General features: G+C 66.4%; 47 protein-coding genes, 1 tRNA gene and 2 pseudogenes (1 of these 50 cut by a window edge). 23 read left to right on the top strand and 27 right to left on the bottom strand.

Features of this window, described 5'->3' with window-relative positions; translation table 11 throughout:
* Positions 1-121: 121 nt before the first annotated feature.
* From QT386_RS21410 to QT386_RS21430, 5 genes and pseudogenes are all read right to left on the bottom strand, one after another.
* Positions 122-1,246: pseudogene (locus QT386_RS21410) on the bottom strand (transposase); the annotation flags it as partial.
* A gap of 276 nt (positions 1,247-1,522) precedes the next feature.
* On the bottom strand, positions 1,523-2,308 hold the full coding sequence (gene rsmA, locus QT386_RS21415; RefSeq protein WP_289275791.1) for a 16S rRNA (adenine(1518)-N(6)/adenine(1519)-N(6))-dimethyltransferase RsmA: 786 nt from the start codon (positions 2,306-2,308) through the stop codon (positions 1,523-1,525).
* On the bottom strand, positions 2,305-3,294 hold the full coding sequence (gene pdxA, locus QT386_RS21420; protein ID WP_289275792.1) for a 4-hydroxythreonine-4-phosphate dehydrogenase PdxA: 990 nt from the start codon (positions 3,292-3,294) through the stop codon (positions 2,305-2,307). Before pdxA ends, rsmA begins: the two co-directional genes overlap by 4 nt.
* A gap of 20 nt (positions 3,295-3,314) precedes the next feature.
* Positions 3,315-4,622, bottom strand: a complete 1,308-nt coding sequence (locus tag QT386_RS21425; RefSeq protein ID WP_289275793.1) for a peptidylprolyl isomerase — start codon at positions 4,620-4,622, stop codon at positions 3,315-3,317.
* 148 nt (positions 4,623-4,770) lie between these two features.
* Positions 4,771-6,966 carry an LPS-assembly protein LptD gene (locus QT386_RS21430; protein ID WP_289275794.1) on the bottom strand — a complete coding sequence of 732 codons (2,196 nt, stop codon included), beginning with the start codon at positions 6,964-6,966 and terminating at the stop codon, positions 4,771-4,773.
* Between the two features lie 161 nt (positions 6,967-7,127).
* Between QT386_RS21430 and QT386_RS21435 the strand changes: the two genes are divergently transcribed.
* From QT386_RS21435 to QT386_RS21455, 5 genes are all read left to right on the top strand, one after another.
* Positions 7,128-8,066 carry an aminoglycoside phosphotransferase family protein gene (locus QT386_RS21435; protein WP_367401476.1) on the top strand — a complete coding sequence of 313 codons (939 nt, stop codon included), beginning with the start codon at positions 7,128-7,130 and terminating at the stop codon, positions 8,064-8,066.
* The gene (gene murU / locus QT386_RS21440; protein WP_289275796.1) at positions 8,063-8,743 is read left to right on the top strand and encodes an N-acetylmuramate alpha-1-phosphate uridylyltransferase MurU; all 681 of its coding nucleotides are present in this window, start codon (positions 8,063-8,065) and stop codon (positions 8,741-8,743) included. Before QT386_RS21435 ends, murU begins: the two co-directional genes overlap by 4 nt.
* Positions 8,740-9,126, top strand: coding sequence for an OsmC family protein (locus QT386_RS21445; RefSeq protein WP_289275797.1), 387 nt, complete (start codon positions 8,740-8,742; stop codon positions 9,124-9,126). Before murU ends, QT386_RS21445 begins: the two co-directional genes overlap by 4 nt.
* A 20-nt stretch (positions 9,127-9,146) precedes the next feature.
* Positions 9,147-10,490 (top strand): metalloprotease PmbA, encoded by a 1,344-nt coding sequence (gene pmbA / locus QT386_RS21450; protein ID WP_289275798.1) that lies wholly within the window; start codon positions 9,147-9,149, stop codon positions 10,488-10,490.
* A gap of 94 nt (positions 10,491-10,584) precedes the next feature.
* Positions 10,585-11,403 carry a PhzF family phenazine biosynthesis protein gene (locus tag QT386_RS21455; protein ID WP_289275799.1) on the top strand — a complete coding sequence of 273 codons (819 nt, stop codon included), beginning with the start codon at positions 10,585-10,587 and terminating at the stop codon, positions 11,401-11,403.
* 398 nt (positions 11,404-11,801) lie between these two features.
* Here QT386_RS21455 and purH read toward each other — a convergent pair whose 3' ends face one another.
* The 5 genes and pseudogenes from purH to xseA all read right to left on the bottom strand — a co-directional run bounded on the left by purH (position 11,802) and on the right by xseA (position 16,503).
* Positions 11,802-13,364, bottom strand: a complete 1,563-nt coding sequence (purH, locus tag QT386_RS21460; protein ID WP_289275800.1) for a bifunctional phosphoribosylaminoimidazolecarboxamide formyltransferase/IMP cyclohydrolase — start codon at positions 13,362-13,364, stop codon at positions 11,802-11,804.
* A 67-nt stretch (positions 13,365-13,431) separates the two neighbouring features.
* Complete coding sequence (locus QT386_RS21465) at positions 13,432-13,695, bottom strand: helix-turn-helix domain-containing protein (protein WP_289275801.1); 264 nt, start codon at positions 13,693-13,695, stop codon at positions 13,432-13,434.
* A 112-nt stretch (positions 13,696-13,807) separates the two neighbouring features.
* Positions 13,808-14,257: a protein tyrosine phosphatase family protein gene (locus tag QT386_RS23565; RefSeq protein WP_367401477.1), complete on the bottom strand. Its 450-nt coding sequence runs from the start codon at positions 14,255-14,257 to the stop codon at positions 13,808-13,810.
* 18 nt (positions 14,258-14,275) lie between these two features.
* Positions 14,276-15,133 (bottom strand): annotated as a pseudogene (gene prmA / locus QT386_RS23570) (50S ribosomal protein L11 methyltransferase); the annotation flags it as partial.
* 2 nt (positions 15,134-15,135) lie between these two features.
* Positions 15,136-16,503, bottom strand: coding sequence for an exodeoxyribonuclease VII large subunit (gene xseA, locus QT386_RS21475; protein ID WP_289275803.1), 1,368 nt, complete (start codon positions 16,501-16,503; stop codon positions 15,136-15,138).
* Positions 16,504-16,572: 69 nt separating this feature from the next.
* Here xseA and guaB point away from each other — a divergent pair, with 69 nt between their 5' ends.
* A complete protein-coding gene (gene guaB / locus QT386_RS21480; protein ID WP_289275804.1) occupies positions 16,573-18,036 on the top strand; it encodes an IMP dehydrogenase in 1,464 nt (487 codons plus the stop codon).
* Positions 18,037-18,080: 44 nt separating this feature from the next.
* Positions 18,081-19,652 carry a glutamine-hydrolyzing GMP synthase gene (gene guaA, locus QT386_RS21485; protein ID WP_367401478.1) on the top strand — a complete coding sequence of 524 codons (1,572 nt, stop codon included), beginning with the start codon at positions 18,081-18,083 and terminating at the stop codon, positions 19,650-19,652.
* A 49-nt stretch (positions 19,653-19,701) separates the two neighbouring features.
* Here the strand turns inward: guaA and QT386_RS21490 are convergent, their stop codons facing one another.
* Together QT386_RS21490 and QT386_RS21495 are read right to left on the bottom strand one after the other, a co-directional pair.
* A complete protein-coding gene (locus QT386_RS21490) occupies positions 19,702-20,628 on the bottom strand; it encodes an alpha/beta fold hydrolase (protein WP_289275806.1) in 927 nt (308 codons plus the stop codon).
* A 26-nt stretch (positions 20,629-20,654) separates the two neighbouring features.
* On the bottom strand, positions 20,655-21,083 hold the full coding sequence (locus tag QT386_RS21495; protein WP_289275807.1) for an organic hydroperoxide resistance protein: 429 nt from the start codon (positions 21,081-21,083) through the stop codon (positions 20,655-20,657).
* Positions 21,084-21,195: 112 nt separating this feature from the next.
* On the opposite strand from QT386_RS21495, the gene QT386_RS21500 reads away from it, so the two are divergent.
* Complete coding sequence (locus QT386_RS21500) at positions 21,196-22,023, top strand: AraC family transcriptional regulator (RefSeq protein WP_289275808.1); 828 nt, start codon at positions 21,196-21,198, stop codon at positions 22,021-22,023.
* A gap of 1 nt (position 22,024) precedes the next feature.
* Here the strand turns inward: QT386_RS21500 and QT386_RS21505 are convergent, their stop codons facing one another.
* Together QT386_RS21505 and QT386_RS21510 are read right to left on the bottom strand one after the other, a co-directional pair.
* Positions 22,025-22,594, bottom strand: a complete 570-nt coding sequence (locus QT386_RS21505; protein WP_289275809.1) for a DUF2239 family protein — start codon at positions 22,592-22,594, stop codon at positions 22,025-22,027.
* 26 nt (positions 22,595-22,620) lie between these two features.
* Entirely contained in the window at positions 22,621-23,616 is a 996-nt protein-coding gene (locus QT386_RS21510) for a LysR family transcriptional regulator (RefSeq protein WP_289275810.1), read from the bottom strand.
* Between the two features lie 91 nt (positions 23,617-23,707).
* Here QT386_RS21510 and QT386_RS21515 point away from each other — a divergent pair, with 91 nt between their 5' ends.
* The 3 genes from QT386_RS21515 (at position 23,708) to tadA (ending at position 26,517) form a co-directional block, all read left to right on the top strand.
* Positions 23,708-24,892: an MFS transporter gene (locus QT386_RS21515; protein WP_289275811.1), complete on the top strand. Its 1,185-nt coding sequence runs from the start codon at positions 23,708-23,710 to the stop codon at positions 24,890-24,892.
* Between the two features lie 34 nt (positions 24,893-24,926).
* Positions 24,927-25,958 (top strand): aldo/keto reductase, encoded by a 1,032-nt coding sequence (locus QT386_RS21520; RefSeq protein WP_289275812.1) that lies wholly within the window; start codon positions 24,927-24,929, stop codon positions 25,956-25,958.
* A gap of 79 nt (positions 25,959-26,037) precedes the next feature.
* Entirely contained in the window at positions 26,038-26,517 is a 480-nt protein-coding gene (gene tadA / locus QT386_RS21525; protein WP_289275813.1) for a tRNA adenosine(34) deaminase TadA, read from the top strand.
* Positions 26,518-26,529: 12 nt separating this feature from the next.
* Here the strand turns inward: tadA and QT386_RS21530 are convergent, their stop codons facing one another.
* The 3 genes from QT386_RS21530 to QT386_RS21540 all read right to left on the bottom strand — a co-directional run bounded on the left by QT386_RS21530 (position 26,530) and on the right by QT386_RS21540 (position 28,080).
* A complete protein-coding gene (locus QT386_RS21530; protein WP_289275814.1) occupies positions 26,530-27,189 on the bottom strand; it encodes an ankyrin repeat domain-containing protein in 660 nt (219 codons plus the stop codon).
* Between the two features lie 129 nt (positions 27,190-27,318).
* A tRNA-Val gene (locus QT386_RS21535) sits at positions 27,319-27,393 on the bottom strand.
* Between the two features lie 54 nt (positions 27,394-27,447).
* Entirely contained in the window at positions 27,448-28,080 is a 633-nt protein-coding gene (locus QT386_RS21540) for a TetR/AcrR family transcriptional regulator (RefSeq protein ID WP_289275815.1), read from the bottom strand.
* A 281-nt stretch (positions 28,081-28,361) separates the two neighbouring features.
* Between QT386_RS21540 and QT386_RS21545 the strand changes: the two genes are divergently transcribed.
* From QT386_RS21545 to QT386_RS21560, 4 genes are all read left to right on the top strand, one after another.
* Complete coding sequence (locus QT386_RS21545) at positions 28,362-28,727, top strand: helix-turn-helix transcriptional regulator (protein ID WP_289275838.1); 366 nt, start codon at positions 28,362-28,364, stop codon at positions 28,725-28,727.
* Positions 28,728-28,758: 31 nt separating this feature from the next.
* Entirely contained in the window at positions 28,759-31,107 is a 2,349-nt protein-coding gene (locus QT386_RS21550; RefSeq protein ID WP_289275816.1) for a hypothetical protein, read from the top strand.
* A 266-nt stretch (positions 31,108-31,373) separates the two neighbouring features.
* Positions 31,374-33,923 carry a DUF1302 domain-containing protein gene (locus QT386_RS21555; RefSeq protein ID WP_289275817.1) on the top strand — a complete coding sequence of 850 codons (2,550 nt, stop codon included), beginning with the start codon at positions 31,374-31,376 and terminating at the stop codon, positions 33,921-33,923.
* A 31-nt stretch (positions 33,924-33,954) separates the two neighbouring features.
* Positions 33,955-35,307, top strand: a complete 1,353-nt coding sequence (locus tag QT386_RS21560; RefSeq protein WP_289275818.1) for a DUF1329 domain-containing protein — start codon at positions 33,955-33,957, stop codon at positions 35,305-35,307.
* A 1,460-nt stretch (positions 35,308-36,767) separates the two neighbouring features.
* On the opposite strand, the gene QT386_RS21565 is transcribed toward QT386_RS21560, so the two are convergent.
* Positions 36,768-41,273, bottom strand: coding sequence for an RHS repeat-associated core domain-containing protein (locus QT386_RS21565; protein ID WP_289275819.1), 4,506 nt, complete (start codon positions 41,271-41,273; stop codon positions 36,768-36,770).
* A gap of 205 nt (positions 41,274-41,478) precedes the next feature.
* On the opposite strand from QT386_RS21565, the gene argJ reads away from it, so the two are divergent.
* Both argJ and QT386_RS21575 read left to right on the top strand, forming a co-directional pair.
* The gene (gene argJ, locus QT386_RS21570; RefSeq protein WP_289275820.1) at positions 41,479-42,699 is read left to right on the top strand and encodes a bifunctional glutamate N-acetyltransferase/amino-acid acetyltransferase ArgJ; all 1,221 of its coding nucleotides are present in this window, start codon (positions 41,479-41,481) and stop codon (positions 42,697-42,699) included.
* Positions 42,696-43,643 carry a Nudix family hydrolase gene (locus QT386_RS21575; protein WP_289275821.1) on the top strand — a complete coding sequence of 316 codons (948 nt, stop codon included), beginning with the start codon at positions 42,696-42,698 and terminating at the stop codon, positions 43,641-43,643. The genes argJ and QT386_RS21575 overlap by 4 nt, the downstream gene beginning before the upstream one ends.
* 173 nt (positions 43,644-43,816) lie before the next feature.
* Here the strand turns inward: QT386_RS21575 and QT386_RS21580 are convergent, their stop codons facing one another.
* From QT386_RS21580 to QT386_RS21610, 7 genes are all read right to left on the bottom strand, one after another.
* Entirely contained in the window at positions 43,817-44,026 is a 210-nt protein-coding gene (locus QT386_RS21580; RefSeq protein ID WP_289275822.1) for a DNA gyrase inhibitor YacG, read from the bottom strand.
* A complete protein-coding gene (gene zapD, locus QT386_RS21585; protein ID WP_289275823.1) occupies positions 44,023-44,799 on the bottom strand; it encodes a cell division protein ZapD in 777 nt (258 codons plus the stop codon). The genes QT386_RS21580 and zapD overlap by 4 nt, the downstream gene beginning before the upstream one ends.
* 36 nt (positions 44,800-44,835) lie before the next feature.
* Positions 44,836-45,483, bottom strand: coding sequence for a dephospho-CoA kinase (gene coaE / locus QT386_RS21590; protein ID WP_289275824.1), 648 nt, complete (start codon positions 45,481-45,483; stop codon positions 44,836-44,838).
* Positions 45,483-46,343 carry an A24 family peptidase gene (locus tag QT386_RS21595; protein WP_289275825.1) on the bottom strand — a complete coding sequence of 287 codons (861 nt, stop codon included), beginning with the start codon at positions 46,341-46,343 and terminating at the stop codon, positions 45,483-45,485. Before QT386_RS21595 ends, coaE begins: the two co-directional genes overlap by 1 nt.
* A 21-nt stretch (positions 46,344-46,364) precedes the next feature.
* Entirely contained in the window at positions 46,365-47,624 is a 1,260-nt protein-coding gene (locus tag QT386_RS21600) for a type II secretion system F family protein (RefSeq protein ID WP_289275826.1), read from the bottom strand.
* Between the two features lie 17 nt (positions 47,625-47,641).
* Positions 47,642-49,375, bottom strand: a complete 1,734-nt coding sequence (gene pilB / locus QT386_RS21605) for a type IV-A pilus assembly ATPase PilB (protein WP_289275827.1) — start codon at positions 49,373-49,375, stop codon at positions 47,642-47,644.
* 161 nt (positions 49,376-49,536) lie between these two features.
* Positions 49,537-49,944: a pilin gene (locus QT386_RS21610; RefSeq protein WP_289275828.1), complete on the bottom strand. Its 408-nt coding sequence runs from the start codon at positions 49,942-49,944 to the stop codon at positions 49,537-49,539.
* A gap of 259 nt (positions 49,945-50,203) precedes the next feature.
* On the opposite strand from QT386_RS21610, the gene tfpZ reads away from it, so the two are divergent.
* From tfpZ to lptE, 3 genes are all read left to right on the top strand, one after another.
* Entirely contained in the window at positions 50,204-51,010 is an 807-nt protein-coding gene (gene tfpZ, locus QT386_RS21615; protein ID WP_289275829.1) for a TfpX/TfpZ family type IV pilin accessory protein, read from the top strand.
* A gap of 117 nt (positions 51,011-51,127) precedes the next feature.
* Positions 51,128-53,725 carry a leucine--tRNA ligase gene (gene leuS / locus QT386_RS21620; RefSeq protein WP_289275830.1) on the top strand — a complete coding sequence of 866 codons (2,598 nt, stop codon included), beginning with the start codon at positions 51,128-51,130 and terminating at the stop codon, positions 53,723-53,725.
* Positions 53,726-53,733: 8 nt separating this feature from the next.
* Positions 53,734-54,285 carry an LPS assembly lipoprotein LptE gene (gene lptE, locus QT386_RS21625; RefSeq protein WP_289275831.1) on the top strand — a complete coding sequence of 184 codons (552 nt, stop codon included), beginning with the start codon at positions 53,734-53,736 and terminating at the stop codon, positions 54,283-54,285.
* Here the strand turns inward: lptE and QT386_RS21630 are convergent.
* Positions 54,206-55,450: a (Fe-S)-binding protein gene (locus QT386_RS21630; RefSeq protein ID WP_289275832.1), complete on the bottom strand. Its 1,245-nt coding sequence runs from the start codon at positions 55,448-55,450 to the stop codon at positions 54,206-54,208. The two genes, lptE and QT386_RS21630, sit on opposite strands and share 80 nt — an antisense overlap.
* A gap of 55 nt (positions 55,451-55,505) precedes the next feature.
* Between QT386_RS21630 and QT386_RS21635 the strand changes: the two genes are divergently transcribed.
* From QT386_RS21635 to def, 3 genes are read left to right on the top strand one after another with little or no spacing between them, the layout of a single operon-like run.
* Positions 55,506-56,222 carry a YdiY family protein gene (locus QT386_RS21635; protein WP_289275833.1) on the top strand — a complete coding sequence of 239 codons (717 nt, stop codon included), beginning with the start codon at positions 55,506-55,508 and terminating at the stop codon, positions 56,220-56,222.
* A gap of 44 nt (positions 56,223-56,266) precedes the next feature.
* The gene (locus QT386_RS21640; RefSeq protein ID WP_289275834.1) at positions 56,267-56,602 is read left to right on the top strand and encodes a ferredoxin; all 336 of its coding nucleotides are present in this window, start codon (positions 56,267-56,269) and stop codon (positions 56,600-56,602) included.
* The gene (gene def / locus QT386_RS21645) at positions 56,599-57,129 is read left to right on the top strand and encodes a peptide deformylase (protein ID WP_289275835.1); all 531 of its coding nucleotides are present in this window, start codon (positions 56,599-56,601) and stop codon (positions 57,127-57,129) included. Before QT386_RS21640 ends, def begins: the two co-directional genes overlap by 4 nt.
* Before the next feature lie 81 nt (positions 57,130-57,210).
* Here def and mltF read toward each other — a convergent pair whose 3' ends face one another.
* Positions 57,211-57,526 carry the 3' portion of a membrane-bound lytic murein transglycosylase MltF gene (gene mltF / locus QT386_RS21650; protein ID WP_289275836.1) on the bottom strand. The gene runs 1,157 nt beyond the window's last position, so 316 of the gene's 1,473 nt are visible here — the last part of the coding sequence; the start codon falls outside the window, past its right edge; its stop codon occupies positions 57,211-57,213.

Below are 57,526 nucleotides of genomic sequence, written 5' to 3' on the forward strand. Positions count from 1 at the left end.
GACCCAAGAAAGCACTCGGCGGGCTGGCGCCCGCCGTCTACGCCAAGCAGCTTGCTGCAAAGGCTATTACCATCAACCCAGGGCTCTAAACCAAACCGCTACTCAAGGCGGGGTAACGTCGGCTGCGTGCGATCTTTCGTGCTGCGGTGTTCGGACAGCAGCGCTGCTTCATCGGACAATCCGCGCAGTGCTTCTGGCTCGCGCGATAGATGACGGTATCTTCCTTGGTGACGTGCGTTCGGGCCTTGGTAAAAGACCGACGCTCGCTGAGAAGAGGGTGGCCTTCAGGGCAGCTGTATTCGTTGGCCTCTTCGTTCCAGACAAAGTCGCTGCGCGAGAAGCTGTCGTCCTTGCGTTCTGACTTGTCCCACACCGGAATGTGCGGCTCGATGCCCTTGTCTTCCACCATCCAGGCAAGCATCGGTGCGGTGCCGTAGGCCGTATCTCCGATGAGGCGCTCGGGTGTGATTTTGAAGCGCTCCTCGACACGATCGACCATCGTCCTGGTCGAGTCGACTTCCGCAGTGCGATGCGCGGGTGTCGCCTCGACGTCCATGATCACGCCGTTCTCGACGTCGATCAGGTAGTTGGTCGAATAGGCGAAGAAAGCCGGGCCGCCGAGCGCTCCGGTCCAGCGAGACTGCGGATCGCTCAGCGAGATGCGCTTCGGCATTGTCTCTGCGAGGGCCTCGTCGTCGAGCGCTTCGAGGTATTCGCGCACGGCACGTGTGCTGACACCCGCCCAATCAACAGCTTCGCCTGCGGCGATACTGTTCTGCTTGTTGGCATCGGCCGCGATGATGCTGGCGTCGACGGCGAATCCAGAGCCTTTGACCAAGCCTGCCGACATGCACTGGCGGACGATGTCGTCGAAGAGCAATCGGAACGCGCCGCTGGCTCGGAATCGGCCATGCCGGTTCTTCGAGAAGGTCGAATGATTCGGCACCGCGTCTTCGAGGCCCAGCCGGCAGAACCACCGGTACGCGAGGTTTAGGTGGACCTCGTCGCAGAGCCGGCGCTCGGAGCGGATGCCGTAGCTGTATCCAATGATCAGCATGCGGATCATCAGCTCAGGATCGACCGAAGGCCTGCCGGTCTGGCTGTAGTGGCTTTCCAGAGAACGACGCAGTGAACTCAGGTCGAGGTGGCGCTCGATGCTGCGAAGCAGATGATCCTGCGGGACGTGGGCTTCAAGATTGAAGGAGTAGAACAACCGGTCCTGACCACTATTCTGCCGCCCCATCATCTCGCGTCCCCCAAAGCCGCCGACGCAGTTAAGACATCAGCACCGCTACGGCGTTCGAGAGATGGAGGGGTTTTTCAACAGAATTGGCACATAGCAGACATGCGGGGAAATTCGTGTACTCGCAGCTAGCCGTAGATTGGCTCGGTGCGCTTAGGCCAGCCCCATCTTGGCAGGGGCGCTCGGATCTGAAGGCGTTTCCTGTAATTCGCTCCTAGGCGAAACAAGCTCTCAGGAACCCACAGCACCTGATTGGCGTAGCCACCGGCATCCTCGCTGCTAGCTAGACGCCACTAGCAAGTTCGCCAGGTTCGCAAACTGCTCCGCACCCAAACGCTCGGCACGAATGCCCGGATCGACCCCTATCTCCGCGATCTGCGCGGCCGTGAGGATGCCCTTGAGGCCATTGGACAGCGTCTTGCGACGCTGCGAGAAGGCGGAGGTGACGACGCGGTCGAAGGCGGCCCAGTCGCGGATTTCGAACGCCGGTGGGCGCGGCACTAGGCGCACGATGGCGGAGTCCACCTTCGGGGCGGGGCGGAAGGCGCCGGGGCCCACGTTGAACAGGTGGGACACCTCGGCGCGCGCGGCCAGCGAGACACTGAGACGGCCGTAGGCGTCTTCGCCGGGCAGGGCAGCCATGCGGTCCACCACTTCCTTCTGCAGCATGAAGTGCATGTCGGCGATGGCGCCGGCGAACTTCAGCAGATGGAACAGGATCGGGGTGGAGATGTTGTAGGGCAGGTTGCCGACCAGGCGCAGGCGGCGGCCGTCGGCGAAGCGGGCGTAGTCCACCTTCAGCGCGTCGGCCTGCAGGATGTGCAGGTTCGGCGAGTTCCCGCAGGCCTCGACCAGGTGCGGGATCACGTCGCGGTCGATCTCCACCACCTGCAGCTCCCCGGCCAGGCGCAGCAGCGGGGCGGTCAGCGCGCCCAGGCCCGGCCCGATCTCCACCAGGCGGTCGCCGGGCTGCGGGTTGATCGAGCGCAGGATGCGCTCGATCACGTAGGGATCGTGCAGGAAGTTCTGCCCGAAACGCTTCTTGGCGGCGTGATCGAGGCTCATGGTGCGTGGCTCCGCTCCACCAGCTGCAGGGCGGCGTGGATCGCCGACACCAGGCTGCCGTGGTCGGCGCGGCCGCTGCCGGCCAGCTCCAGGGCGGTGCCATGGTCCACCGAGGTGCGGATGATCGGCAGGCCCAGCGTGATGTTCACGGCCTCGCCGAAGCCGGCGAACTTGAGCACCGGCAGGCCCTGGTCGTGGTACATCGCCAGCACGGCGTCGGCGCCGTCGAGGTGGCGCGGAGTGAACAGGGTGTCGGCCGGCAGTGGTCCTTCCACGCGCCAGTTCTGCGCGCGCAGCTCGTCCAGCACCGGGCGGATCACATCGATTTCCTCGCGACCCAGGTGACCGCTTTCGCCGGCATGCGGATTGAGGCCGCAAACCAGGATGCGCGGGCGGCGCAGGCCGAAGCGGCTTTCCAGGTCATCGTGCAGTACCTGCAGGACGGCGCGCAGGCGCTCGGGCGTGATGGCGTCGGGCACCTCGCGCAGCGGCAGGTGGGTGGTGGCCAGAGCCACGCGCAGCTTGTCGGCTGCCAGCATCATCACCGGCAGCGCCGTGCCGGTCATGTCCGCCAGGAACTCGGTGTGGCCGGTGAAGGGGATACCCGCCGCGTTGATGATGCTCTTCTGCACCGGCCCCGTGACCAGGGCGTCGGCATGGCGCTGCTGGCAGGCGCGGGTGGCCTGGCGCAAGGTCTCGAGCACGTACTCGGCGTTGCGCTCGTCGAGCTGGCCGGGTAGGGCCGGCGCGGCCAGGGACACCGGCAGCACGCGCAGGCGGCCGGTCTCGTGCTCGCGCGGATCCTCGCCGAAGTCGACCTCGCGCACTTCCAGGGGCAGGCCCAGGCGTTCGGCGCGTTCGCGCAGCAGCTCCGGGTCGGCCACCGCCACCAATTCCGCCGGCCAGGCCCGCTGGGCGGCGGCCACGACCAGGTCAGGGCCGATGCCGGCGGGCTCTCCCGGCGTCAGCAGCAGGCGCGGCAGCATCGGGGGGATGCCGTTCGCTATCAGGACTTCTGCGCCGCGGCGGCGGCATCGTCCGGCAAGCGGTACTCGATGTAGGCCTCTTCACGCAGGCGGCGCAGCCACAGCTCGTATTCCTCGGCCGCCTTGCGGTTGCCGATGGCCTGGCGGGCGCGGGCACGCTTGGATTCCTCGGTGGTGTCGCGCGTGCGGCGCTCGGTCACGCTGGCCACGTGCCAGCCGAACTGGGTGCGGAACGGCGAGCTGACCTCGCCCGGCTTGAGCTGGTCCAGGCGCATCTGGAATTCCGGCACGAACACGCCGGGCGGCTGGAAGCCGAGATCGCCGCCGCTGTTCTTGGAGCCCGGATCGTCGGAGAACTCCTTGGCTAGCTTTTCGAAGTCTTCCCCGGCCTGGATACGGTCGTAGAGGTCGCGCGCCAGCTGGCGGGCCTGGTCGTCGGTGCGCAGCGTGTTCTGCTGGATCAGGATGTGGCGGGCGCGGGTCTCGCTGACGCTCTTGCGCTCTTCACCGCCGCGCACGCTGACCAGCTTGATGATGTGGAAGCCGCCGGTGGTCTCGAGCAGGTCGCTGACCTCGCCCGGCTTGAGTTTGGCGGCGGTGGTGGCGAACAGGGTCGGCAGGTCGCTGCCCTTGCGCCAGTCCAGGTCGCCGCCCTGCAGGGCCTGCTGGCCGTCGGAGGAGCCGATGGCGATCTGGCCGAAGTCGTCGCCGGCCTTGATGCGCTTGAGCAGGCCTTCGGCCTTGTTGTGGGCGGCGGTACGCACTTCGCTGCTGGCGCCCTCGGGGATCGCCACCAGGATGTGCGACAGGCGGTATTCGACGTTCTCGTTGCCGCCGAACTGCTGCAGCAGCAGGTCCACGTCCTGGTCGGTGACGGAGATGCGGCTCTCCACTTCCTTGCTGCGCAGGCGCTGCACCAGCACCTCGTCGCGGACCTGCTCGCGCACGGCGAGGTAGTCCAGGCCGTCCTTGCGCAGCTCGGTGGCGAACTCGGACAGGCTCAGGCCGTTCTTCTGGGCGATGCCGGTCAGCACCTCGTTGAGCTCGCGGTCGTCGATGCGGATGCCGGCCTGGGCGGCGCGCTGCGTCTGGATGCGTGTCAGGATCAGGCGCTCCATGACCTGGCCGCGCAGGGCCTCGTCGGAGGGCGGCTTGATGTTGCGCTCGCGGATCTGGCGCTGGGCATCCTCGATCGAGCGGTCGATCTCGGACTGCAGGATCACGCCGTCATTGACGGCGACGACGATCCGGTCCAGCACCTCGGCCGCCTGCGCGGACAGCATCGACAGGGACAGCAGCAGACCGGCGGACCAGTGACGGATGTTCATGGGATTCGGTGGGGAGACGTTGGGATGCCGTGAGGGCGGGATTATCGCCGATGCGGAGGGAAATGCTCGCTGCTCGGACTGCGACAGGGGCCATCAAGTTTCATGCCGATATAAAATATCGGCATTTTTCATATTTTTATATAAATAATCACTCGTAGAAGTCACTGTCCGACTGCAGCAGCCCGGTGCCGCCGGAGCCGATCTGGCCCAGGCCCTTGAGCGCGAGCTGCACGTAGATGCCGCTGCTGTACTCGCCGGCGGTGGTGGCGACGTAGCGGCGGTAGGAGGTGCGCAGGGCCCAGCAGCAGGTCTCGTACTGCAGGCCGGCTTGGCTATCCAGGGTTTGTTGATCCTCCAGCGAGTAGCGCCAGCGTCCGGCGACACTCCAGCGTTGCCACAGCGGCGTGGAGAGGATGACGTCGGTCTGTTCCAGCTGGTTCTCGCGATAGCGGTAGCCCAGGTCCAGGCGGCGGCGGTCGCTGCGGTAGCTGAAGCCGAAGCTGGTGCGATTGAACTCGTTCTCGCTGGGCGACCACTGGGCCGCCATCACGGTGCGCAGCGTTTCGGTGATGCGATAGTCCAGGCTGGCGATGAAGTCGGTGGCCCCGCTGTCCGGCGCGGTGCCGCCCGGCAGGGTCACGCGCGGCGCCTCGAAGCGGAACAGCTGGCCGACGCTGGCGCTGAAGCGCGTGACGCCGCTGTCCGGGTCGAGTTGGCGCAGGGTGGTGGCGATGGCGACGTGATTGGCGTCGGAGAGGCGGTCGCGGCCCAGGAAGCGGTTGTGCGAGAACAGCTGGGTGAACTCGAAGTCCGGCTCGCCGCCGTCGAACACCGGCTGGTCGTCCTGGTTCTCGTAGGGGGTGTAGAGGTAGAACACCCGCGGTTCCAGCAACTGCAGCTGGTTGCCCGAGGTGAAGCGCTCGAAGCGCAGACCGTACTCGGCGCTGAAGGTCGGCAGGCTGCGGCTGGGGTCGGTGGTCTGCCCCGGGACGAAGGCCGTGTCGGTGAGCTTGTAGGTGGTGTAGTCGTACTCCAGCTGCCCCCGGGCGAACCAGGCCGCACCCTCGCGCTCGGTGCGCAGGTAGGGGTGCAGGGCGACGCGCTGGCCCTGCACGGACTGGTCGCGGGCGAAGTTGACGTACTCGCCGACGAAGCCGGCGCGGGTGTCGAGCAGGCTCTTGCGCGTCTCGGCGTCCACCAGGATCTGCGGCAGGCGGCGATAGGGGTCGTCCACCGCCACCAGCGACGACGCCAGCGGCTGGAAATCCTGCACCAGGGCCTGCACGCGGTAGGCGGCGGGGGCCTGGTAGGTCAGGCGCGCGTTGCGCTCCAGGTGGGTGATGGCCGTCAGGTCCAGGCGCCCGCCGAAGTCTTCCAGGTAATTGCGGTCACTGGTGCCGTCATAGAGCATCGACAGCGCCGTGCGGCTGTTGAGTAGGCTCCGGTGCTCGAAATGCAGGTAGTCGCGCATTTCGTCGGTCTTCTTGTCGCGGCTGAGGTACTCGTAGCGTGCCTCGCCCTCGCCACTGCCCAGAAGGTAACGGAAGTCGGTGGCAATCTGCGTGCCGCGGTCTGTCATCAGTCGCGGGGTCAGCGTGGCGTCGTAGTTGGGCGCCAGGTTCAGGTACAGCGGCACCTGCATGTCGAAGCCGGTGCGGTCGGAGTCGCCGATGGTGGGGTACAGCAGGCCGGTATGGCGGCGATCGTCGATCGGGAAGCGAAACCAGGGCGCGTACAGCACCGGCACGCCCAGGAAGTCCAGGCGGGCATTGCGGGCGGTGCCGAAGCCGGTTTCCTTGTCCATGCGGATGTCGCCGGCCTTCAGCTCCCAGCCATTCGAATCGGGGGCACAGGTGGTGAAGCTGACCTTCTCCATCTCGGCCTGGCCCTCGCGGTTCAGGGCCAGGCGCTCGGCCTTGCCGTGGGCCGAGCTGGCGGGCATGGTGAATTCGCTGCGATGGAATACGCCGGTCTGGGTGTCCAGGTTGAACTCGGACTCCTGCGAGCGCACGCTCATCTCGCGGTTGCGGAACACCGATTCGGCGTTGACGCGCACGGTGTTCTCGCGGTCGTCGTAGTCCATCTGCTCGGCGCTGAACAGCTTGTCCCCCTGCCGCAGCCGCACCGAGCCGACCAGCTTCGACAAGCCCTCCTCCTCCAGTGCCGCGTGGTCGGCGTTGAGTATCACCTGCTCGGGGTCCAGGGTCGGTTCCGGCGCCGCGATGCCGAAGTCCAGCTGCGGGCAGGAGGCATCACCCTCGGCTAGCGCCCAGGCGGGTGCGGAGAGGCTCAGGCCAGCCGCCAGGGCGAGCCAATGCAGTGGGGGGCGTGTCAGAAGAGGCAAGGCGGGTTCTCGTTGGCCCCGAAGTATGGTTTTTGAGGGCAGGCCCTGTCCATTGCAGACTGCCCCATCGTGTAAGCTGGCGCGATCATCCCGTGACCTCACCCGTGAACAGCCTTTCCACCGATCTCGACCCGCGCGCCCAGCACGCCCGCGAGTGGGCCCTGCGCGAGCTGGGCCTCGCCGACGCCGCCTTCGCCCCGGCCTCCGCCGACGCCAGCTTCCGCCGCTACTTCCGCCTGGAGCACCAGGGCCAGAGCTGGGTACTGATGGACGCCCCGCCCGAGCGCGAGGACTGCAAGCCCTTCATCCACGTCGCCGGCCTGCTGCTGGGGGCCGGCCTGCACGGGCCGCGGATCCTGGCGCAGAACCTGGAGGAAGGCTTCCTGCTGCTGGACGACCTGGGCCGGCAGACCTACCTGCACGTCATCAACGGCGACAACGCCGACGCCCTGTTTGCCGACGCTATCGCTGCCCTGGTGCAGTGGCAGCTCTCCACCCGTCCCGGCGAACTGCCGCCCTACGACGAGGCGCTGCTGCGCCGCGAGCTGGCGTTGTTCCCGGAATGGTACGTGGCACGCCACCTCCAGCGCAGCCTGAGCCCGGCCCAGGCCGCCACGCTGGAACGCATCGACAGCCTGCTGGTGCAGTCCGCCCTGGCCCAGCCGCGGGTCTACGTGCACCGCGACTACATGCCGCGCAACCTGATGATCTCCACCCCCAACCCCGGCATCCTGGATTTCCAGGACGCGGTGGAAGGCCCGATCAGCTATGACGTGGTGTCCTTGTTCAAGGACGCCTTCCTGTCCTGGCCGGCCGAGCGCGTGCAGGTCTGGGCCCGGCAGTACTGGACCGCCGGCCGCGCCGCCGGCCTGCCGCTGCCGGCGGATTTCGACGCCTTCTTCCGCGACTTCGAGTGGATGGGTCTGCAGCGCCACCTGAAGGTCATCGGTATCTTCGCGCGCATCAACTACCGCGACGGCAAGCCGCACTACCTCGCCGACGTGCCGCGCTTCATCCGCTACGTGCGCGAGACGGCCGGGCGCTATGCCGAGCTGCAGCCGCTGCTGGGCCTGTTCGACGAACTCGGCATGCACGCGTGACCAAGGCGTTCATCCTGGCAGCAGGACGCGGCGAGCGCATGCGCCCGCTGACCGACCACACGCCCAAACCCCTGCTGGAGGTACGCGGCAAGCCGCTGATCGCCCACCATCTGGACGCCCTGGCGGCTGCCGGCGTGCGCGAGGTCGTGATCAACCTCGGCTGGCTCGGCGCGAAAATCCGCGAGCACTTCGGCGACGGCAGCGCCCATGGCCTGCACATTTCCTGGTCCGACGAGGGCTGGCCGGCGCTGGAGACCGGCGGCGGCATCCTCAAGGCCCTGCCGCTGCTGGGGCCGGAGCCGTTCATCCTCATGAACGGCGACGTCTTCACCGGCTTCCCGATGGCACGGCTGGTGTCGCGTGCGCAGGCCATGCCGGCGGCCGACTTGGCGCATCTGGTGCTGGTGCCCAACCCGCCGCAGCATCCGCGCGGTGATTTCGCCCTGGCGGACGGACGCCTGGTCGAGCCCGCCCCACCGCAGCACACCTTCAGTGGCCTCTACGTGCTGCGCCCCGAGCTGTTCGCCGGCTGCCAGCCCGGCCACTTCGGCGTGGTGCCGCTGCTGCGGGCCGCTGCCCGGCGCGGGCAGGTGTCAGCGGAACTTCACGAAGGACAGTGGTCCGATGTGGGCACGCCGGAGCGTCTGGCGGCCCTGCAAACAGGAGTACATGCATGATCAAGGTATCCAAGGCGGCAGACGGCAAGCTCAAGCAGCAGATCGAGTGCGGGCCCAACACTTTCTACTCCGACGAGCCCGAGTCCGTTGGCGGCGACAACCAGGGCCCTGCGCCGCACGACCTGCTCGACGCCGCGCTGGGCAGCTGTACCGCGCTGACCCTGACGCTGGTGGCGCGCCGCAAGGGCTTTGCCCTGACCGACGTGCGCGTCGAGGTGGACCACGAGAAGGGTGCCGACGGCAGCCATGTCATGCACCGCCGCATCGAGCTGGTGGGCGACCTGACCGGCGAGCAGCGCGAGTACCTCCTCGGCATCGCCAACAAGTGCCCCGTGCACAAGACGCTCAGCGGCAAGATCGACATCGACACCGCGCTGTTCTGAAACCCATCAAGACCAAAGCCATGACTGCCCAGCCGCCCGCCACGCTGCCGTCTCCTTCCGAACTCGCCGACCGTGTGCAGAAGGTGCTGGAGCGCGCCCGCGCCCTGGGTGCCACCTCGGCCGAGGCCAGCCTGTCGGCCAGCCGCGGCTACTCGCTGTCGGTGCGCAAGAGCGAGGTCGAGAGCCTGGAGTTCCAGCAGGACCGCGATCTCGGCGTGACCGTCTACTTCGGCCAGCGCAAGGGCAACGCCAGCACCGGCGACTTTTCCGACCGCGGCATCGCCGACGCCGTGCGCGCCGCCTGCGACATCGCCCAGGCCACCGGCGAGGACCCCTGCAACGGCCTGGCGGACCCCGCGCGCATGGCGCGCGAGTTTCCCGAACTGGACCTGGACCATCCCTGGGACCTGTCGCCGGAACAGGGCATCGAGCTGGCCAAGGCCTGCGAGGCCGCCGCCTTCGCCGCCGACGCCCGCATCACGCAGAGCGAGGGCGCCAGCGTCTCCAGTCATCGCGGCGTGTCGGTCTACGCCAACAGCCACGGCTTCATCGGCCACCGCCACGGCTCGCAGCACAGCATCAGTTGTGCCGTGGTGGCGGGCGAGGACGAGGAGATGCAGCGCGACTACTGGTACTCCGGCGCCCGCAGCCCGGCCGACCTGCTCTCCGCCGAGGCCATCGGCCGCCGCGCCGGCGAGCGTGCCGCGGCCCGCGTGGGCTCGCGCAAGCTCACCACCCGCCAGGCCCCGGTGCTGTTCCCGCCGGAACTGGCGCGCGGCCTCTGGGGCCACTTCATTGGTGCCATCTCGGGAGGCTCGCTGTATCGCAAGGCCAGCTTCCTGCTCGACAAGCTCGGCCAGCCGGTGTTCTCGCCGCTGGTGCGCCTGGAGCAGCAGCCCTTCCTGCCGCGCGGCTCCGCCAGCGCCGCCTGGGACAGCGAGGGCGTGGCCACGCAGGCCCGCGTGCTGGTGGATGACGGCGTGCTGCAGGGCTGGCTGCTGGGCAGCTACTCTGCGCGCAAGCTGGGCCTGCAGAGCACCGGCAACGCCGGTGGCGTCTACAACCTGATCGTGCGTCCCGGAACCCAGGATTTCCAGGCGCTGGTGCGCCAGATGCACGAGGGCCTGATCGTCACAGAACTGCTGGGCCACGGCGTCAACGGCGTGACCGGCGACTACTCGCGCGGTGCCGCCGGCTTCTGGGTGGAGAACGGCGAGATCGCGTACCCGGTGCAGGAGCTGACCATCGCCGGCAACCTGCTGGAGATGTACCGCGACATCGCCGCCCTGGGCAACGACGTGGACCTGCTGGCCGGCACGCGCAGCGGCTCGGTGCTGCTCAGCAAGATGACCATCGCCGCCTGATGAGATACAGCGGCGGCGCTTTTGCGCCGCCGGCTGTAGCTGCCGCGGGCACGCATGTGCCCGTATGCTGGGCCTGATCCTCACAGGACCCGCCATGGCCCACACGATCCCCTTGTACCAACTCGACGTCTTTGCCCCGCGCTTGTTCGCTGGCAACCCGGCGGCCGTGTGCCCGCTGCAGGCCTGGCTGCCGGATGCGCTGATGCAGCGCATCGCCGCCGAGAACAACCTGGCCGAGACGGCCTTCTTCGCGCCCGACGAGACCGGCGAGGCGGACTTCCTGCTGCGCTGGTTCACGCCCATGGTGGAGGTGGACCTCTGTGGCCACGCCACGCTGGCCAGCGGCCACGTGCTGCTGGAGCTGCTGGGCTGGCAGGAGCCGCGCGTGCGCTTCCGCACCCTGCACGCCGGCGTGCTGCAGGTGGAGCAGGGCGAGGGCGGCCTGTGGCTGGACCTGCCGGCGCGGCCCGCCGTAGCCTTGGCGGAAATCCCCGCCGGCCTGCCGCAGGCGTTGGGTGCGCAGCCGGTGAAGGTCCTGGAGTACGGCGGCATCTGGCTGGTGGTCTACGATTCCGCCCGCACCATCGAGGGCCTGCCCGTGGACTTCGCCGCACTGCGGCGCCTGCCGGCCCGCGCGGTCTGCGTCACCGCGCCCGGGCGGCGCAACAGCGAGGACTTCGTCTCGCGCTTCTTCGCGCCCAACATGGGCATCGACGAGGACCCGGCGACGGGCTCGGCGCATTGCCTGCTGATGCCGTACTGGGTGCAGCGCATCGGCCGGGCTCAACTTGCGGCGGCGCAGTTGTCGAAGCGTGGGGCGGTGTTGAGTTGCCGGCTGGAAGGCGACCGCGTGTGGATGACGGGGCCGGTGCATCTGTACTTGCGCGGCGAGATTGCGGGCTTGCCCGGCTAGGCGACGGCCTTCGGGTTGTGCGAGACACGCGCGTCCCTCGATACGCCGCTTAGCGGCACTCGGGATGAGCGGGCGGGCGGGGACGCCGCGAAAGCAAAAGCACTTGTAGCCCGGTTTGGCGCAGGCAAGCCGGGGCAGACCTTGTCCTTAAGTCCCGGCTTTGCTTCGCGAAACCGGGCTACAACGGCTTTTTTCGCCGAAACGCGCGACTCCCTCCGCAGCCGATCGCCCCGATCCTGTCGAAGGGTGAATGGCTACCGCTGACCTGGGCCAGGGTAAAACCACCCGCCCTTCGAAGAGCTCAGTGCGAACGGTTTTCCTTTGGAGGTTGCAGGCCCAGCAACGAGAAAGCCCCGCGTCGCTGGCGATCGCGGGGCTTTCTCGTCGTACTTTGGCTTTTAGTGCCGGAAGTGCCGCACTCCCGTGAACACCATCGCCATCCCATGCTCATCCGCGGCAGCGATCACCTCGTTGTCGCGCATCGAACCGCCCGGCTGGATCACCGCGGTGATGCCGGCGGCGGCCGCGGCGTCGATGCCGTCGCGGAAGGGGAAGAAGGCGTCGGAGGCCATCACCGAGCCCTTCACTTCCAGCTTCTCGTCGGCGGCCTTGATGCCGGCGATCTTGGCGGAGTAGACGCGGCTCATCTGGCCGGCGCCCACGCCGATGGTCTGGTGGTTGCGGGTGTAGACGATGGCGTTGGACTTCACGAACTTGGCCACGCGCCAGGCGAACAGCAGGTCGGCCAGCTCGGCTTCGGTCGGCGCGCGCTTGCTGACCACCTTGAGCTGCTCACGGCTCATGGTGGCGTCGTCGCGGTCCTGCACCAGCAGGCCGCCGGCCACGCGCTTGTAGTCCAGCGCAGGGGCACGGTTGCTGGGCCACTGGCCGCACTCCATCAGGCGCACGTTCTGCTTGGCGGCGACGGCGGCCTTGGCTTCGGCGGTGGCGGTGGGGGCGATGATCACCTCCACGAACTGGCGGTCGACGATGGCCTTGGCGGTGGTGCCGTCGAGCTCGCGGTTGAAGGCGATGATGCCGCCGAAGGCGGAGGTGGGATCGGTCTGGTAGGCCAGGTTGTAGGCGTCCAGGATCGACGCGGCCACGGCCACGCCGCAGGGGTTGGCGTGCTTGACGATGACGCAGGCCGGCTCGTCGAAGCTCTTGACGCATTCCAGCGCGGCGTCGGCGTCGGCGATGTTGTTGTAGGAGAGTTCCTTGCCCTGCACCTGCTTCGCGGCGGCGATGGTGCCGGCCTCGGGGTTCTTCTCGGCGTAGAAGGCGGCGCGCTGGTGCGGGTTCTCGCCGTAGCGCATGTCCTGCAGCTTGTTGAACTGCAGGCCCATCACGGCCGGGAACACGGCGCGGTTGCCTTCGCTGTCCAGGCTGGAGAGGTAGGCGGCGACCATGCCGTCATAGCGCGCGGTGTGGCTGTAGACCTTCACGGCCAGGCGCTCGCGGGTAGCGCGGGTGACGCCGCCGGCGTCCATCTCCGCCAGCACCGGAGCGTAGTCTACCGGGTCCACCACCACGCTGACCCAGGCGTGGTTCTTGGCGGAGGCGCGCAGCATCGCCGGGCCGCCGATGTCGATGTTCTCGATGGCGTCCTCGCGCGTGCAGTCGGGCTTGGCTACGGTCTGCTCGAAGGGATAGAGGTTGACCACCAGCAGGTCGATCGGCGCGATGCCGTGCTGCGCCATGACCTCGCCGTCGATGTCGCGGCGGCCCAGCAGGCCGCCGTGGATCTTCGGGTGCAGAGTCTTCACGCGGCCGTCCATGATCTCGGGGAAGCCGGTATGGGCGGAGACTTCCACCGCCGGCAGGCCGGAGTCCTTCAGCAGCTTGTAGGTGCCGCCGGTGGACAGCAGCTCGACGCCGCGGCCATGCAGTTCGCGGGCAAGATCGACGATGCCGGTCTTGTCGGATACGGACAGCAGGGCACGCTTCACCGGGGTCTTCATATGGGTTGCCTAGGTTGCTTCAAAGAAAAACCGCGCCTGGGAGCGCGGTCGGTTCGATTGTCTGTGCTTACAGCGCCGTTGGCTTGATCTTGTACTGCTTGAGCTTCTTTCGCAGCGTCGCGCGGTTCAGGCCGAGCATCTCGGCGGCCTTGGACTGGTTGCCGTCGCAGTACTTCAGCGTGGCGCGCAGCAGCGGCGGCTCCACCTGGTCGAGGATGGTGTCGTACAGGTTCTTGGGCGCATGTCCGTTGAGCGCACGGAAATAATCATCCAGACACTCGGCGACCGAATGGTTCAGTGGCTTGATGTCTGAAATCTTGTAAGCGGACATGGAGTCTTCCTTGACGCGCCCTGCGCGTGGCGAGCCAGAAAAAAGCGGGCGGCAATAATACTCCCGCAGCGTTCGGGAAAGAAGCTCGGAATTTGCAGTCGTTTGTAACGTCTCAGCTTGACAAGCGACGCTGCAGCATGTCGTCGATGAACCGTTGCCAGGTTTCGTCCGGTGTCCACACCCTGTGCAGATCCTGCGAAGCCGCTTCCACAGTCTCGCCCAAGTTCAGGACGCGATGGAGAAACATGAAGGTGGACACGCGCATGTTGAGGGCGCAGTGGACGAACAGCTTCTGGTGTTTGTACTGGTCCAGCAGGGCCACGAAGGCGTCGAAGTCTTCCGGGGTGGGACGTGTCCAGGTCACCGGCAGGTGGTGATAGGGCAGGCCCAACTCTGCGCAGATCTGCGGTTCGTCGCGCAGCCAGTTCGACGAGGCCTCGGTGGCCAGGTTGATGATGGCGGCGTAGCCGGCTCGGGCCAGTACGGGGAAGTGCTGCGGCTGCGGCTGGCCGGCGGTGGCGATGTACTCGCCGTGGCGGCGGAAGCTGACCAGGGCCGGCATGCGGCACTGGGCGCTGATGCGGGTCCAGCCCTCCTTGCTGACGTCGTCGTGGAAGTCGAACCAGGCTTCGTAGACGCCGTGGATCTCCTCGGCATGGCGGTCCAGCAGGCCGGCCAGCACCAACTCGCCGCCGGGGCGGATCGACGAGGCCAGCAGCGGCGCCAGGTGCATCAGCGGGTTGGCCAGGATGTTGGCCAGCACGATATCGGCGGGGAAGGGCACGAAGGCGTCCGGCAGCATCGTCTTCACGCGGTCGGCCACGCCGTTCTGCTCGGCGTTGTCGCGCGTGGCCAGCAGGGCCTGCGGGTCGATGTCCACGCAGATCGCCTTCTCGGCGCCGAGCAGCAGCGCGGCGATGGCCAGGATGCCGGAGCCGCAGCCGAAGTCGAGCACGGTCTTGCCGCGCAGGTCCTGGCCGGACAGCCATTCCAGGCACAGCGCCGTGGTGGGATGGGTGCCGGTGCCGAAGGCCAGGCCCGGGTCCAGCTTGAGCACCGTGGCCTGCGCGTCCGTGACCTCGCCGAGCTTCTCATGCGGCACCACCCAGAAGTGCTCGCCGAAGCGCAGCGGCGGGCAGTCCTTGAGCCACACGCGCACCCAGTCCTGGTCCTCGATCAGCTCGGTCTTGAAGGTTGCCTCGGCGCCGTCCGGCAGCAGCTCGCGCAGGGCGGCGATCACCGGCTCCAGGTCCGTGTGTTCGGGGAACAGGCCCAGGGTCACGGTGTTGCGCCACAGCGGCGTCTCGCCCGGTGCCGGCTCCAGCACCGGGTCGTCTTCGGCGTCGACCATGCTCACCGCGCTGGCGCCGTTGGCCAGCAGGATTTCATCGGCAAACTCGGGGTTTGCGCTGGAAACGCGCAGTTGCAGCCAGGCCATGGTTATTTCTTCTCGGGATGAATCTGGTTGACGGTGGCCTCGACCGCGCCGCGGCCGAGCAGGATCTGCAGCGCGTCGCCGGGGGTGGCCTGCGCGGCGTGGGTCAGGGCGCGGCCCTGGGCATCGAGTGCAATGGCGTAGCCGCGCTCCAGCACGGCTCGCGGGTTGAGGCTGGCCAGTAGCGAATCGGTGCGCGCCAGCCGTGCCTGCGCCTGCTGCAGCGACAGGCCCAGGCGTCCGCGCAGCAGGTCCTGCGCATGGTCCAGCTTGCGCCGCTGCTGCGCGATGGCCAGCAGCGGCGTGGCCGTGCCCAGGCGTGCCTGCAGGTGCTGGCGCCGCTGGCCGCCGCGTTCCAGACGCTGCAGCACCGCGCCCTGCAGGCGGGTGGCGAGTTCGTCGAGCCGCTGCGCGGCATCGCGCAGGCGGCGGCCGGGGTGCAGCAATTCCAGGCGGCGGACCTGCCGCTCCAGGCGCTCGCCGTCCTGGCGCAGGGCGCGTTGCAGGGCTTGCGCCAGGCTGCGCTCTCGCGCCAGCAGGCGTTCCGCCCATTCGCCGATGTCCGGGCTCACCGCCTCGGCCGCGCCGGTGGGCGTGGGAGCGCGATGGTCCGCGGCGAAGTCGGCGATGGTGAAGTCGATCTCGTGGCCCACGCCGCTGACCACCGGCACCGGGCAGGCGCGGATGGCGTGGGCCAGGCCCTCGTCATTGAAGGCCCAGAGGTCTTCCAGCGAGCCGCCGCCGCGGGCCAGGATGATGACGTCGGGCTGGGCGCCGGGCAGGTCGCGCAGCGCCCGGATCATGGCCGGCGCCGCCTCGGCGCCCTGCACCGGCACGGCGGCCAGGATCACCTCGGCCAGCGGGAAGCGGCGCGACAGGGTGCTTAATATGTCCTGCAGGGCGGCGCCGGTGCCGGAGGTGATGACACCGATGCGGCGCGGCACCGCCGGCAGGTCGCGCTTGAGGTGTTCGTCGAACAGTCCTTCAGAGGCCAGCCGGCGCTTCAGCTCCTCGAAGGCGCGCAGCAGGGCGCCCTGGCCGGCCGGCTCCATGTGTTCCACCACCAGTTGCAGGTCGCCGCGGGCCGGGTAGACCGTGACCTGGGCACGCAGCAGCACCAGGTCGCCGTCGCGGGGCGGCGGGCGCACATGCAGGTTGGCGTTGCGGAACATGGCGCAGCGCAGCTGGGCGCGGGCGTCCTTGACCGTGAAATACCAGTGGCCCGAGGCCGGGCGGGACAGATTGGAGATTTCCCCCTGGATCCAGACCCGCGGCAGGCTGTCTTCCAGCAGCCCGCGCAGGGTCTCGGCCAGCTCGGAGACCTGGTAGACGGTACGGCGGGCGGGGTCCTGGGGGCGGTCGGATGGCGGCATGAATAATGTCCGGGCCATCGAAAGCGAGCCGGTACCTCTGTATAATATCGTTTTGGCGGAGCCATATTAATGACGAGAATCGAGAGCGAAGCCCTCACCTTCGACGACGTTCTGCTCTTGCCCGCGTATTCCGAAGTCCTTCCGCGGCAAGTAGATACCTCCACGCAGCTGACCCGGCGCATCCGGCTCAACATCCCGCTGCTGTCCGCAGCCATGGACACGGTGACCGAGGCCAAGCTGGCCATCGCCCTGGCCCAGGAAGGCGGCATGGGTATCGTGCACAAGAACCTGACCCCAGCCCGGCAGGCCGCCGAGGTCCGCGCGGTCAAGAAGTACGAAAGCGGCGTCATCGCCGACCCGATCACCGTGCCCCCCAGCATGACCGTGGGCGAGGTGCTCAAGCTGACCCGTGCCAACCGCATCTCCGGCGTGCCGGTGGTGGACGGCAAGGAGCTGGTGGGCATCGTCACCAGCCGTGACCTGCGCTTCGAGACCCGCTACGACGAGCCGGTCTCCCGCGTCATGACGCCCAAGGATCGCCTGGTCACGGTCAAGGAAGGCGCCTCGCGTGAAGAGGTCATCGCCAAGCTGCACCAGCACCGCATCGAGAAGGTGCTGGTGGTCAATGGCGGCTTCCAGCTGCGCGGCATGATCACCGTCAAGGACATCCAGAAGTCCAAGGACTTCCCGATGGCCTGCAAGGACGAGAAGGGCAGCCTGCGCGTCGGCGCCGCGGTCGGCACCGGTGGCGACACCGAGGAGCGCGTGTCCGCCCTGGTGGAAGCCGGCGTGGACCTGGTGGTGGTCGACACCGCCCACGGCCACTCCAAGGGCGTGCTGGACCGCGTTAGCTGGATCAAGAAGACCTGGCCGGACCTGCAGGTCATCGGCGGCAACATCGCCACCGGCGACGCCGCCCTGGCCCTGGTCAAGGCCGGCGCCGACGGCGTCAAGGTTGGCATCGGCCCGGGCTCCATCTGCACCACCCGCGTCGTCGCCGGCGTCGGCGTGCCGCAGATCGGCGCCGTAATGAGCGTGGCCGCCGCCCTGAAGGACAGCGGCATCCCGCTGATCTCCGACGGCGGCATCCGCTACTCCGGCGACTTCGCCAAGGCCTTGGCGGCCGGCGCCTACACCGTGATGGTCGGCTCCATGCTGGCCGGCACCGAGGAAGCCCCCGGCGAAGTCGAGCTGTGGCAGGGCCGTTCCTACAAGTCCTACCGCGGCATGGGCTCCATGGGCGCCATGGCTCAGGGCTCCAAGGACCGCTACTTCCAGGACACCACGGCCGAGGTCGAGAAGCTGGTGCCGGAAGGCATCGAAGGCCGCGTCGCCTACAAGGGCCCGATGTCCGCCATCGTCCACCAGATGGTCGGCGGCCTGCGCGCCAGCATGGGCTACACCGGCTGCCAGAACATGGAAGAGCTGCGCACGCGGACCAAGTTCGTGAAGATCACCTCGGCGGGCATGCGCGAATCGCACGTGCACGACGTGACGATCGTCAAGGAAGCACCGAACTACCGCGCCGAGTAAGAGAACCACGCCCCGGCCTCGCCGGGGCTTTTCACATGACGTCCATGAACATCCATAGCGACAAGATCCTGATTCTCGATTTCGGCAGCCAATACACGCAGCTAATCGCCCGCCGCGTGCGCGAGCTGGGCGTCTACTGCGAGCTGCACCCCTGGGACATCACCGACGAGGACGTCCGCGCCCTCGGCCCCAAGGGCGTGATCCTGTCGGGTGGCCCGGAGTCCGTGATCGAGGCCAACTCGCCCCGCGCGCCGCAGGCCGTTTGGGATCTCAAGGTGCCGGTGCTGGGCATCTGCTACGGCATGCAGACCATGGCCGCGCAGCTGGGCGGCAAGGTCGATCCGGGTGCGGTGAAGGAGTTCGGCTATGCTGAGATCCGCGCCCACTCGCACTCGCGCCTGCTCAAGGACATCGAGGACCGCGTCAACGGCGAGGGCCACGGCCTGCTCGACGTGTGGATGTCGCACGGCGACCATGTCTCGCAGCTGCCGAAAGGTTTCCAGCGCATCGCCTCCACCAAGGACGTGCCGATCGCCGGCATGGCCGACGAGTCGCGTAATTACTACGCGCTGCAGTTCCATCCGGAAGTCACGCATACCACGCAGGGCGCGCGCATCTACTCGCGCTTCCTGCACGAGATCTGCGGTTGCGGCGACGCCTGGAAGCCGGGCCGCATCATCGAGGATGCCATCGAGACCGTGCGCAAGCAGGTCGGCACGTCCAAGGTGCTGCTAGGCCTGTCCGGCGGCGTGGACTCTTCCGTCGTGGCCGCCCTGCTGCACAAGGCCATCGGCGACCAGCTGACCTGCGTCTTCGTGGATCACGGCCTGCTGCGCCACCAGGAAGGCGACCAGGTCATGAAGATCTTCGCCGACCACCTCGGCGTGAAGGTCATCCGCGTGGATGCCGAAGAGCGCTTCCTGCGCGAGCTGGCCGGCGTCAGCGATCCGGAGGCCAAGCGCAAGATCATCGGCCGCCTGTTCGTCGAGGTCTTCGAGGAAGAGTCCACCAAGCTGCAGGGCATCGACTTCCTCGCCCAGGGCACCATCTACCCCGACGTCATCGAGTCCGCCGGCGGCAAGACCAAGAAGGCTCACGTCATCAAGAGCCACCACAACGTCGGCGGCCTGCCCGAGCGCATGAAGATGAAGCTGGTGGAGCCGCTGCGCGAGCTGTTCAAGGACGAGGTGCGCGCCATCGGCGTGGAACTCGGCCTGCCGCGCGAGATGGTCTACCGCCACCCCTTCCCGGGCCCGGGCCTGGGCGTGCGCATCCTCGGCGAGGTCACCAAGGCCGCCGCCGACACCCTGCGCCTGGCCGACCACATCTTCATCGAAGAGCTGCGCAAGAGCGGCTGGTACGACAAGACCTCCCAGGCCTTCGCCGTGTTCCTTCCGGTGAAGAGCGTCGGCGTCACCGGCGACGGCCGACGCTACGAGCCCGTCATCGCCCTGCGCGCCGTGCAGACCATCGACTTCATGACGGCCCACTGGGCGCACCTGCCCTACGAGCTGCTGGACGTCTGCTCGCGCCGCATCGTCAACGAGATCGCGGGTGTGTCGCGCGTGGTGTACGACATCTCGGGCAAGCCGCCGGCGACGATTGAATGGGAATAGCGGGAACTGCGCAGAAAAAAGCCCCACGCATTGCGTGGGGCTTTTTTTTTCAGCGCTTCAGGAATTCCAGCAGGTCCTGGTTAAGCCGATCCTTGTGCGTGTCCGGCAGCCCGTGTGGTGCGCCCGGGTAGACGATCAGCTTCGCGTTGCGGATCAGTTTCACCGCGGCCCGCGCGCTGGCGTCGATCGGAACCACCTGGTCGTCATCGCCGTGGATCAGCAGTGTCGGTACGTCGAACTTCTTCAGGTCACCGCGCAGGTCGGTGGCGGAGAACGCGGCGATCGAGTCGTAGGTGTTCTTGTGGCCGCCCTGCATGCCCTGCACCCAGAACGACTGGATCAGGCCCTGCGAGGGCTTGGCGCCCGGCCGGTTGTAGCCGTAGAAGGGGCCGGAGGCGAGGTCCAGGTAGAGTTGCGAGCGGTTGGCCAGCGACGCCTGGCGCAGGCCGTCGAACACCTCCAGCGGCGTGCCGGATGGATTGTCCGGAGTCTTCAGCATCAGCGGCGTCACCGCGCTGACCAGCACCGCCTTCTTCACGCGGGACGTGCCATGGCGGCCGATGTAGCGCGCCACCTCGCCGCCACCGGTGGAGAAGCCCACCAGCGTGACATTCTTCAGGTCCAGCGTCTCGATCACGGCGGCGAGGTCGTCGGCGTAGTGGTCCATGTCATTGCCGTCCCAGGGCTGGCTGGAGCGGCCATGGCCTCGCCGGTCATGCGCGACTACGCGGTAACCCTTGGACGCCAGGAACATCATCTGCGATTCCCAACTGTCCGAGCTCAGCGGCCAGCCGTGGCTGAAGGTCACGACCTGGCCGTCACGCGGGCCCCAGTCCTTGTAGTAGAGCTGCACGCCATCGCGGGTGGTGAGGGTGCTGGCGGTCTTTTCGATGGCCGCGGGAGAGGCCGCTTGGGCGTTGAGGCTGGCCGCGAGCGCCAGGGCCGGCAGCAGCAGGAAGCGATGCAGGTTTTTCATGGTCAGGTTCCTGTAAGGGGCGGGGCTCAAACGGACAGCACCAGCGACACGTCGATGTTGCCGCGCGTGGCGTTGGAGTACGGGCAGACGATGTGCGCCTTGTCGACCAGCGCCTGCGCCTGCTGGCGATCCAGGCCTGGCAGGTTGATGCGCAGTTCCACCTCGATGCCGAAGCCGGTGGGGATCTGGCCGATACCAACGCGGCCGGTGATCTGCGTGCCGGCCGGCAGCGCGACCTTGGCCTGGCCCGCCACGAACTTCAGCGCGCCGAGGAAGCAGGCCGAGTAGCCGGCCGCGAACAATTGCTCCGGATTGGTGCCGGGACCACCGGCGCCGCCGAGCTCGCGCGGCGTGGACAGCTGCAGGTCCAGGACGCCGTCGGAAGAGACGGAGCGGCCTTCGCGGCCCCCGGTGGAGGTGGCTTCGGCGGTGTAGAGGATCTTGGCGATGGACATGGTGGACTCCTGGTTTCGTTGGGCGGTGGTGCCAATCGGCAGGAGGAACTTTGCGCTCAGCTAAGATACGATTGGATGCAGAAAGTCCTGCAAATTTGATCGGGAGTATCAAATGGCCGACCGGCTCGCCGCCCTGCTGGAGCACTTCTCGGTCAGTGCGCGGGTGTTCCACGCCGGAGCCCTGTGTGGCGTCAACGACCTGGACGGCTCCGGCGATACCGGCCAGCTCCACCTGATCCGGCGGGGCAGGGTGGAGGTCCGCCACGGAAGCGGCCCGGCTGTGGAGATCACCCGCCCTAGCCTGCTGCTGTATCCCAGGCCTCTGGCGCATCGCTTCATCACCGATCCCGAGCAGGGGGCCGAGTTCGCCTGTGCCCAGCTCAGTTTCGGCGGCGAGGCCGCCAATCCCATCGCCGCGGCGCTGCCGGACTTCAGCTGCATGGCGCTGGACGAACTGCAGGGTGCCGAGGGCGTGCTGAGCCTGCTGTTCGAGGAAGCCTTCCAGCAGAACTGCGGGCGGCAACCGATGCTCAACCGCCTGTTCGAGGTGGTGCTGATCCAGGTGCTGCGGCAACTGATGGAGCAGGGCAGGGTGCAGGGCGGCATGCTCGCCGGCCTGTCGCACGCGCGCCTGCGCCATGCGCTGATCGCCATGCATGAGCAGCCCGCGCAGGACTGGTCGCTGGACGCGCTGGCCGAGGCCGCAGGCATGTCGCGTAGCGTCTTCGCCCGCAGCTTCCGCGAGGTGGTGGGCTGCACGCCGGGCGCCTACCTGCAGGCCTGGCGCATCGGCCTGGCGCAGCAGGCGCTGCGCCGTGGACGCTCACTGAAGATGATCGTCCACGACGTCGGCTACGGCAGCGAGGCGGCGTTGTCGCGTGTGTTCAAGGCGCAGACCGGGCTGTCGCCGCGGCAGTGGCGTCTCGAGCAGCGGGGCTGAACTACTCCGCGCTCTCGGCGGCCAGCATCAGCGCATGCTCCCGCAGGTCCTGCGGCCATGCCTCCATCTGCTTGGCGAAGCGCGCGCGGTCGCCGGCGAACAGCGCGCGAATCGCTTCCTCGTAGCCCGGCAGGTCACCCGCCATCGCTGACATGAAGTGATACGCCCGCTCCTGGGCCTGTCGCTCGCGGCCCTTGTCGCCCTGCGCGCGCCGCGCCTCCTCTACCAGCTTGCGTAGCGCCACCGAGGCACCGCCAGGCTGGGCCGACAGCCACTCCCAGTGTCGTGGCAGCAGCGTCACCTCGCGCGCCACCACGCCCAGCTTCGGGCGCCCGCGTCCCTTGGCCGTCTCCGCCGCAGCTTCCGGCGTGGCGGGTGCCAGGCGCCCGGCCAGTTCTTCGTCGCTGCCGCGCAGGTCCACGTCAATGGAGCGGCCAGTGTCGTCGTTGAAGATCAGCACCGGCCCCGGAGCGGACTGGGCCAGCGCGCGGCGCACCACGAGGGCGACCGCGGACAGCGGTCCGGAGGTCAGGCGGCGAGGGCCATCAAAAGCGGTAAAGGAAGGTGTCATGGGTAAGCCTGTATCGGGATTGCTATTTATACCCGGGCATAAATAGGTCCGTCAATATTACCCGGGTTAAATTGGCGAGCATTCCTCGACCGAGAGGGGGTGCGAGGATCGAAACGCGCATCTCGCCCCAGCTCCGCTACCAGGAAATCCAGCACCGCCCGCACCCGCGCCGGCAGGCTGCCAGGTTTGCCCAGGTACACGGCGTGGATCGGCTCCACCTCCATCGGGTTGTACTTCTCCAGCACCGCCACCAGGCGCCCGGCATCCAGGTCGGCCTGCACGTGGTAGCGCGACAGGCGCGCGAGCCCCAGGCCGGCGACCGCCATCTGCCGCAGTGCCTCGCCGTCGCTGCTGCGCAGCCGGCCCTGCACCGGCACGTCCACCGGCCTGCCGGCGACACGCAGCGGCCAGTCCGGCACGCGGCGGCGGTAGCTGAAGTCGAGTTGCCGGTGGGCGCGCAGATCCTCGGGCTTCTTCGGCGTGCCGTGTTGCGCCAGGTAGGCGGGCGAGGCGACGATGACCTGCGTCGTCCCGCCCAGGCGCCGCGCCACCAGCGCCGACGACGGCAGCGGCCCCCAGCGCACCGCGATGTCGGCGCGCTCGTCGATCAGGTCCACCACGCGGTCGGTCAGCGCCACGTCCAGCGCCAGCTGCGGGTACTGCTCCATGAAGCGGGGCAGCAGCGGCACCAGCACATGCGCGCCGAAGGAGGTGCTGGTGTTGATGCTCACGCGCCCGCGGGGAGTGGCATCGGCCGCCACGCCGCGTTCCGCCTCGTCCATGTCCGCCAGCACGCGTTGGCTGGACTCGTAGAACTGCTGGCCCTCGGCGGTGAGCTGCAGCTTGCGAGTGGAGCGGTGCACCAGCTGGGTGCCGAGCCGCGCCTCCAGCCGCCCCACCAGCTTGCTGATCGCCGAGGGCGTCAGGCCCAGGGCGCGGGCGGCGGCGGAGAAGCCGCCGCGGTCCACCACGCGGACAAAGGCCTCCATCTCGCCGGAGCGGTTGATCTCGGTGCGGGCCATGGCAGTTTCCATTTGTGAATTGAAGTCACAAGTCTACGTCCAACGATCCGGATATTCATCGGAAGCCGCGAGGCATAGAGTGCCCGCCACTATGCCAATCGCACTTCTCGCACTCACCGCTGGCGCCTTCGGTATCGGCACCACGGAATTCGTCATCATGGGCCTGCTGCAGCAGGTGTCCGCCGATCTCGGCGTGTCCGTCGATACCGCCGGCCTGCTGATCTCCGGCTACGCGCTCGGCGTCACCGTTGGCGCGCCGATCCTCACGCTGGCCACGCGCGCGCTGCCGCAGAAGGCCGTGCTGCTGGGCCTGATGGCCATCTTCACGCTTGGCAACCTGGCCTGCGCGCTGGCGCCGGACTACGGCTGGCTGATGGCCGCGCGCGTGCTCACCGCGCTGGCCCACGGCACCTTCTTCGGCGTCGGCTCCATCGTGGCGACCTCGCTGGTACCGCCGCAGCGCCGCGCCTCCGCCATCGCCGTCATGTTCACCGGCCTCACCGCCGCCACGCTGCTGGGCGTGCCGGCCGGCGCCTGGCTCGGCCTGCACCTGGGCTGGCGCGCCACCTTCCGGGCGGTGGTGATCATCGGCCTGCTGGCCTTCGTGGTGATCGCCCTCTGCGTGCCGGCTGCCCAGCGGGCCACCGGCGAGCCCCTGCCGCCGCTGCGCGAGGAACTCGCCGTGCTGGCGCGCCCGCAGGTGCTGCTGGGCCTGGGCATCACCGTGCTGGGCTTTGCCGGTGTGTTCGCGGTCTTCACCTACGTGCAGCCGCTGCTGACGGAAGTCTCCGGCATCGCCGTGGGCACGGTCTCCGCCGTGCTGCTGCTGTTCGGCCTGGGCATGGGCGCGGGCAACTTCCTCGGCGGCGCACTGGCCGACCGCGCGCCGCGCCGCGCCGTGCCCTGGACGCTGGCCGCGCTGGCCCTGGTGCTGGCGGCGATGCCGCTGGCCATCGGCACGCCCTGGACGGCCGTGGTGTTCTTCGGCGTGCTGGGCGTGGCCTCCTTCGCCACCGTGGCGCCGCTGCAGTTCGCGGTGCTGGAACAGGCCAGCGGCGCCGGCCAGAAGCTGGCCTCCAGCCTCAACATCGCCGCCTTCAATCTCGGCAACGCGCTGGGTGCCGGTGCCGGCAGCCTGACGCTGGCGCAGGGCTTCGGCCTGCGCGCTCTGGGCACGGCCGCGCTGCTGTTCACGCTGGCCGGCCTGGCGCTCGCGCTGGCAGGCCATGCGCTGCAACGGCGGCAGACGCCCGCCCACTGCGAGACCGCGGCCTGAGCGTCGCGCCCCCCGACACTTCCGGAGAAAGACCTTGGAATACCGTTATCTCGGCAACTCGGGCTTCAAGGTTCCCGCGCTCGGCTTTGGCGCCGGCACCTTCGGCGGGCAGGGCCCGCTGTTCAGTGCCTGGGGCAATACCGACGTCGCCGCGGCGCGGCGCATCGTGGATATCTGCCTGGATGCCGGCGTCAGCCTGTTCGACACCGCCGACGCCTACTCCAGCGGTGCCTCCGAGGAAATCCTCGGCGCCGCGCTGAAGGGCCGCCGCCAGCGTGCCATCGTCTCCACCAAGCTCGCCTTGCGCGTGGGCGAGGGACCCAACGACGTCGGCTCTTCACGCCAGCACCTGATCGAGGGCGTGCACGCCGCGCTCAAGCGCCTGGACACCGACCACATCGACATCCTGCAACTGCATTCCTTCGACGCGATGACGCCGGTGGAGCAGGTGTTGCGCACGCTTGACCAGCTCGTGCGCGAGGGCAAGCTGCGCTATCTCGGTGCCTCCAATTTCTCCGGCTGGCAGCTGATGAAGTCGTTGGCCGCGTCCGACCGCCTGGGGCTGGAGCGCTACGTCGCCAACCAGACCTACTACTCGCTGATCGGCCGCGACTACGAGTGGGAGCTGATGCCGCTGGGCCTGGACCAGGGCGTCGGCGCACTGGTGTGGAGCCCGCTGGGCTGGGGCCGTCTCACCGGCAAGATCCGCCGTGGCCAGCCGCTGCCGCAGGGCAGCCGTCTGCACGACACGGCCGGCTTCGCCCCGCCGGTGGAAGACGAGCGGCTCTACCGCGTCGTCGATGCGCTGGAGGACGTGGCCGCGGAAACCGGCAAGACCGTGCCGCAGGTCGCCATCAACTGGTTGCTGCAACGGCCCACCGTGGCCAGCGTGCTGATCGGCGCGCGCGACGAGGCGCAACTGCAGCAGAATCTCGGCGCGCTTGGCTGGCAGCTCAACGAAGCACAGATGGCGCGGCTCGACGCGGCCAGCCGCGTGACGCCGGCCTATCCCTACTATCCCTACTGGAACGGCCAGTTCGCCGAGCGCAGCCCGGTGGCGGTCTAGGAAATCCTCGGGGCCGCTGACGCCGTCGCGATTTGCTGGTATTGATACGGCCCGCCGTTCGATACCCGCCGACCCCCTCATGTCCGAGACCTTCACGCCCGAAGACGAGCACTGGATGCGCCACGCCCTGCTGCTGGCGCGCCGCGCCCAGGAAGCGGGCGAGGTGCCGGTGGGCGCGGTGGTGGTGCAGGACGGGCGCATCGTCGGCGAAGGCTGGAACCGGCCGATCGGCGATCACGACCCGAGTGCGCATGCCGAGATGCTGGCGATGCGCGCGGCGGCGCAGCGGCTCGGCAACTACCGTGTGCTCGACACCACCCTCTACGTGACGCTGGAGCCCTGCGTGATGTGCGCGGGCGCGATCATCCATGCACGTATCGGCCGGCTGGTCTACGGCGCACCGGACCCCAAGGCCGGCGGCGTGCACTCGGTGTACGACGTCATCGCCAACCCGCGCCTCAACCACCGCCTGCCCTGGCAGGGCGGTGTGCTGGAAACGGAGTGCGGACAGATCCTGCGCGACTTCTTCCGCGCGCGGCGCGGCAAGGCGCCGGCCTAGGATCAACAGGCCCTAGACCGCCAGGTCCAGGATCGCCGCCGTGTTCAGGTGACCGCGCTCGCGGGCGATTTCCGCGGCGGTCTTGCCGTCCTCGGTGAGGCCGGCGCGATCCGCGCCGCGCGACAGCAGCAGCTTGCACAGCCCGTCGAAGCCGCGTGAGGCCGCCAGGTGCAGTGCGCTCACGCCGCTGCCACCCACGTACTTCACGTCCGCGCCGAAGCCGATCAGCAGCGGCGCCAGTGCCTCGCCCGCGGGTCCGGCGATGGCGGCGTGCATCGGCGTGTTGCTCATCGGGTTCTGCGAGATGGCTTCCATCGGCGCGCCCAGGCCCAGCAGCACGAACAGTGCCTCGCGCGAGCCGAGGAAGGCGGCCAGGTGCATCGGCGTCCAACCGTCGGGGCTGTACTCGGTCGGCAGCGCCGGCTGCGCCGCCACCAGCTCCGCCACGCGGCGGGCGTCGTTCATGGCCGCCGCCTCGAACACGTCCAGCGGGCGGAAGGCCTTCAGCAGTTGGGCGATCTCCAGCGCGCCGTTGTAGAGCGCGAACATCAGCGGCGACAGGCCACCGGGAATGGCGTCGGTGGCCTGCGAGGCGTCGCGCTCCAGCGCGGCCTTGGCGGCTTCGAGATCGCGTTGCTGGATAGCCAGCATCAGGGGGCGGACAGCGGTCATGGCGGTCAGGGGCAGCGGGAAAGGCGCGCAGCCTAGCCCCGAACGGGGCGGGGCTCAACCCTCTGGAGCCGCCGGAACGGGCCGCCAACGAAAAAGGGCCTGCATCGCTGCAGGCCCTGATTTCTCGTTTGGTGGACAGTACAGGGCTTGAACCTGTGACCCCCGCCGTGTGAAAGCGATGCTCTACCGCTGAGCTAACTGTCCGAGGGGCGCAAATGATAGTGAGACAGCCGCGCAGCGTCAAACCGGCGTCGCCACTCAGGCGTTCTGCAGGCCGAGCTGGCGGGCCAGGAAGTCGATCATCACGTCGGCCGCGGCCTGTTCGTAGTCGGGCGTGATGCGGCGGTGCGCGATGTAGGAATGGCGGAAGCAGGTAGTGGCCACGTCCACCGCCAGCGTCGCCACGTCCACCGGTTCGGCCGGTACCACCATGCCGCGCATCTGCAGCAGCTGCCGCGCCAGCCCGCCGAGATGGCGCACGGTCAGCTCGTAGCTGCGGTAGCTCTCGTCGGTCACCGCGCCGCCCAGGGCCAGCATCATCCCGGTGGGGTGCTCGTTGTGGAAGGCCGCGGCGGCATGGACGATCGCGCGCACCACGTCCTGCCACTCGCGCTTGGCGAGTTGTGCCGCGTCCGCCACCAGTGTCTGCTCCAGGCCCGCAAAATGGCGGCGCACCAGTTCGTTCAGCACCGCGTAGGGCGTGGGGAAGAACTTGTAGATGCTGGCGCGGGTATAGCCCAGGCGCGCCGCCACGGCGGGAATCGAGAAGCCCGACAGGCCTTCTTCGGCCAGCAGGGCCTGCGTCTCCTGCAGTACCAGCTCGAATCGGTCGATGGCTCGCTGCTGCTGGGGCAGGCGGGCGAGGGCGCGCTGGTCTACGGCGATGTTCATGCAAAACAGGATACCCGCTCGGAGAAGTTACAGCAGTAACTTTCTGATGATGCTGGGAGTTCCGGCGCCTTTCATTGAGTCTGCATTCACCGGCTTGACGGCACTAAGCGACAAGAGTAGCTTTTTTATAAAGTTACATAAGTATCAAAATGCGATCTGGAGAAGGCAGCATGGACACCCGAGTTTCCACCCCGCGGCTTCCCGGCCGGCGCCAAGCCTTGGCCGGTCTCGTAAGAAGCGAGTTGGAGGCTCGCCCCCACGGCTATCCCACGCTGCGGGAGATGGCGGAGGAGCTTTGCGTGTCCACGCGCACGCTCAAGCGCTACCTGCGCGACACCGGTGCCAGCTATCGGCAATTGCTGGACGGCGCACGCCAGCTGCATGCCACGGAACTGCTTGCGCGCCCCGGTCTCACCGTCGAGAAGATCGCCGAGCGGCTGGGTTACAGCAGCGGCGCCAACTTCTCGCGCGCCTTCCAGCGCTGGGTCGGCGTGGCGCCGGGGCAGTATCGCGGCCGCGTGGAGCTGGATGCCTCCGCGGCAGAAGACATGCCGCGCCCGGCGGCCATCCGGGAGCCTGCGGGATACGGCGCTCGCCTTGACAGTGCGAGGCCGCAAACGCTACTTTCGTTAAAGTTACATAAGTAACTATTTTGTCGGTGCGCTTCGGGAGAGGCTTGTGAAGAGATTCGGGTTTTCGGCGCCGCGCCTGGCGACGCTGCTGCTGTGTGCGTGGCTGGCGGCCTGTGCTCCCGGCCGCAGCGACGAGGTGTCCGGCGGCAGCGGCACGGCGCGCAGCATGGACGAGCACTTCAGCAATAACGTGCAGCCCGCCCTCGGCTTCTGCCGCAGCTGCCACGTTCCCGGCGCACCGGGCGACGTGGAAGACGGCCGCGACTTCATGCTCTCCACCAACGAAGCGGAAGACCTGAAGAACCTGCGCGACAGCTGGGAGCGCCTGGGCGGCAACAACCCCACCTCGCGCATCCTGCTGATGGCCTCCGGGCAGGAGACGCCGCATACCGGCGGCGCCCAGTGGCCGGTCGGCAGCGTCGCGTACCGGAACATGGAGATCCTGCTCAAGTGCTTCGAGAACCCGGCCACCTGCAGTCTCGCCGGCGGCGTGGATCCGGGCGAACTGCTGCCGCTGCTGGGCAGCAAGCGCGGCGGCCACTACTGGTTCGACTACTGCGAGGGCAAGCCCGACTCGGAGCCGGTGCCGCAGGACCCGCGAGAGCTGGTGGTGGAGGGGGTCGACGAGGGCAAGGCGGTGCTGATGAACGCATACTGGAAGACCTGCCAGGAAGACAATCATCCGGGCACCTGCGGCGAGCTGCGGGCCCGTTCCGAGCGCGGCTATCGCCTGGTCGCGGCCACCGGTGCAATCGGCGCCGGCACCATGTTCGGCGGCGATTCGCCAGACCCGATGTTCGCGTTCCCCGCCCAGGACTACAACACGCTGTGGGATCGCGTCCTGCGCCTGCCCAGCCGCCCCGACAACTTCGACCAGCTGCTGGCCGAGCGCTGGGGCATGCCGCTGCCGGACAAGCCAAATCCCTATCCGCTGCCGGATGAAGATCCGAATGCCAGCAATGGCGGCAGCGGCCAGTTGCCGCTGGGCCTGACGCAGCTGCGCAACCCCGACGGCAGCTGGACCGGCAAGGTCGGCGTCACCTGCAACATCTGCCATGGCGGCGCGGTGGGCAAGGCGGTCGACGGCGAGGGCCTGGGCCCGATGTACGGCACCAACTCGATCTCCGATATCACGGTGATGTTCACCGACCTCGGCCGCATCGCGCCGCAGCAGTCGCTGCTGGCGGTGATCTCGCAGAACAAGGTGCGCGGCACCGGCAACATCACCAACTTCCAGCTGTTCGGCACGCTGACCTTGTTCGACGCGCTGATCCCCTACCTCACCGTGCAGACCCAGCCGTCCACCGGCACCGAGGATCCGCCGGTGTGGTGGAACGTCGGCAGCCGCCCGATGAAGTTCTTCGACGCGGGCATGCCCACCGACGCCAAGCGCATCGAGTTGTCCTTCCACTTCCCCAACGTCGCCTCGCCGAACAATGTCGAAGGCAAGCAGTGGATCAAGGACCATATGCAGGACGGCGACAGCTGGATGATGTCGATGCGTTCGCCGCGCTGGCCGGAGCCCAAGCTCGGCGAGATCGACACCGCGCTGGCGGAGCAGGGCGCGATCCTGTTCCACAGCAAGGACCTGTGGGCCGCCAAGCTCAACAACCCGGTGCGTCGCCCCGAGGGCGGCAACGGCTCCTGCGCCAGCTGCCACGGCGCCTACTCACCGCGCTTCGTCCACGATCCCGCGTTCCTGGCCACGCCGCTGCTGGAAGGCATCGCCGCCTACGTGACGCCGATCGACATCATCGGCACCGACACGCGCCGCCTCGACGGCCACAGCCAGGTGGTATCCAACTACGCGCGCCAGAACTGGTTCGCCTACAACGACGGTCCGAAGAACGATGCCGGCGTGCCCACCTGCGGCTCGCAGAACGACTCTGCCGTGCGCGGCGACCGCGAGCTCGGCTACCTCGCCCCGCCGCTGCACGGTGTCTGGGCCACGGCACCGTATTTCCACAACGGCGCCGTGCCCAATGTCTGGGAGGTGCTCAAGCCGGCGGACCGCAAGCCGATCTGGCGCCGCCTGTCGCGCCCGGCCATCGAGAACGGCATCGCCGGCTTCGACTACAGCCTGGAGACCGGCTACAACGCCGTGGACATGGGCTGGAACTACGAGGCACTGACCTGCGGCACCGGCTCCATGCCCTTCATCGACTGCAACCCCAGCGGTGGCGCCACGGTGCAGGACCTGCTGGGCCTGGTTTGGGCCAATGGCGGCCTCGCCTGGAACCTGCTGAACCTGCCGATCTTCACCAACGGCCAGATCGAGGATCGCAAGGTCTACAACACCAACTACTACAGCCAGGACAACGGTGGCCACGAGTTCACCAGCGTGCTCACCGATCCCGAGCGCAAGGCCATCATCGAGTACCTGAAGACGCTGTAGCGCTTCCGGGAATCTTGCCGGCCGCCCTGGGGCCATCGCAGGGCGGCCGGCACTTCTGACCTATGTCGGGTATGGCCCCGCTTGCATGGGGTGTCGCCGGCCGGCGGGATCGGCAAGCGCGACGGCGCCCGCCTGTGGTCACCAATCTCAACGCCTTGTCCGCAATTCTCATCCCCCCCGCAAAAGGTCGGGAGCATGCTCCGGGGAATGCCGGGCGCAGATTCGGCAGGCAACGATTACAACGAGATTCACGAGGGCCCCCTGCGATGATGGAGAAGATCAAGCCCGCGGCTCGCGCCGCGGCGTTGCTGCTGTCGCTGTTCAGCCTGCCGGCCTGGTCGCTGAGCTTCGACCTGGACGACAACGGCGAGTGGAACGCCGTGCTCAACACCACCATCACCGCGGGCGCCGCCTGGCGCATGCAGGATCGCGCCAGCGACCTGGTGGGCAAGTCCAACCTGGACCCGAACGTCTGCGGCCGTGCCGCCAACGGCAATGCGGCCTACCAGGGCTGCCAGGGCCTGTTCCGTACCCAGACCTATCCCGCCACCAAGCTGGCCAACTCGCCCGGCCAGTTCACGGTGAACGCCGACGACGGCAACCTGAACTACGACAAGCACGACATCGTGCAGGCGCCGCTGAAGATCACCCAGGACCTCACGCTGACGCATGGCGACTTCGGCCTGTTCGTGAAGGGCCTTTACTTCTATGACTTCGTCAACAACGACTTCATGGAGAAGCACCCCAACCGCATCACGCCGGAGAACATGTATGACGTGGGCGTGGTGTCGCTGCCGGGCCGCGAGGTGATCCCGCTGCCGCTCGGCCTGCCCAACCTGGCGTTGACGCAGCGCAGCGATTCGGTGGCCTGCCCGCCCTCGCGCAACCCCGGCATCGGCCCCTGCGGCCTGGTCTACGGCCCGGGCGGCGTGGTGCGCAGCAAGCGCAGCGACAGCGAAACCCTGCGCCAGATCGGCACCGACCTGCAGCTGCTCGACGCCTATGTCTACGGCAAGCTGCCGCTGTGGGGCGACAAGGACCTCACGGTGAAGCTCGGCCGCCAGACCGTGAACTGGGGCGAGTCCACGCTGCTGGTGTTCGGCTCCATCAACCAGGTCAACCCGGTCAACGCCAACAACTTCTACCGCACCGGCTTCCTGGTGGAGGAAGTGTTCACCCCGGTGGGCATGCTGTACGCGTCCATGGAGCCCTTCGACGGCGCCACGCTGGAAGCCTTCTACCAGTACGAGTGGGAGCCGCTGGAAGCCCCGGCGCCGGGCTCCTACTTCGCCTTCCTCGACGTGGGCAGCAACAACGCCATCGACAACGTCAACCTCAGCTTCGGCGGCGCCGCGGAAGACCCCAAAGGTGTCGGCCGCCTGATCGACAACCCGCTGTCGGGCATCACCAACACCTCGCTGACCGCGCAGCGCCTCAAGGACAAGGAGCCGGACGGCGGCGGCCAGTACGGCGTGGCGCTGAAGTACTACTCCGAGGACTTCAACGCTGGTACCGAGTTCGGCTTCTACTTCATGAACTATCACGCGCGTAATCCCTACGTCAGCGTGATCTCGGTGGACCAGGCCTGCTCCAAGAACGTGACCAGCACCGTTGGCTTCATCCTGGCCTGCCCGGACGTACCGCTGCTGCACTCGGTGCTGAAGCCCAACGACCCGCTCGGCGCCACCAGCAGCGCGGTGCCCTTCGACAGCCTCAAGATCCAGCTGGAATACCCGGAGGACATCAAGCTGTTCGGCGTGTCCTTCAACACGACGCTGGGAGATTTCTCGCTGCAGGGCGAGGTGGCCTACCGCCCCGACGAGCCGCTGCAGGTGGACCTGGAAGACCTGGTGTTCGCCGGCTTCGGCCCCACGCTGAGCAACTGCCACCTGGCGCCCGGCTGCGCCGGCAGCGGCAGCCTCACCGGCGCGGCGCTGGGCGTGCTCGGCCCGCAGCTCTCCGGCCTGGTGGACCAGCTGCTGAACGGCCTGGGGATCAACTTCCTCGGTGGCATCGGCGCCAATCCGGACGGCTCCGTGAGCCTCTATCCGGGCAGCGACTACGTGGTGGACGCCAACGGCACCCCCGGCTCCTACAGCGACACCTTCGACCTGATCATCGGCCACGTGCCGGGCTCGGGCCGCGCCTTCCCGTCGTTCGTGATTCCCTACCGCGGCGGCGTGGTCGGCACCAATCCGGCCAACAGCTACATCCGCGGCTGGGAGGAGTTCGACACCTTCCAGTTCAACCTCGGCGCCACGCACGTGGCCGGCGCCACCGACAACCCCTTCGGCGCCGACCAGGTCATCACCCTGTTCGAGCTGGGCGCCACCTGGGTGCCGGGCCTGCCGGACCTGGACGAGCTGCAGCTGGAAGCCCCGGGCACCTACACCCATGCCAGCGCCGGCGCGGACGGCAGCGGTGCGGACCGCTCGCAGCAGGCCTGCTCCACCAACCCGGCCTGCTCCTACGGCCCGGACGGCCTGCGCTTCAACCCGCACCAGCAGGAACTGGGCGGTTTCCCGGACAAGCTGTCCTGGGGCTACGTGATCATCAGCCAGATCAAGTATGAATCCGTGCTGCCGGGTATCTCGCTGATGCCGCAGCTGACCTGGAAGCACGACGTGCACGGCACCGCTCCGGGCCTGGCGACCAACTTCGTGTCCGGACGCAAGAATGGCGACATCGGCCTGGAAATCCGCTACAAGTCCAGCCTGGCGTTCAATCTCGGATACACCTGGTTCACGGGGGGCGGCTCCTACAACCTGTATCGCGACCGTGATGCCGCACGCGCCTTCGTACGACTGCAGTTCTGACGCACCCATACCTAGAATGAGGAGACGGAAGATGCACAGCAGGATCACGATCACGGCGGCGTTGGCGGCCGCGCTGTTCGCCGGCGCGGCCGGAGCCAAGGTAAGCCCCGACGAAGCGGCCAAGCTGGGCCAGGAACTGACGCCGGTGGGTGCCGAGAAGGTCGGCAACAAGGAAGGCACCATTCCCGAGTGGACCCCCGGTAAGCAGCGCGGCGAGCTCAAGGGCGAGTACCCCAACAACCCCGAGACCGACAACGACAAGCCGCTGTACACCATCACTAAGGCCAACATCGGCCAGTATGTCGGCAAGCTGAGCGAAGGCCACAAGAAGCTGCTCAACACCTACGACAGCTACAAGATGAACGTCTACTCGAGCAAGCGCGTCGTCGCCTGGCCGGACGTCATCTACCAGGCCACCGCCGCCAACGCCACCACCTGCGAAATGGTGGGCACCGACACGCCGAACAACTGCAAGCTGGGCTTCCCCTTCCCGATTCCCAAGAGCGGCGCCGAGCCGATCTGGAACCACAAGCTGAAGTTCCGGGGCGAGGCGGCCACGCGCTACAACAACCAGTTCATCGTGCAGCCCAACGGCGCCTACCAGCAGACCAAGATCGTGGAGGACGTGACCTTCGGCTACGGCTCCATCAAGAAGTCGGTGCCGCTGACCACCACCTCCGGCGAGTTCCTGAAGTATCTGTCCAAGACGGTGGAGCCGCCGCGCATGGCCGGCACCTACATCCTGGTGCACGAGAAGGCCGGCACCGGCGCCGCCGGCCGCGCCGCCTGGCTCTACTCGCCGGGCCTCAAGCGCATCCGCCGTGCCCCCACGGTCTGCTGCGACAACCCGTACGAAGGCACCGACGGCCACCAGTTCTACGACCAGGTGGACATGTTCAACGGCGTGCTCGAGCGCTACAACTGGAAGCTGGTGGGCAAGAAGGAGGTGTACATCCCGTACAACTCCAACAAGATCGCCGGCAACACCATCAAGTACAAGGACCTGATCCGTCCCAAGCACATCAACCCCGAGCTGCCGCGCTACGAGCTGCACCGCGTCTGGGTGGTCGAGGCCACGCTGAAGGAAGGCACCAGCCACACCTTCAAGAAGCGCCGCTTCTACATCGACGAGGACAGCTGGAACATCGCGATGGTTGACGACTACGACAACCGCGACCAGCTCTACCAGTTCCAGGAAGGCCACGTCGGCTTTGCCGCCAACGTGATGGCCAGCTTCACGATCCCGGAAGTGATCTACCACTTCACCTCCGGCCGCTACTTCATCACCGCCGCCTTCAACGAAGACAAGCCCTACGACCTCACCGTGAGCTTCGGCGACGACTACTTCAGTGCCAGCTCGGTACAGAAGATGACGACGAAGTAGGCCGCCCAGATCGGCCCCGTTCGCCCTGAAGTCCTGAGCCTGTCGAAAGATCGAAGCGTGAGCGACCAAATCGCACTCCCTCTCCCCGCCTGCGGGGAGAGGGCAGGGGTGAGGGGCGTCCCAGGTACGTTCCGGGCGTGAAGCCATGAAACCGTGACTTGGCCACACTCAATCCTCGTCTGCACCCAATACCGGTGCGACGTCTTTACGGAGCATGCCGGGGGGCTTGCTCCGTTTTTTTATTCCCAACGATACGCAGCCGGTGGCGGGACCCTTCTCTCCTTGGCAGGAGAGAGGTGGCGAGGGAAGGTCTCCGGGGTAAGCAATGCATGGATCAATTGCCCGGGAGCGGCGTGAAGTGATTAGTCAACCCGTTCGCCCTGAGCCTGCCGAAGGGTGAGCCGGGGCAGTCGTGGAGTGCCTTGAATGGCACTCCACGCCGGTGAACGCCCGGCCATGGATGGCCGGGCAGGGGCTAAATCCGCAAGTGCAGTCTCGCCATGGACGGCGGCCCCGCAAAGATACGGAACTCCGTTATGAGTTCCAAGCACAAGCGCGCAAACTATTCCCATCGAGCCAGGCCCCACGTTGGAACCCCAACGACCGAGGCCCACCGCATACCGGGAACGATCTCACCCACCCGGCCCATGCCCTCACGGCTCCCAAACTTCCCTGCAGTAGAACGATTGCCGGGCTAACCCAGTAGGGCTCTGCTAGCGCATCCGCGAACGAGTCCCGGGTCCGCCTGCTGTCGGTGCTCATTAACAACTTGGTATTGCTGCCCGCCGGGCCCCTCCACCAGGGGAGCCCGCGTAGCACAACGGGCGTGCCTGGACGAGGCGCCCGCGGTGACAACGGCTGGCCGCAAGGCCAGGTCTGGCACGTGGCGCGCGCCATCTCTCCGGAGGCGGCCCGGCGGAGCAGGTTTTTTGATTGCGAAAGGATTTTGTTGCCAGACCGCATTGCGATTGTTCGCGACAGGCGGGTCTCGACCCGCCCTACACGGGCTATCCACGTGACCCACCAGCAGAGAGTTGTCTCGGCGGGCCAGCGTTACGGTGAAGAAGAAAGTGCCGCCTGCGGTTCTGGAGCGACGGTATCGTGACATGGGTTTACGGTGCGGAGTCCCGCGTGGGCACGCTACGCTTTGCCCACCCTACACTTGTTAAGCATCAAATTCCGCACATCTTGTCCTTATCCAAGATGCCGAAGGGCTTTCCCGTTCTGCCTCCCATTCGGGGGGTAAATCTGCCACCTCGTTCAATGTTTCATCGAACGCAACAAGTATTCCTACGCTCACGTGGTAGGGTTCATGTGGGTCCACATGATCATCTTTACCACACAGAAACTGCCAATCACCGTCTTCACGTGTGACTAGTAACACTGGTCTTTCCCGGCGAAATACGTGTCCACAGCAGAAAGCCCCAAGGCGATTGTCAAAAAACCTCTTGATCATCTAGCTATCTCAAATTAGGTGGTATCCAGTCTTTTCCAAGTTCTTTGGCTCCTTTGGACCCATTGCAACCCTGACAGGAATTCGCAGCATTGTCATCCGATGTTGGACCGCCAAGTGACCAGGGAAGTACATGATCCGTTTGTGAGGAGTTTGGTTTTCCAGGCTCAGTGGTGGTCTTTACGCCACAGTAGACGCAGGTTGGGTCGCCATCAGCATCACGTGAACGGTCTCGGGCGCGTTCCCGTTGTCCTTTGTCAAACCGACGCTTTTTGTCTTTTTGCACATCTGATGCGGAGGGTTTATCCCCGTCATTGCTCGCCTCATTCATCATCGAGCAGTTGCCGTAATTCAGCGAGTCCGGCCTTTCACAGGCTGGCGCAGCGATGGGAGTTGGATAAAGTAAACACATCAACCCAATCGTTACCGGGTGCGGAAGAATCCATGGCAGACGTGCTATAGCTGGGAATCCGGGCATTGGGAACACGCGAGGCGCTGCGACGGTTTCCAAGCCTAGCGGGTCGATATAGCTCAGCGGATTGGCTTCGCCATAGAGATAGGTATTGATCCCCCCCGCCAACCCAATCGGATCACTCTGCACATACCTGCCGAGCGCCGGGTTGTAATCCCGATGCCAATTCTGGAACAGCCCACTCTCTGCATCAAACACCTGCCCCGGATGCCGCAGGTTGTAGGTGAAGGGCGTACCGGTGGAGAGCGGATCCTCATCCGGACTCGATGATCCAAACGTAATCGTGTCCCACACCCACACCGGATCGCCGGCTTGGTTGTTGATCTGCCGGGGCGTATTCAGATGATCCGCATGCACGTAGTAGGTATCGGAGCCCTTCACCACCGCGATGGGCGTATCGCCCATCCAGACCGTCTCCTGGATGGCATTGCCCGTGGCCGCGTCGTACTCACCCACCAGGTGCCCCGCCTCGTCATAGGCGTAGACCGTGCCGGTTCCTGACGCCGTCTTGCTCACCCGCTGTCCCAGGCCGTTGTAGACGTAGGCGGTGGCATCCACGCTGGTCAGCCGTCCGGTCTTGTCGTAGCCATAGACATGGCTACCGTCGGCGGTGAGGTTGCCATTGGCGTCATAGCTGAAGCTCTGCGTGACCGTGCCATCGGTCAGGCTGTCCAGCCGGTTGCTGGTCAGGCTGGTCGTGTAATCGGTGGTGCCGGCCGTACCGGACTGCTGGGTCCGGTTGCCGTTGGCGTCATAGCCATAGCCGATGCTGAAGCTGGCGCCCAGATAGCTGGTCAGCCGGTCCAGGCTGTCGTAGCCGTAGGTCTTGCTACCGATCAGCTGGGACAGGTTGTCGTGAGAGAGGCCGGTGATGCGGTCCGCCGTGTCGTAGCCGACGGTCCCCAGGCTGTGCGCCGTCAGGCGCCCGGACAGATCAAAGCTCTTCTGCACTGCCTGGCCGTTGGCGAAGTCCCACTGGCTCACCCCACCGAAAGGTTCTTCGAGGAAGTTGCTAGCCACGGGGTTGCCGTCCAGCGTCATGCCGGTGAGGCGGTTGAGGTTCCAGGCATAGCCAACGACCTTGCCGGAGGGCAGGGTCTGAGTGGCCAGGCGGCCCTGCGCGTCGTAGCTGTAGCTGGTGACCAGCGTACGGCTGCCCACGACCTGCGTCTGGCTGGTGACGCGGCCAAGCGCGTCATGGACCCAGGCCAAGCTCTGGCCGGTCTGCGAGATGCCGGTGAGCCGCCCTTTGCCATAGGTGCCTGCGTCGTAACTGTAGTTGATGGTGGGGCCGCCACTGCCGCTGTACACCGACTTCGTGAGGCGGTTCAGGGCATCGTAGGTATAGGTGACGACCTGGCCCTTGGCATCGGTGCGGGTCTTGATGTTGCCGGCGCTGTCGTAGGTGGCGTTGCTGGTGCCGGTGTCCGGGCTTTGCAACTGGGTGACATCGCCGAACAGGTTGCGTGTGTAGCTGGTAACCAGGCTGCGTGGATCGGTGACGCTGGTCAGTTCATCGCGCGGGTTGTAGCCGTATTGCGTGACGCCATAGGCCGGGTCCGTGACGCTCATAAGGCGGCCGAGGGCGTCATAGTCGCTAGTGGTGGTCCGGCTGCCATCGACGGTGGCGCTGGTGAGGTTGCCCTCGCCGTCATAGCCATAGACCTCGCTCTGGCCATTGGCGCCCTGGAGTTCCTTCAACCGGCTGAGTCCGTCGTAGACCCGGGCCTGGCTGCGACGCAGGGTGTTGCCGTGGTCGTAGACCTGCTCGGCGGTGCGGTTGCCAGCCCAGTCCAGCGTGTATTCGATACGGTTGCCGTCCAGGTCGGCGATGCCGGTCAGGCGATGCGCGGCATCGTAGCTGTAGGCCAGCCAGGCGCCGTCGGGCGTGGTGACCTTCTTGAGTTGGCCCGCCTTGTCGTATTCGAAGCTGGTGGTTTCTCCGGCCGTGCTGCGGCTGGTGAGGCGCTGGCGAGGGTCGTAGGTCAGCAGGGTTTCTACCCCATTGGGGTCCAGGATGCGCAGCGGATTGCCGTGCGGGTCATGGTGCGTGATCTGGGTGACGTGGCCCAGGGGATTGGTAACGGTACTGACATTGCCCTGGCTGTCATAGGTGAAGCTGGTGATGTCGGTCGTGTCGGTGCGCGGGCCGTTGATGCTCGCCAGGTAGTTCTGGGCGTTGTAACTGTGAATCGTGCTGCGCGTGCCCCCACTGACGCTGATGCTATCGACGACCAATTGGCCCTTGCCGTTGTAGCCGAAGGTCTGCGTACGATCGGAGGCAGTGATGGCTGAGGGCTTGGTCCAGATGGAATTCCAACGTGTAGTGATGGTTCGAGCCAACGCGGTGCCTGCCGCTTCGGTGCGGCTCAGCTCCTGGCCAGTAATACCGTCATAGATGTATTCAGTTGTGGAGCCACGCTTGTCCACCTTGCTGGCAGGCCAGCCGTTGCTGTCGTAGGTGTAAGTTTCAGTGCTGTTCGTCAGATCGCAATTCGGGCAGGCGCTATAAGTCACGGAGGTGATGCGTGTGCCTTTGCTGCTGGCACCGTGGCTGATCAGGCGCTCGGTGTAGAGGGAGGCATCGTAGTATTGACGGACGCGCGTGGTATTGCCGTCCAGGTATTCGAAGACATGACGTCCCGCGCCCTCGGCGTGTTCGGAGAGGATGGCACGGCCCTGAGCGTCATAAGCATAGGTGGCATAGCGGTCGCCGTTCTCGTCGATGATGCCGGTGAGAGCTCCGGGGTAGACCAAATCTTCGTAGAGATAATGACGGACCGGATTGTCGGCGAGGGTCCAGGGAGTGTCATCCGGATACGTGACCGAAATCAGGCGTCCCAGGCCGTCCCAGTCGTAGGTGAAGGGCTGGCCGGCTGCATCGATAATCTGACGCACATGACCTGCCGCATCAAGTTCCAGGACATAGCTGCGGCCGACGGCGGAGGTAAGGGTTTCCGTGGCGCCACCATAGGCGTTGCCGCTGGCATAGGTGATGATTGCGCGCCGACCATCGGCTTCGACCCGTGCGCTCAGGCGATTCTGGAGGTCGAATTCGTAGCTGCGGCCAGAGGGCTCCTTGAAGACCGGCAGTCCCCCGGCATCCACTAGACGGCCATCGTTGTAGCGGTTGCTTTCCCAAGCGGTCTCGCCGACGCGACGGAAGAAAACGCGACGCTGCTTTCCATGCGTGAAGACTGCGATCTGGTAGCTGTGTTCTTGACGGATGCTCAAGCTGGGACGGTTGCTGTGCCACTTCATCTCATTAGGTGTGGGAGTACTCCACATCCGGCCGATGTAGTTCCGGCCGAACTGGAAGTCGGTGCTGGCATAGTCCTGCTCCTGCTGGGATTTCAAGCCATTGGTGCAGTCCACCGGGTTGGAGTACTCGCGCTGGGCGCCGGGAACGTTCCCGGAGGCGCAGGAGGATTGAGGCTCGACTATCTCGGGCTCGGATATGGGGCATTCGGGTGTGGAAGGAATGTCATCCAGGGAGAGGTGAAAATGATCGTTGACCCATGAAGGCGATGGTGCTCCTCCGGCGCCTGGGCAAGGTGGCGGCGGCGTCGGGCCGCAGACCGGTGTCGCCCGGATGCTTGAGTATCCGAGGGTGGTAACCACCCCGTACTGGAATTGAAATGATGCACTCCAGCGCTCGTAGTCTTGGGTGAATTCGGTCCGCCCGGTCGTGGCGTTGACGAGGGTTGCCGTGGGTGTCCCCTGTGGGGTCTCGATCGTGAGGTTCCATGGGGTATTCGAGTATGTTTTGCCTATAAAGCATTCCGTGACGTCATCGACTACCGCGCCGGGTGGCGCGCAATGCGGGGCAGGCTCACCATTGTGGAAGTTCTTTTGCATATTTCCCCAGCCGCGCATCACCTGACCTGCGGGGCAGGAAAACGCTTGAGCATTCAGCGCTAGGAGGGTCAAAAGAATTCCTATCAGGAACGGGCCCTTGCCTCTTTCTCCGCTCGCGTCATGGGGATTTGCCATGAACAGCTTCAGAAAAATGCGGCAGACGGTCTGAGTGCACGTGCTCATGGCGATGTCCAGATTGCAGGAAGCGCCAAGCTAGAGATTTGCGTCAGCTGGTGCAATCTGACGGCTGAATCAGATGTGGCCTACTGAATCCCTCCCCCTTCGATGCCCGCTGGACCCCGCCGGGCGCGACAGGCACTGGGCGCACGCCCATCCTGCCAGACAAGCTAAAATCCAACCTCGACCCGTATATCCCGGTACCCCCACCATGGCCGTCAACCTGCATCCTCCCGCCTCCCTGCTGCCGGTAGCCGGTGCCCGCCTGGGCAGTGCCGAGGCGGCGATCAAGAAGCCGGGGCGCAAGGACCTGCTGCTGATCGAGCTGGTGCCGGGCTCGCGCGTGGCCGGTGTGTTTACCCGCAATGCCTTCTGCGCGGCGCCGGTTCAGCTTTGCCGCGAGGCCCTGGGCCGGGGCACGGCGATCCGCGGCTTGCTGATCAACTCGGGCAACGCCAATGCCGGCACCGGCAAGGCGGGCCATGAGGCGGCATGGGAGACCATGGCGGCGGCGGCGGCGCAGTTGGGCTGCGCGCCGGAGCAGGTGCTGCCGTTCTCTACCGGCGTGATCGGGCAGAAGCTGCCGGCGGACCGGGTGAAGGCGGCGTTGCCGGCGGCCAAGGCGGACCTGGTCACCGAGGGCTGGATGCAGGCCAGCCGCACGATCATGACCACCGACACGCTGCCCAAGGGCGCGAGCCGCCAGGTGCAGACCTCGCAGGGTTTGGTGACGGTCACCGGCGTCTCCAAGGGCGCGGGCATGATCTGCCCGGACATGGCGACGCTGCTGGCCTTCGTCGGCACCGATGCGCGCCTGACGCAGGCGGCGACGCAGGCCTGCCTGAACGCAGCGGTCGGCAAGTCCTTCAACTGCGTGACGGTGGATGGCGATACCTCCACCAACGATTCTTGCGTGTTCTTTGCCACCGCCCAGGTGGGCACGGCGGAGGTGGATGAGCAGCACCCGGACTACGCGATCATCGCGGCGGCGGTGACGGAGGTCTGCACGGAGCTGGCGCAGGCCATCGTGCGTGACGGTGAAGGCGCCACGCGTTTCATCACCATCGAGATCGCCCACGCGAAGAGCGAGGGGGAAGCGCGCCTGGCGGCCTACGCGCTGGCGCACTCGCCGCTGTTCAAGACGGCGGCCTTCGCTGGCGATGCCAACTGGGGCCGCATCCTGGCCGCCGTGGGCCGCAGCGGGATCGAGGGCCTGGACGTGTCGCGCATCAGCGTGCGCGTCGACGACGTGGAGCTGCTGGTCAACGGCGAGCCTCACCTGGACTACCGCGAGGAGCGCGGCGCGGCGGTGTTCGCCAAGCCCGAGTACCGCATCCGTATCGACCTGGGCCGGGGCGATGCCGGCGTGACGGTGTGGACCTGCGACTTCAGCTACGACTACGTGAAGATCAACGCCGAGTACCGCACTTGAGCGACGGCGCGCCCACGCCAGCGGCCAAGCCGGTGCTGGCGGTAGCCTGCGGCGTGCTGGTGCGCGGCGGGCGCGTGTTGCTGGCGCAGCGGCCGGTGGGCAAGGTGGCGGCAGGTTCCTGGGAGTTCCCCGGCGGCAAGATCGAGCCGGGCGAGACTACGCGGCAGGCGCTGGAGCGCGAACTGCACGAGGAACTGGGCGTGGAAGTGCGCGAGGCGCGCCCGCTGATCCGCTTCCGCCACGAGTACAGCAACCGCACGGTGCTGCTGGATACCTGGCTGATCGACACCTTCGACGGCGAGCCCCATGGCCGCGAGGAACAGGCGCTGGCCTGGGTGACGCCGGAGGAGCTGGCGGCGCACCCGCAGGTGCTGCCTACGGTGTTGCCCATCGCCGGCGCGCTGCGCCTGCCGGTGGACTACGTGTTCACGCCGGCCGATGCCAATGAGGCCTTCCTGCTGGAACGCCTGCCGCGCCTGCCGGCGGGCGCGCTGCTGCGCCTGCGGCGGCCGGGGTTGGACGACGCGGGCTATGCGGTGCTGGCGCGCTCCCTAGCGCCCGTCGTGAGGCGGCAGGGGCTGCGCCTGTTGCTGGACCGGGACCCGGCGCTGTCGGCGGAGCTGGGCGCCGGCTGGCATGCCACCTCTGCGAGGCTGGCGGTGCTGGAACGCAAGCCGGAGGGGCTGGAGTGCCATGCGTCCTGCCATACGCCGGAGGAACTGATGCGCGCGGCACAGCTCGGCTTTGCGTCCGCGGTGCTGGGCCCTGTGCGGACTACGGCCACGCATCCTGGTGTGGCGGCGCTGGGCTGGGAGCGCTTTGCGGACTGGATCGCGCCGCTGCAACTGCCGGTATATGCGCTGGGTGGGGTGGGGCCGGCGCAGAGGGATGAGGCTTTTGCCGCCTACGCGCAGGGTGTGGCCGGGATCAGGGCTTACTGGTGACCCGGGGCTTTCTGTAGCAGCCAGCTTGCTGGCAACTGCGAGACGGGTGTCGCCAGCAAGCTGGCTCCTACAGGGGGCAGTAGGTCGTTCGGACTTTGGGTGATTTGCCAGGCTGCCGGCCGTTCACCCTTCACAGGCTCAGCACAAACGGGAAGAGCTTGGTGCGCTCGGAATTACTGCGGCCGCGGCGTATGGGGCGGCGGCAGGTCGGCGGCATCATTGAAGTCGTCCTGTGCTTCGGCCGGGATGCTGTAGCGCTCGCCGAACCATTCACCCAGGTCCAGCGTCTTGCAGCGCTCGGAGCAGAAGGGACGCCAGGGGTTGGAAGGGTCCAGCTGGGCGGAATTGCCGCACTGCCTGCAGGCGTACTTGCGCGTGGTCACAACGCGCAGCACTGGATCTGGAAGGGGACGTCGACGGCGGCCTGGTGGCTGCGGGCGTTGACGTCGCCAGCCGACATGAAGCGCACCGTGAAGCGGTGCTTGCCGGCGCTGATCTCGGGGTACACGCGGGCGTCTACCGGCACGGTGACGCGCAGCAGCACGCAGGGCGCCTGGGGGGTCTGGATGTAGATGCCGCCGCGGGCAACGGCCTGCTGGGCCGGCACGCTGTTGCGCAGCAGCTTCAGGTACAGGTTGATGGCCTGCTCGAAGGGGCGCAGGTCGGCGAACCAGGCGTCGAGGTCGCCGCGGTTCTGGGACTCGGGGCGCGCCAGCCAATGATGGTAGATCGGCAGGTCGAAGGCGCAGGTGCCGCCCGGGATGCTGGCGCGGCTGAGCACCGTGGTGAGGAAGTCGTTGCCGCGCAGCAGGGAATTGGCGAACTGCGTGGCCAGTTGCTGCATGCCCTGGACCGCCTGCGTGATCTCGGCGAGCACGCCCTTGAGCAGGGCGGGATCGACGCCGGGCTTGCTGGACAGGCGCGTCAGGTGGGCGTGCTGGTCGGTCAGCTCTTTGAGGATCTCGTTCTTGAGGTCCGAGCGGGAGATGACCACCAGGATGTCGAGCAGCGCGTGCAGTGTGGCGCGGGCGCCGAAGGGGGTGCCGTCTGCGCGGTGATGCTGGTGCTGGGCGAACAGGAATTCCAGGCGCAGGAACGTCCGGACCTTTTCGGTCAGCGGTTGTTCGAAGGTGACCAGCTCGGATGCGGGGGTCACGGGTTCAGGGTTCGCCAAGTAAGGGGGAATTGTGTCCTAGATCACACTACGGGGCAAACTCAAGCCACGAGCGTAGATCTCGCCCGTGCGGGCGATCGACAGGTAGTAGGCATGCAGTTCTTCCACGGCGGCCCTGGCGGCCGCCACGGAGCCGGTGTTGGTGATCACGTCATGGGCCGCGGCCAGGCGCTCGCGGCGCGAGGCCTGGGCCTGCAGCATGCGCTGGGCCAGGTCCTCGTTGATGCGGTCGCGGTCCTGCAGGCGGGCGAGCTGGGTCTCCGGCTCCACGTCCACCACCAGCACGCGATCGACCAGGTCGCGCATGCCGGCTTCCACCAGGATGGCAACGCTGAGGATGCAGTAGGCGGAGCCCTGGGCGTCGCGCCACTGCGTCATGCGCTTGCGGATGTGGGGGTGGGTGATGCCCTCCAGGGTCTTGCGGGCCTCGGGCTCGGTGAAGACGCGTTCACGCATCTTGCGGCGATCAAGCTGGCCGTCCGCGGCCAGGTACTGGCGGCCGAAGGTGCGGGCGATCTCCAGCAGCGCGGGGGCACCGGGGGCCACCACCTCGCGCGCTACCAGGTCGGCATCCAGCACGGGGACGCCCAGTTCCATGAAGAAATCCGCAACGAGAGACTTGCCGCTGGCAATGCCCCCCGTCAGGCCGACGGTGAGACGAGGCATCAGTAGGTGCTCAGGTACGCCGACTTGATGGCCTCACCCCAGATCAACCACAACCAGCCGGCGGCGGCCAGGTAGGGACCAAAAGGGATCGGCAGTTGGCGATCGCGGCCGCGCGCCACGATCATGACAATGCCCACGACCGCACCAACCACCGAAGACAGCAGGATGATGCCCGGCAGGGCGGTCCAGCCCATCCAGGCGCCCAGTGCAGCCAGCAACTTGAAATCGCCATAGCCCATGCCTTCCTTGCCGGTGAGCAGGCGGAAGAGGTGGTAGACCGACCAGAGGCTGAGGTAGCCCGCCGCGGCGCCGATCACGGCGCTCGGCAGATCGATGAAAACCGGCACCAGCGCCAGCAGCAGACCGAGCCACATCAGCGGCAGGGTGATGGTGTCCGGCAGCAGCATGGTGCGCAGGTCGATCACCGTCAGCGCCACCAGGGCCCAGGTCAGCACCAGGGCGCCTGCCAGCGGGTAGCCCCAGCCGAAGTGCCAGGCGCAGGCCAGCGAGAGCAGGCCGGTGGCCGCCTCGACCAAGGGGTACTGCACCGAGATGGAGGCCTTGCAGGAGGCGCAGCGACCACGGAGCATCAGCCAGCCCAGCACCGGGATGTTGTGCCGGGGCTTGATGCCATTGCCGCAGGAGGGGCAGGTGGAGGGCGGGTGAGACAGTGACAGCCGTTCGACTGGCTCCTCAGGTAAATCCAGTATCTGCCGGGCTTCCTGCTTCCAGCTTATTTCCAGCATGCGCGGCAGACGCAGGATCACCACGTTGAGGAAGCTGCCGACCATCAGGCCAAGCAGGGCGCAGAGCAGCATCAAGAGACCTGGGCTGTCTTGCAGCCCCTCAATGAGCGTCATAAGGGAATCTTGAACGGTTTGTCAGATGGCCTGGCCGAGCTTGAATATCGGCAGGTACATGGCGGTGACGAGCCCCCCCACCACGATGCCGAGAAAGGCCATGATCATCGGCTCCAGCAGGCTGGAGAGCGAGTCCACCATAGCGTCGACTTCCGCCTCGTAGAAATCCGCGACCTTGGCGCACATCTCATCCAGGGCGCCCGATTCCTCGCCGATGGCGACCATCTGCACAGCCATGTTGGGGAACAGAGCCGACTGTTGCATGGTGAGCTGCAGCTGCTGGCCGGTAGAGACGCGATCGCGCATGACCAGGATGGCTTCCTCGAAGACGATATTGCCCGCAGCGCGTGCCACCGACTCCATCGCTTCGACCAGCGGCACGCCGGCGGCGAACATGGTTGACAGGGTACGGTTGAAGCGAGCGATGGCGGATTTGTAAAGAATTTCGCCAACGATCGGCACCTTGAGCATGACCCTGTCGAGGAACCGGCGGAACGCGCGCGAGCGCCTTTTGGCCTCGAACAGCGCATAGCCGCCACCGCCGACGATGCCTAGGATGAGCCACCACTTCGCCTGGATGAACTCCGACATGCCGATTACCATCTTGGTGAAAGCCGGCAGGTCGGCGCCGAAGCCTTGGAATAGCTCGGCGAAGGTTGGTACCACGAAGTAGAGCAGGATGCCGGTAACAATGAAGGCGACTACCATGACTGCAGCCGGGTAAGTCAGCGCTTTCTTGACCTTCTTCTTGATCGCTTCGGTCTTTTCCTTATAGGTGGCGATCTTGTCCAGCAGAGTTTCCAGGGCGCCGGACTTTTCGCCCGCATCTACGAGGTTGACGAAGAGATCGTCGAAATACAGTGGATACCTAGCCAAACTGGCCGCGAAAGAGTTTCCTCCCTCGATGTTAGCCTTTATGCCTAGGATCATCTCCTGCATCGAGGCATTTTCATGGCCGCGGCCGACGATCTCCAGAGCCTGTACCAGTGGCACGCCGGCGGCCATCATCGTCGCCATTTGGCGGCTGAAGATGGAGATATCGACTGAGGTGATGGCCTTCTTCTTGGCGGCAGAGAAGATCGCGGCTTGCTTGCGCACCGAGAGCGGGTTGATGCCCTGCTTCCGCAGCTGGGTCTTGATCATGCTCTCGCTGGGGCCGACACTCGACCCCCTGACGCGCTGGCCCTTGCGGTCCAGGCCCTCCCACTTGAAGGTGTATTCCTTGATCGCCTCGATCTTTGGAGCCTTCTTCTGCCTCGCGGCCTGTGCTGCCTGCGCCATGAATCCCCCGTGCCCTATTAGTCGCCCGCCGTGCAGGCATTGGCCTGAGCGAGATCGATGTGTCCGTCCCTGACTTTTTTCAGTGCCGACTGGCGAAGGTCGAGTATACCTTCCTTGGCGGCCTGGTCTGCGACGTCGATGGCATTGCCGCCTTCCATGATGATGCGGCCCATGGCGTCGCTGAAGGGCATGACCTGATAGATGCCGGTACGGCCCTTATAACCGTTGTCACACTGATCGCAGCCTACGGCCTCATATACGGTGAAGGCGGGGGCATCGATCTCGGCTTCCGTAAAACCTTGCTTGAGTAATTCCCCTCGCGGGATGTTCGCAGGCCGTTTGCAGACCTTGCAGAGCCGGCGTGCCAGACGCTGGGCGATGATCAGTGTCAGGGTGGAGGCCAGGTTATAGGCCGGAACGCCCATGTTCATCAGGCGCACGATGGTCTGCGGCGCGTCGTTGGTATGCAGGGTGGAGAGCACCAAGTGGCCGGTCTGCGCGGCTTTGATCGCTATCTCGGCCGTTTCCAGGTCACGGATTTCGCCGACCATGATGACGTCCGGATCCTGGCGCAGGAAGGCTTTCAGGGCGGCCGCAAAGGTAAGGCCTACCTTGGGTTGCACGTTGACCTGGTTGATGCCCGGCAGGTTGATTTCCGCCGGGTCCTCGGCCGTGGAGATGTTGATGTCGTCGGTATTGAGGATATTGAGGCCAGTATACAGCGACACGGTCTTGCCGGAGCCGGTGGGGCCGGTCACCAGGATCATGCCCTGCGGCTCGGCCAGGGCCTTCATGTAGGCGTCCTTCTGCTCCGGCTCATAGCCCAGGGCGTCAATGCCTAGCTGCGCACTACTGGGATCGAGAATACGGCAGCAGATTTTCTCGCCGAACAGCGTCGGGCAAGTGCTGACTCGGAAGTCGATGGCCTTGGTCTTGGACAGATGCAGCTTGATGCGGCCGTCCTGCGGCACGCGGCGCTCGGCCAGGTCCAGACGTGACATGACCTTGACGCGGGCAGCGATGCGCACGGCCTGACTGATCGGCGGCTGCGAGATGGTCTTTAGCTCGCCATCCTTGCGGTAGCGGATGCGGAAGCTTTTTTCGTAAGGCTCGAAATGGATGTCCGAAGCGCCCTGATTGATGGCATCAATCATGATTTTGTTTACGAACTTGACTATCGGCGCATCCTCGGCATCGGAGCGGGTGACCTCCGGGCCTTTGTCTTCCTCGCCGTCCGAGATGTCGATGTCGGCGAGATCCTCGTCGTCCACCTTCATGTCGGAGGCGCTGAGGGCGTTGATCGCCTGCTCCAGCGCTTTGGCCAGCTTGTCTTCCTCGACCAAGATGGCTTCGGTCTGGTTGCCGGTGGCGAACTTGATCTCGTCCAAGGCGGCGAGATTGGTGGGGTCTGACACACAGACGTACATCTTTTTGCCGCGCTTGAAGATCGGCAGGGCGTTGGTTTTGCGCAGGACCTTCTCGCTGACCTCGCGATAAGCCGCAGAGTCGATATCGAGGGTAGCCAAATCAGCCAATGGGACACCGAACTCTGTGCTGGCGGCTTCCGCAACCCGTGCAGGGGAGGTGAGCTTGGATTCCACTATCAGCTTCACAAAAGGAGTGCCGGACTTAATCGACTGCTGCTGCAGTTCCCGTCCCTTATCCTCGGTCAGAAGGCCGTCCGCGACCAAACGACGCGCCAAGCCCCCTAGGAATGTGACGGGCGCTGGGGTTTGTGGGCTGATAGCCATTAATCAATCTCCGATTGCCGTTGGAGATTATCCGATAGCCTCTGGTTAAACAAAGATGTGCTTGCTGCGCAATAACGAAATATTCTTAGGTCTCGCGAAACCTTGCAAAAAAAACGCCGCCCCAAAGGGCGGCGTTCTCAAACGTCAGCTTAATACCGCTATTAGGTGCGGCACTGAGCCGGCACGTACTTGGCGATGTTGCCCGCGCACGTCCAGACCACCGGGTCACCGGCGGCCGGGGTCAACGTAATCGTGACGGCGCCGGCCTTGGCGGTCGTGATCAGTTCCAACTCGCCGGTAGGCCCGTCGCAGGTCATGCTCGCCAGGTTCTCAGTGGCAGCCGGCGTGTTAACCCCAACGCAGTTATCGGCGGCCAGCGTGCCGCCGTTGTTGGCGATGTTCTCACCCACAGTGGCCTTGGCGGCGGAGCCAACCACCATCGCTTCGGAGACGCGAGCGCGGATGGTGTAGTCCTGGTAAGCCGGCAGTGCGATGGCGGCCAGGATGCCGATGATCGCAACGACGATCATCAGTTCGATCAGCGTGAAACCCTTCTGGATCTGCTTCATTAACGACTCCTTAGATTCGTATGTAATTTGGTGAGCTTGGGCTCGAAAGCAGACCAGCAGGGTCCATGCCATGCTCTGCCTCAGCGCAAGGGCAATGAATTCATATGCTTATTCACTATGCTCATTGCGCGCAATCCGGATGAACCGACAAAATTGTCAGCTCCTGACGTAAAATGTCGGTGAATGGCCATTCTGAACAATCACGATGGCCAGGGATTGCACGGCTTGCCCAGGCAATGGCAAGGTCCGCGGGGCGCTAGTGTCCGGCCTCTCTTTACTCTTGGCATCGATGAATACAAATTTCAAGAAGCGGATGCGCGCGGGCCTGGTCCACCTGGCTTTGAGCCTGCTAGTCGCCGTGTTGGTGATCCTCATCATCTTCCGCGTCTGGTATCCGGGAGCCCTGGCCGAGTTGCAGGGCGTCAGCCACATCCTGCTGATCATGCTCGCGGTGGACGTCTGCCTGGGGCCCCTGCTGACTGTGATCGCTTTCAATCCTCGGAAGAGCTTGCGCGAGTTGCGCGTTGATCTCGGCTTGATCGGTGCGGTGCAGATCGCGGCGCTGGTGTTTGGTGTGAGCACGATCGCGCAGGGACGCCCTACATACCTGGTCTTCAACATCGACCGTTTCAGCTTGGTATCGCCGGTGGATTTGGATTCGCGCGGGCTGGAGATCGCGACGCATCGCGCGGGGGTGGGAGGTTTGTCGTGGCTCGGGCCGCGCACGGTGTCGGCGCGGCTGCCCGCGGATCCCAAGGCCAGGGAAGAAATCCTGTTCTCGGCGCTGAACGGCGGCGGGGACCTCGCACAGCGCCCGGAATGGTACCTGCCCTACGAAGATGAACGCGAAACGGCGTTGAAGAAGCTGCGCCCGATTGCGGAACTTAAGAAGGCCAACGGGCTGACGGAGCCACAGTGGCGGGCACTGCTCGATGGACTGGGGGAGGACCCGGCGCGTATCGGGTATCTGCCATTGATGGCGTACAACAAGCGCGAGGGTGTGGTCTTCATCGACCGGCGGACGGCGGAGATCGTGTCCACCGCTGCGCTGCTGCCAGTCTGGTAGTGCGGCACAGGCGGCTTGGCCGGCATAAGGAAGCCTGCCAGCCTGGGGGGGCTGGCAGTTAGCTTCGCCGGCCGGCTGCTAAACTAACCTCCCTCCTAAATATTTCTGTCCCCGCCGATGCAAGAGCAGTACGCCCCCGCCGAAGTCGAAAGCGCCGCCCAGGCGTTCTGGGCCGAGAACAAGTCCTTTGAGGTGAGGGAGGACGCAGGGCGGGAGAAGTATTACTGCCTGTCGATGTTCCCCTACCCCTCGGGCAAGCTGCACATGGGGCATGTGCGCAATTACACGATCGGCGATGTGATCAGCCGATACCAGCGCATGCTGGGCAAGAATGTGCTGCAGCCGATGGGGTTCGACGCCTTTGGCCTGCCGGCCGAGAACGCGGCCATTGCCCACAATACGCAGCCGGCGAAGTGGACTTACTCCAACATCGAGTACATGAAGGTCCAGCTCAAGCGGCTGGGCTTTGCCTATGACTGGTCGCGCGAGCTGGCGACCTGCCGGCCGGAGTACTACCGCTGGGAGCAGTTGCTGTTCACTCGCCTGCTGAAGAAGGGCCTGGTCTACCGCAAGAACGCGGTGGTGAACTGGGACCCGATCGAGCAGACGGTGCTGGCCAACGAGCAGGTGGTGGACGGCCGAGGCTGGCGTTCCGGCGCGCTGGTGGAGCGGCGCGAGATCCCGCAGTGGTTCCTGAAGATCACGGCCTATGCCCAGGAGCTGCTGGACGATCTGGACCGGATGCCCGGCTGGCCGGAGTCGGTCAAGACCATGCAGCGCAACTGGATCGGCCGCTCGGAAGGCCTGGAGCTGCAGTTTGCGGTGGACGGCGGCGAGCCGCTGACGGTCTATACCACGCGTCCGGACACGCTGATGGGCGTGACCTACGTGGCCGTGGCGGCCGAGCATCCACTGGCGCTGAAGGCGGCGGCGGGCAACCCGGCGTTGGCGGAATTCCTCAAGGACGCTTCCCGCTCCGGCGTGGCCGAGGCGGACGTGGAGACGATGGAGAAGAAGGGCATGCCGCTGGGCATCTCCGCGATCCATCCGATCTCCGGCGAGAAGGTGCCGGTCTGGGTCGCCAACTTCGTGCTGATGGGTTACGGCACCGGCGCGGTGATGGCGGTGCCGGGGCATGACGAGCGCGATTTCGCCTTTGCGCAGAAGTACTCGCTGCCGATCAGGCAGGTCATCGCGGTGGGCGACGAGGCCTACGATGTCTCGCGCTGGCAGGACTGGTACGCCGACAAGACCCATCCGCAGATGCGGGTGGTGAACTCCGGCCGTTTCGACGGGCTGGACTACGCGCAGGCCTTCGCGGCCATGGCACAGCATTTCGAGCAGGCCGGCACGGGCCAGCGGCGCGTGAATTTCCGCCTGCGTGACTGGGGCGTTTCGCGCCAGCGCTATTGGGGCTGCCCGATCCCGGTCATCTATTGCAGCCATTGCGACGCGGTGCCGGTGCCGGAAGACCAGCTGCCGGTGGTGCTGCCGGAGGACGTGGCTTTCACCGGCGTGAAGTCGCCGATCAAGGCCGACCCGGAGTGGCGCAAGACGACCTGCCCGAGTTGCGGCGGCCCGGCCGAGCGCGAGACCGATACCTTCGACACCTTCTTCGAGTCGAGCTGGTACTTCGCCCGCTACGCCTGCACGGACAGCCAGACCAAGATGCTGGACGAGCGCGCCGACTACTGGCTGCCGGTGGACCAGTACATCGGCGGCATCGAGCACGCCATCCTGCACCTGCTGTATGCGCGCTTCTTCCACAAGCTGATGCGCGACGAGGGCATGGTCAGCAGCGACGAGCCGTTCACCAACCTGCTGACGCAGGGCATGGTGATCAAGGAGACCTATTACCGCGAGGACGCCAGCGGCAAGAAGACCTGGTACAGCCCGACGGATGTGGAGCTGGAGCTGGATGCCAAGGGCCAGCCGGTTAAGGCGGTCCTGCAGGGCGACGGCCAGCCGGTGGTGATCGGCGGCGTCGAGAAGATGTCCAAGTCGAAGAACAACGGCGTGGATCCGCAGGCGCTGGTGGACCAGTACGGTGCCGATACGGCGCGCCTGTTCGCGATGTTCGCGGCGCCGCCGGAGCAGTCGCTGGAGTGGCGCGACGACGGCGTGGAGGGCGCGACGCGCTTCCTCAAGCGCCTGTGGCGCGGCGTGCAGCAGCATGTGCAGGGCGGCGCGGCCGGCGAGCTGGACAAGAGCGCGCTGACGGCACCGCAGAAGGCACTGCGCCGCAAGCTGCATGAGACCATCGCCAAGGTCGGTGACGACTACGGCCGCCGCAAGACCTTCAATACCGCCATCGCGGCGGTGATGGAGCTGATGAACGAGGCGCTGAAGTTCGACGATTCTTCCGCCCAGGGCCGCGCGGTGTCGCAGGAGCTGTGGCAGAGCGTGGTGCTGATGCTGAACCCGGTGGTGCCGCACGCCTGCCATGCGCTGTGGCAGGGGCTGACCGGCCGTGACGACCTGCTGGCGCAGCGCTGGCCGCAGGCCGACGCCAGCGCGCTGGTGCGCGATAGCATCGCTCTGGTGGTGCAGGTCAACGGCAAGCTGCGCGGCAACATCGAGGTGCCGGCTGGCGCCAGCCAGGACGAGATCGTGGCGGTTGCGCTGGCGGACGAGAACGTGCGCAAATTCACCGACGGGCAGGCGATCAAGAAGAAGATCGTGGTGCCGGGCAAACTCGTGAACTTCGTCGTCTGAGGACTCGCATGCTTCGAAACGGCCGCTGGATCGCCCTGGCTGCAGCCCTGCTGCTGACAGGCTGTGGCTTCCACCTGGCCGGCAAGCGGCCGCTGCCGCCGGCGCTGTCGTCGGTCTATATCGACAGCGTGACGCCCTATCAGGTGTCGGAGCCGCCGTTGGAGACGGCCCTGCGTGCCGGCTTGCGCCGGCGCGGTGCCGAGGTGGCGGGAGAGATCGAGAAGGCCAAGACCATCGTCCGCCTGAGCGAGCTGAAGGATCGCCGCGAGGTGCTGTCGGTGGGGCCGGACGGCAAGGCCAGCGAATACCTGCTGGTGAGCTCGGTGCGCTATGAGGTGATCAGCGGCGGCCGTGCGCTGCTGCCGCCCGACACGCTCAGCGCTTCGCGCGACTACAGCTTCCAGCCGGCCCAGGTGCTGGCCAAGGAAGCCGAGGAACAGCGCCTGCGCGAATTCATTCAGGGTGAGCTGGCGGAGCTGATCATGCTGCGCCTGGAGGCGAAGCTGGCCCGAGCTGGCGATCCAGCAGCGCCAGCGGATGTAGTACCTCCGGCGCCCTGAGGCCGGCGCGGCGCAAGCCCGCCGCCAGATGCAGCGAGCAGCCGACGTTGCTGCTGACGATGTAGTCTGGCTGCAGTTTCCGCGACGCCTCCAGCTTGGGCTGCAGCAGGCGGTCCGCGTCTTCCGGGTGAGTGATGAAATGACTGCCGGCTGCGCCGCAGCAGGCCTGCTTGAGATCCAGTTCCAGCAGTTCGATCCCCGGGATTTTCTTCAGCAGTGCGCGTAGCGCATCGCCACCGCCGGTGACGTTGCGCTGCGTGCAGGGCTCGTGCACCGCAACGCGGGCCCGCAGCGGGCGCGGCTGCAGTGCCGCCGGCCAGCGCTGCAGCAGGAAGCGGTGGATGTCCTGAACCTGGCTGCGCAGGGTGTCACCTTCAGCCTTGCCCAGCAGATCCGGCGCGTCGAGCAGCGCGGCGCTGCAGCCGCTGGCGGTACCGAGCACGGCCGCGTAGCCGGCAAAGGCCCCGGCGTTGCGCCGCATGCAGGCGCGGGCCTCGTCCATCAGGCCGGCATGCTGGTAGAGCGCGCCGCAGCAGCCCTGGCCGGGGGGCAGCGCCACGCGCAGGCCCAGGCGCTGCAGCAGGCGTTGCGCGGCGGCCAGGGCTTCCGGGTCTGCCAGGTCGCTGGCGCAGCCGATGAACAGCGCGACATCGGCGGGACCATCCACGCCCGCGGCGCGGGCGCTGAAGGGCAGGGCGGGCAGCGGTGGCAGCAGGGAATCCAGCCGTGCCAGGCGGCCATGGCCGAGCAGGCCCAAGCGCCTGGCCAGGGCCTGCAGGCCGCTGGCCTGGTAGAGCCACAGCAGCAGGCCGGCGGCGCGCCGCGGCTCGCGCCGGGCCAGCACCGCGCCGATCAGGCGCGGCAGTTGCCGGCGTTGCGGAAGCTGCTGGTTGAGCGCGGCGCGGCCGGCGTCGATCAGGCGGCCGTAGGGAACTTTTGCCGGGCAGACGGACTCGCAGGAACGGCAGCCGAGGCAGCCGTCGAGGTGGGCCTCCAACTTCGGCGTCGGCGCGAGGCTGCCGAGTGCCAGCCCCTGCATCAGCGCGATGCGCCCGCGCGGCGAGTCGCCCTCGTGCTGGGTGAGCCCGTAGGTCGGGCAATGGGGCAGGCACAGCCCGCACTTCACGCACAGGTCGGCATCGGCGATGGGGAAGGAAGCGGCCATGTCACATAATAGGCGTTTGCCCGCCCTGAAAAATCCTGAAAAATAAGGAAACCCCATGAACCGCGCCCTTCTCGTCCTTGCGCTGTCGTCCTGTTCCCTGGCTGCCCAGGCCGCTCCCTGGTCCGGCGAGGTGGGGCTGGGCTATCTCGGCACCAGCGGCAACAGCGAGACCACCTCGTTCAACGGCAAGCTGGGCCTGAACTACGTCAACGGCCCCTGGAAGAATGCCTTCACCGCGTCGGCCATCAGTTCCTCCTCGGACGACGATGGCAGCACCGCCGAGCGCTACACGCTGGGCAACAAGCTGGACTGGGGTTTCTCGGACCGCGACTACATCTTCGGCGTGGTGGAGTGGGAAAAGGACCTGTTCGGCGGCGTGCGCGAGCGCACCTCCGAGGCGGTGGGTTATGGCCGCCATATCCTGACCGGGCCGGTGCACCTGCTGGACGCCGAGATCGGCGCCGGTGCGCGGCAGTTGCAGAACAACGACCCGGGCCGCACGCGCGAGGAAGACATGATCGGCCGCGCCTTCGGCAAATACCAGTGGAAGCTGTCGGAGACCGGCACCTTCATCCAGAGCCTCAAGCTGGAGTCGGGCGACGACAACACCTTCACCGAGTCGGTCACCGAGCTCAAGCTGTCGGTGGTGGGCAACCTGTTCGCGTCGCTGAGCTATACGATCAAGAACAACAGCGAGGTGCCGGCCGGCACCGAGCGCACCGATACCTTCGCGGCGGTGAACCTGTCATACGCGTTCGGCAAGGGCGAGTAAGCGCGTAGAATCGCCCCGTGCCGCGAGCCGGAGCCAGCGAAACCATGACCAGCTATTACCAGCACCACGTCTTCTTCTGCTGCAACCAGCGCAAGCCGGGCGAGCGCACCTGCTGCAACGACAAGGGTGCGACGCGCGTACGCGACTACGCCAAGAAGCAGATCAAGAACCTGAGGCTGGCGGCGCCGGGCAAGGTGCGTATCAACATGGCCGGCTGCCTGGAGCGTTGCGAGGAAGGCCCCTGCATCGTGGTCTATCCGGAGGGTGTCTGGTACACCTACGTCGACGAGGACGATGTCGACGAGATCATCGAGCGCCACATCGGCAAGGGCGAGATCGTGGAGCGGCTGCGCCTGCCGGACACGGCGCCGGGCGCATGATCCGCCAGGTGCTGCGCATGGGCGACCCGCGCCTGATGCGGGTGGCCCAGCCGGTGGCGGAATTCGGCACGCCGGCCTTGCGCGCGCTGGTGGAGGACATGTTCGACGCCATGCGCGATCTCAAGGGCGCGGGCCTGGCGGCGCCGCAGATCGGCGTGGACCTGCGCGTGGTGATCTTCGGCTTCCAGTCCAGCCCGCGCTACCCGCAGGCCGAGCCGGTGCCAGAGACGATCCTGATCAACCCGGCGCTGACGCCGCTGTCCGACGAGATGGAGGATGGCTGGGAAGGCTGCCTGTCGGTGCCCGGACTGCGCGGCGTGGTGCCGCGCCATGCGCGCCTGCGCTACCAGGGCTTTGACCTGGAGGGGCGGCCGATCGACCGCAGCGTGAGCGGCTTCCATGCGCGGGTGGTGCAGCACGAGTGCGACCACCTGGACGGCATCCTCTACCCGATGCGGATACGGGATTTCTCGAAGTTCGGGTTCAACGAGGTTTTATTTCCCGGGCAGAACATCGCGGACGACTGATTACAGCCCGGGGAGACGGTTGAAATCCGTTCCTGCTTCGACAGGCTCAGCACGAACGGATTGGCAATGGCCGCTCGCTTCTCAAAGCAGCGGCGAATTGATGTTGAGCGGATCTTTCTGCGGCGGCGGGGCTGAGGGCTCCGGCGCGGTGTCGTCGATGGTCGGCTCGCCGGTGAGGAAGCCGAGCATGTCGTAGTAGGTGCGGATGTTGCCGACGTAGGTCATGGCCTCGTAGCCGCGGGCGTAGCCGTAGCGGGTCTGGCTGAACCAGCGGGGCTTGGTCAGCAGCGGCAACGAGGCGCGCACGTCGATCCAGTGGTTGGGGTTGCCGCCGCGCTTCTGCGTCAGCACGCGGGCGTCCAGCAGGTGGCCGATGCCGAGGTTGTAGGCGGCCAGC

It is taken from the genome of Solimonas sp. SE-A11 (assembly GCF_030345715.1).
Classification (GTDB): domain Bacteria; phylum Pseudomonadota; class Gammaproteobacteria; order Nevskiales; family Nevskiaceae; genus Solimonas_A.

Bases quoted from the DNA above. Each gene is read 5' to 3' on its own strand.
- rsmA (WP_289275791.1), bottom strand. From the start codon at position 2,308: ATGAGCCTCGATCACGCCGCCAAGAAGCGTTTCGGGCAGAACTTCCTG.
- pdxA (WP_289275792.1), bottom strand. From the start codon at position 3,294: ATGCTGCCGCGCCTGCTGCTGACGCCGGGAGAGCCCGCCGGCATCGGC.
- QT386_RS21425 (WP_289275793.1), bottom strand. From the start codon at position 4,622: ATGAACATCCGTCACTGGTCCGCCGGTCTGCTGCTGTCCCTGTCGATG.
- QT386_RS21445 (WP_289275797.1), top strand. From the start codon at position 8,740: ATGATCAAGGTATCCAAGGCGGCAGACGGCAAGCTCAAGCAGCAGATC.
- pmbA (WP_289275798.1), top strand. From the start codon at position 9,147: ATGACTGCCCAGCCGCCCGCCACGCTGCCGTCTCCTTCCGAACTCGCC.
- QT386_RS21455 (WP_289275799.1), top strand. From the start codon at position 10,585: ATGGCCCACACGATCCCCTTGTACCAACTCGACGTCTTTGCCCCGCGC.
- purH (WP_289275800.1), bottom strand. From the start codon at position 13,364: ATGAAGACCCCGGTGAAGCGTGCCCTGCTGTCCGTATCCGACAAGACC.
- QT386_RS21465 (WP_289275801.1), bottom strand. From the start codon at position 13,695: ATGTCCGCTTACAAGATTTCAGACATCAAGCCACTGAACCATTCGGTC.
- QT386_RS23565 (WP_367401477.1), bottom strand. From the start codon at position 14,257: ATGCCGGCCCTGGTCAGCTTCCGCCGCCACGGCGAGTACATCGCCACC.
- xseA (WP_289275803.1), bottom strand. From the start codon at position 16,503: ATGCCGCCATCCGACCGCCCCCAGGACCCCGCCCGCCGTACCGTCTAC.
- guaB (WP_289275804.1), top strand. From the start codon at position 16,573: ATGACGAGAATCGAGAGCGAAGCCCTCACCTTCGACGACGTTCTGCTC.
- guaA (WP_367401478.1), top strand. From the start codon at position 18,081: ATGAACATCCATAGCGACAAGATCCTGATTCTCGATTTCGGCAGCCAA.
- QT386_RS21490 (WP_289275806.1), bottom strand. From the start codon at position 20,628: ATGAAAAACCTGCATCGCTTCCTGCTGCTGCCGGCCCTGGCGCTCGCG.
- QT386_RS21495 (WP_289275807.1), bottom strand. From the start codon at position 21,083: ATGTCCATCGCCAAGATCCTCTACACCGCCGAAGCCACCTCCACCGGG.
- QT386_RS21500 (WP_289275808.1), top strand. From the start codon at position 21,196: ATGGCCGACCGGCTCGCCGCCCTGCTGGAGCACTTCTCGGTCAGTGCG.
- QT386_RS21505 (WP_289275809.1), bottom strand. From the start codon at position 22,594: ATGACACCTTCCTTTACCGCTTTTGATGGCCCTCGCCGCCTGACCTCC.
- QT386_RS21510 (WP_289275810.1), bottom strand. From the start codon at position 23,616: ATGGCCCGCACCGAGATCAACCGCTCCGGCGAGATGGAGGCCTTTGTC.
- QT386_RS21515 (WP_289275811.1), top strand. From the start codon at position 23,708: ATGCCAATCGCACTTCTCGCACTCACCGCTGGCGCCTTCGGTATCGGC.
- tadA (WP_289275813.1), top strand. From the start codon at position 26,038: ATGTCCGAGACCTTCACGCCCGAAGACGAGCACTGGATGCGCCACGCC.
- QT386_RS21530 (WP_289275814.1), bottom strand. From the start codon at position 27,189: ATGACCGCTGTCCGCCCCCTGATGCTGGCTATCCAGCAACGCGATCTC.
- QT386_RS21540 (WP_289275815.1), bottom strand. From the start codon at position 28,080: ATGAACATCGCCGTAGACCAGCGCGCCCTCGCCCGCCTGCCCCAGCAG.
- QT386_RS21545 (WP_289275838.1), top strand. From the start codon at position 28,362: ATGGCGGAGGAGCTTTGCGTGTCCACGCGCACGCTCAAGCGCTACCTG.
- QT386_RS21555 (WP_289275817.1), top strand. From the start codon at position 31,374: ATGATGGAGAAGATCAAGCCCGCGGCTCGCGCCGCGGCGTTGCTGCTG.
- QT386_RS21560 (WP_289275818.1), top strand. From the start codon at position 33,955: ATGCACAGCAGGATCACGATCACGGCGGCGTTGGCGGCCGCGCTGTTC.
- QT386_RS21565 (WP_289275819.1), bottom strand. From the start codon at position 41,273: ATGAGCACGTGCACTCAGACCGTCTGCCGCATTTTTCTGAAGCTGTTC.
- argJ (WP_289275820.1), top strand. From the start codon at position 41,479: ATGGCCGTCAACCTGCATCCTCCCGCCTCCCTGCTGCCGGTAGCCGGT.
- coaE (WP_289275824.1), bottom strand. From the start codon at position 45,483: ATGCCTCGTCTCACCGTCGGCCTGACGGGGGGCATTGCCAGCGGCAAG.
- QT386_RS21595 (WP_289275825.1), bottom strand. From the start codon at position 46,343: ATGACGCTCATTGAGGGGCTGCAAGACAGCCCAGGTCTCTTGATGCTG.
- QT386_RS21600 (WP_289275826.1), bottom strand. From the start codon at position 47,624: ATGGCGCAGGCAGCACAGGCCGCGAGGCAGAAGAAGGCTCCAAAGATC.
- pilB (WP_289275827.1), bottom strand. From the start codon at position 49,375: ATGGCTATCAGCCCACAAACCCCAGCGCCCGTCACATTCCTAGGGGGC.
- QT386_RS21610 (WP_289275828.1), bottom strand. From the start codon at position 49,944: ATGAAGCAGATCCAGAAGGGTTTCACGCTGATCGAACTGATGATCGTC.
- leuS (WP_289275830.1), top strand. From the start codon at position 51,128: ATGCAAGAGCAGTACGCCCCCGCCGAAGTCGAAAGCGCCGCCCAGGCG.
- lptE (WP_289275831.1), top strand. From the start codon at position 53,734: ATGCTTCGAAACGGCCGCTGGATCGCCCTGGCTGCAGCCCTGCTGCTG.
- QT386_RS21630 (WP_289275832.1), bottom strand. From the start codon at position 55,450: ATGGCCGCTTCCTTCCCCATCGCCGATGCCGACCTGTGCGTGAAGTGC.
- QT386_RS21635 (WP_289275833.1), top strand. From the start codon at position 55,506: ATGAACCGCGCCCTTCTCGTCCTTGCGCTGTCGTCCTGTTCCCTGGCT.
- QT386_RS21640 (WP_289275834.1), top strand. From the start codon at position 56,267: ATGACCAGCTATTACCAGCACCACGTCTTCTTCTGCTGCAACCAGCGC.
- def (WP_289275835.1), top strand. From the start codon at position 56,599: ATGATCCGCCAGGTGCTGCGCATGGGCGACCCGCGCCTGATGCGGGTG.